45 protein-coding genes and 1 riboswitch (1 of these 46 running past the window's edge) are annotated in these 48,708 nt (G+C 71.2%); of the genes, 20 read left to right on the top strand and 25 right to left on the bottom strand.

Annotated features, from left to right (window positions below; translation table 11 throughout):
- Positions 1-1,116: the 3' portion of an FAD-dependent monooxygenase gene (locus AAH991_RS15010; protein ID WP_346226412.1), read on the top strand. 90 nt of this gene lie to the left of the window's left edge; the window shows 1,116 of its 1,206 coding nt (coding positions 91-1,206); its start codon lies off the left edge, out of view; it ends in the stop codon at positions 1,114-1,116.
- A 36-nt stretch (positions 1,117-1,152) separates the two neighbouring features.
- On the opposite strand, the gene AAH991_RS15015 is transcribed toward AAH991_RS15010, so the two are convergent.
- From AAH991_RS15015 to AAH991_RS15030, 4 genes are all read right to left on the bottom strand, one after another.
- Positions 1,153-1,785: a response regulator transcription factor gene (locus AAH991_RS15015; RefSeq protein WP_346226413.1), complete on the bottom strand. Its 633-nt coding sequence runs from the start codon at positions 1,783-1,785 to the stop codon at positions 1,153-1,155.
- On the bottom strand, positions 1,782-3,842 hold the full coding sequence (locus tag AAH991_RS15020) for a sensor histidine kinase (RefSeq protein WP_346226414.1): 2,061 nt from the start codon (positions 3,840-3,842) through the stop codon (positions 1,782-1,784). The genes AAH991_RS15015 and AAH991_RS15020 overlap by 4 nt, the downstream gene beginning before the upstream one ends.
- A 37-nt stretch (positions 3,843-3,879) precedes the next feature.
- The gene (locus AAH991_RS15025; protein ID WP_346226415.1) at positions 3,880-4,581 is read right to left on the bottom strand and encodes a DUF6796 family protein; all 702 of its coding nucleotides are present in this window, start codon (positions 4,579-4,581) and stop codon (positions 3,880-3,882) included.
- A gap of 231 nt (positions 4,582-4,812) precedes the next feature.
- Positions 4,813-5,217: a nuclear transport factor 2 family protein gene (locus AAH991_RS15030; RefSeq protein ID WP_346226416.1), complete on the bottom strand. Its 405-nt coding sequence runs from the start codon at positions 5,215-5,217 to the stop codon at positions 4,813-4,815.
- A gap of 89 nt (positions 5,218-5,306) precedes the next feature.
- On the opposite strand from AAH991_RS15030, the gene AAH991_RS15035 reads away from it, so the two are divergent.
- Complete coding sequence (locus AAH991_RS15035) at positions 5,307-6,101, top strand: helix-turn-helix domain-containing protein (RefSeq protein WP_346226417.1); 795 nt, start codon at positions 5,307-5,309, stop codon at positions 6,099-6,101.
- Here the strand turns inward: AAH991_RS15035 and AAH991_RS15040 are convergent.
- Positions 6,098-9,043 carry a sacsin N-terminal ATP-binding-like domain-containing protein gene (locus AAH991_RS15040; RefSeq protein WP_346226418.1) on the bottom strand — a complete coding sequence of 982 codons (2,946 nt, stop codon included), beginning with the start codon at positions 9,041-9,043 and terminating at the stop codon, positions 6,098-6,100. The two genes, AAH991_RS15035 and AAH991_RS15040, sit on opposite strands and share 4 nt — an antisense overlap.
- Before the next feature lie 2 nt (positions 9,044-9,045).
- The gene (locus tag AAH991_RS15045) at positions 9,046-9,843 is read right to left on the bottom strand and encodes a DUF3027 domain-containing protein (RefSeq protein ID WP_346226419.1); all 798 of its coding nucleotides are present in this window, start codon (positions 9,841-9,843) and stop codon (positions 9,046-9,048) included.
- Positions 9,844-9,950: 107 nt separating this feature from the next.
- Here AAH991_RS15045 and AAH991_RS15050 point away from each other — a divergent pair, with 107 nt between their 5' ends.
- Positions 9,951-11,210 carry an MFS transporter gene (locus AAH991_RS15050; protein WP_346226420.1) on the top strand — a complete coding sequence of 420 codons (1,260 nt, stop codon included), beginning with the start codon at positions 9,951-9,953 and terminating at the stop codon, positions 11,208-11,210.
- Positions 11,211-11,358: 148 nt separating this feature from the next.
- Here the strand turns inward: AAH991_RS15050 and AAH991_RS15055 are convergent, their stop codons facing one another.
- Positions 11,359-11,757, bottom strand: coding sequence for a cold-shock protein (locus AAH991_RS15055; protein WP_142563567.1), 399 nt, complete (start codon positions 11,755-11,757; stop codon positions 11,359-11,361).
- A gap of 197 nt (positions 11,758-11,954) precedes the next feature.
- On the opposite strand from AAH991_RS15055, the gene AAH991_RS15060 reads away from it, so the two are divergent.
- From AAH991_RS15060 to AAH991_RS15070, 3 genes are all read left to right on the top strand, one after another.
- On the top strand, positions 11,955-14,330 hold the full coding sequence (locus tag AAH991_RS15060) for a helicase-associated domain-containing protein (RefSeq protein WP_346226421.1): 2,376 nt from the start codon (positions 11,955-11,957) through the stop codon (positions 14,328-14,330).
- 47 nt (positions 14,331-14,377) lie between these two features.
- On the top strand, positions 14,378-14,920 hold the full coding sequence (locus AAH991_RS15065; protein ID WP_346226422.1) for a hypothetical protein: 543 nt from the start codon (positions 14,378-14,380) through the stop codon (positions 14,918-14,920).
- A 104-nt stretch (positions 14,921-15,024) separates the two neighbouring features.
- Complete coding sequence (locus tag AAH991_RS15070) at positions 15,025-16,680, top strand: DNA repair helicase XPB (RefSeq protein WP_346226423.1); 1,656 nt, start codon at positions 15,025-15,027, stop codon at positions 16,678-16,680.
- Between the two features lie 13 nt (positions 16,681-16,693).
- Here AAH991_RS15070 and AAH991_RS15075 read toward each other — a convergent pair whose 3' ends face one another.
- Positions 16,694-16,861 (bottom strand): CGNR zinc finger domain-containing protein, encoded by a 168-nt coding sequence (locus tag AAH991_RS15075; protein WP_346226458.1) that lies wholly within the window; start codon positions 16,859-16,861, stop codon positions 16,694-16,696.
- Here AAH991_RS15075 and AAH991_RS15080 point away from each other — a divergent pair.
- Complete coding sequence (locus AAH991_RS15080) at positions 16,797-17,111, top strand: helix-turn-helix domain-containing protein (protein WP_346226461.1); 315 nt, start codon at positions 16,797-16,799, stop codon at positions 17,109-17,111. The genes AAH991_RS15075 and AAH991_RS15080 overlap by 65 nt on opposite strands.
- Before the next feature lie 552 nt (positions 17,112-17,663).
- Here the strand turns inward: AAH991_RS15080 and AAH991_RS15085 are convergent.
- Positions 17,664-17,972: a hypothetical protein gene (locus tag AAH991_RS15085; RefSeq protein WP_346226424.1), complete on the bottom strand. Its 309-nt coding sequence runs from the start codon at positions 17,970-17,972 to the stop codon at positions 17,664-17,666.
- A gap of 138 nt (positions 17,973-18,110) precedes the next feature.
- On the opposite strand from AAH991_RS15085, the gene AAH991_RS15090 reads away from it, so the two are divergent.
- Positions 18,111-20,096 (top strand): HelD family protein, encoded by a 1,986-nt coding sequence (locus tag AAH991_RS15090; RefSeq protein ID WP_346226425.1) that lies wholly within the window; start codon positions 18,111-18,113, stop codon positions 20,094-20,096.
- Positions 20,093-20,521 carry a GNAT family N-acetyltransferase gene (locus AAH991_RS15095; RefSeq protein WP_346226426.1) on the top strand — a complete coding sequence of 143 codons (429 nt, stop codon included), beginning with the start codon at positions 20,093-20,095 and terminating at the stop codon, positions 20,519-20,521. The genes AAH991_RS15090 and AAH991_RS15095 overlap by 4 nt, the downstream gene beginning before the upstream one ends.
- 78 nt (positions 20,522-20,599) lie before the next feature.
- On the opposite strand, the gene groL is transcribed toward AAH991_RS15095, so the two are convergent.
- The 5 genes from groL to AAH991_RS15120 all read right to left on the bottom strand — a co-directional run bounded on the left by groL (position 20,600) and on the right by AAH991_RS15120 (position 25,511).
- Entirely contained in the window at positions 20,600-22,222 is a 1,623-nt protein-coding gene (gene groL / locus AAH991_RS15100; protein ID WP_346226427.1) for a chaperonin GroEL, read from the bottom strand.
- Between the two features lie 436 nt (positions 22,223-22,658).
- Complete coding sequence (locus AAH991_RS15105; protein ID WP_030509192.1) at positions 22,659-22,859, bottom strand: cold-shock protein; 201 nt, start codon at positions 22,857-22,859, stop codon at positions 22,659-22,661.
- Between the two features lie 253 nt (positions 22,860-23,112).
- Positions 23,113-23,388, bottom strand: a complete 276-nt coding sequence (locus AAH991_RS15110) for a MoaD/ThiS family protein (RefSeq protein ID WP_030509193.1) — start codon at positions 23,386-23,388, stop codon at positions 23,113-23,115.
- A 45-nt stretch (positions 23,389-23,433) separates the two neighbouring features.
- Positions 23,434-24,708, bottom strand: coding sequence for a threonine synthase (gene thrC, locus AAH991_RS15115; RefSeq protein ID WP_346226428.1), 1,275 nt, complete (start codon positions 24,706-24,708; stop codon positions 23,434-23,436).
- A gap of 14 nt (positions 24,709-24,722) precedes the next feature.
- Positions 24,723-24,862: riboswitch (SAM riboswitch) on the bottom strand.
- A gap of 97 nt (positions 24,863-24,959) precedes the next feature.
- A complete protein-coding gene (locus AAH991_RS15120) occupies positions 24,960-25,511 on the bottom strand; it encodes an RNA polymerase sigma factor (RefSeq protein ID WP_346226429.1) in 552 nt (183 codons plus the stop codon).
- 103 nt (positions 25,512-25,614) lie between these two features.
- On the opposite strand from AAH991_RS15120, the gene AAH991_RS15125 reads away from it, so the two are divergent.
- Positions 25,615-27,039, top strand: a complete 1,425-nt coding sequence (locus AAH991_RS15125) for an alpha,alpha-trehalose-phosphate synthase (UDP-forming) (protein ID WP_346226430.1) — start codon at positions 25,615-25,617, stop codon at positions 27,037-27,039.
- A gap of 51 nt (positions 27,040-27,090) precedes the next feature.
- The gene (locus tag AAH991_RS15130) at positions 27,091-28,248 is read left to right on the top strand and encodes an MFS transporter (protein WP_346226431.1); all 1,158 of its coding nucleotides are present in this window, start codon (positions 27,091-27,093) and stop codon (positions 28,246-28,248) included.
- 12 nt (positions 28,249-28,260) lie between these two features.
- Here the strand turns inward: AAH991_RS15130 and AAH991_RS15135 are convergent, their stop codons facing one another.
- The 4 genes from AAH991_RS15135 to AAH991_RS15150 form a co-directional block, all read right to left on the bottom strand.
- Positions 28,261-28,860: a hypothetical protein gene (locus AAH991_RS15135; protein ID WP_346226432.1), complete on the bottom strand. Its 600-nt coding sequence runs from the start codon at positions 28,858-28,860 to the stop codon at positions 28,261-28,263.
- Between the two features lie 68 nt (positions 28,861-28,928).
- Positions 28,929-29,528, bottom strand: a complete 600-nt coding sequence (locus AAH991_RS15140) for a hypothetical protein (RefSeq protein ID WP_346226433.1) — start codon at positions 29,526-29,528, stop codon at positions 28,929-28,931.
- A 10-nt stretch (positions 29,529-29,538) separates the two neighbouring features.
- Complete coding sequence (gene otsB, locus AAH991_RS15145) at positions 29,539-30,360, bottom strand: trehalose-phosphatase (protein WP_346226434.1); 822 nt, start codon at positions 30,358-30,360, stop codon at positions 29,539-29,541.
- A gap of 144 nt (positions 30,361-30,504) precedes the next feature.
- A complete protein-coding gene (locus AAH991_RS15150; RefSeq protein WP_346226435.1) occupies positions 30,505-30,786 on the bottom strand; it encodes a DUF3263 domain-containing protein in 282 nt (93 codons plus the stop codon).
- Between the two features lie 107 nt (positions 30,787-30,893).
- On the opposite strand from AAH991_RS15150, the gene AAH991_RS15155 reads away from it, so the two are divergent.
- Positions 30,894-31,700 (top strand): SAM hydrolase/SAM-dependent halogenase family protein, encoded by an 807-nt coding sequence (locus AAH991_RS15155; RefSeq protein WP_346226436.1) that lies wholly within the window; start codon positions 30,894-30,896, stop codon positions 31,698-31,700.
- Between the two features lie 15 nt (positions 31,701-31,715).
- On the opposite strand, the gene AAH991_RS15160 is transcribed toward AAH991_RS15155, so the two are convergent.
- The 5 genes from AAH991_RS15160 to AAH991_RS15180 form a co-directional block, all read right to left on the bottom strand.
- Entirely contained in the window at positions 31,716-32,732 is a 1,017-nt protein-coding gene (locus AAH991_RS15160) for an ABC transporter ATP-binding protein (protein ID WP_346226437.1), read from the bottom strand.
- Entirely contained in the window at positions 32,716-33,747 is a 1,032-nt protein-coding gene (locus tag AAH991_RS15165) for an ABC transporter ATP-binding protein (protein ID WP_346226438.1), read from the bottom strand. The genes AAH991_RS15160 and AAH991_RS15165 overlap by 17 nt, the downstream gene beginning before the upstream one ends.
- 13 nt (positions 33,748-33,760) lie before the next feature.
- Positions 33,761-34,708, bottom strand: coding sequence for an ABC transporter permease (locus AAH991_RS15170; protein ID WP_346226439.1), 948 nt, complete (start codon positions 34,706-34,708; stop codon positions 33,761-33,763).
- Positions 34,701-35,627 (bottom strand): ABC transporter permease, encoded by a 927-nt coding sequence (locus AAH991_RS15175; protein ID WP_346226440.1) that lies wholly within the window; start codon positions 35,625-35,627, stop codon positions 34,701-34,703. Before AAH991_RS15175 ends, AAH991_RS15170 begins: the two co-directional genes overlap by 8 nt.
- 132 nt (positions 35,628-35,759) lie before the next feature.
- The gene (locus tag AAH991_RS15180; RefSeq protein ID WP_346226441.1) at positions 35,760-37,442 is read right to left on the bottom strand and encodes a peptide ABC transporter substrate-binding protein; all 1,683 of its coding nucleotides are present in this window, start codon (positions 37,440-37,442) and stop codon (positions 35,760-35,762) included.
- Positions 37,443-37,840: 398 nt separating this feature from the next.
- Between AAH991_RS15180 and AAH991_RS15185 the strand changes: the two genes are divergently transcribed.
- The 4 genes from AAH991_RS15185 to AAH991_RS15200 all read left to right on the top strand — a co-directional run bounded on the left by AAH991_RS15185 (position 37,841) and on the right by AAH991_RS15200 (position 40,369).
- On the top strand, positions 37,841-38,746 hold the full coding sequence (locus tag AAH991_RS15185; RefSeq protein WP_169986566.1) for an ABC transporter permease: 906 nt from the start codon (positions 37,841-37,843) through the stop codon (positions 38,744-38,746).
- A gap of 88 nt (positions 38,747-38,834) precedes the next feature.
- The gene (locus AAH991_RS15190) at positions 38,835-39,581 is read left to right on the top strand and encodes an ABC transporter ATP-binding protein (RefSeq protein ID WP_346226459.1); all 747 of its coding nucleotides are present in this window, start codon (positions 38,835-38,837) and stop codon (positions 39,579-39,581) included.
- A 19-nt stretch (positions 39,582-39,600) separates the two neighbouring features.
- Complete coding sequence (locus AAH991_RS15195) at positions 39,601-40,137, top strand: YbhB/YbcL family Raf kinase inhibitor-like protein (RefSeq protein ID WP_346226442.1); 537 nt, start codon at positions 39,601-39,603, stop codon at positions 40,135-40,137.
- A 61-nt stretch (positions 40,138-40,198) separates the two neighbouring features.
- Positions 40,199-40,369: a hypothetical protein gene (locus AAH991_RS15200; protein ID WP_346226443.1), complete on the top strand. Its 171-nt coding sequence runs from the start codon at positions 40,199-40,201 to the stop codon at positions 40,367-40,369.
- A gap of 203 nt (positions 40,370-40,572) precedes the next feature.
- Here AAH991_RS15200 and AAH991_RS15205 read toward each other — a convergent pair whose 3' ends face one another.
- Positions 40,573-41,535 carry a hypothetical protein gene (locus AAH991_RS15205; RefSeq protein WP_346226444.1) on the bottom strand — a complete coding sequence of 321 codons (963 nt, stop codon included), beginning with the start codon at positions 41,533-41,535 and terminating at the stop codon, positions 40,573-40,575.
- Between the two features lie 386 nt (positions 41,536-41,921).
- Here AAH991_RS15205 and AAH991_RS15210 point away from each other — a divergent pair, with 386 nt between their 5' ends.
- From AAH991_RS15210 to AAH991_RS15225, 4 genes are all read left to right on the top strand, one after another.
- The gene (locus tag AAH991_RS15210; protein WP_346226445.1) at positions 41,922-42,491 is read left to right on the top strand and encodes a DUF1707 SHOCT-like domain-containing protein; all 570 of its coding nucleotides are present in this window, start codon (positions 41,922-41,924) and stop codon (positions 42,489-42,491) included.
- 17 nt (positions 42,492-42,508) lie between these two features.
- A complete protein-coding gene (plsX, locus tag AAH991_RS15215) occupies positions 42,509-43,537 on the top strand; it encodes a phosphate acyltransferase PlsX (protein WP_346226446.1) in 1,029 nt (342 codons plus the stop codon).
- A 51-nt stretch (positions 43,538-43,588) separates the two neighbouring features.
- Positions 43,589-45,310 (top strand): arginine--tRNA ligase, encoded by a 1,722-nt coding sequence (argS, locus tag AAH991_RS15220; protein ID WP_346226447.1) that lies wholly within the window; start codon positions 43,589-43,591, stop codon positions 45,308-45,310.
- Positions 45,311-45,479: 169 nt separating this feature from the next.
- A complete protein-coding gene (locus AAH991_RS15225; protein WP_346226460.1) occupies positions 45,480-46,793 on the top strand; it encodes a hypothetical protein in 1,314 nt (437 codons plus the stop codon).
- Between the two features lie 96 nt (positions 46,794-46,889).
- Here AAH991_RS15225 and AAH991_RS15230 read toward each other — a convergent pair whose 3' ends face one another.
- Positions 46,890-47,273, bottom strand: a complete 384-nt coding sequence (locus AAH991_RS15230; RefSeq protein ID WP_346226448.1) for a cell division protein SepF — start codon at positions 47,271-47,273, stop codon at positions 46,890-46,892.
- Positions 47,274-48,708: the final 1,435 nt, after the last annotated feature.

A 48,708-nucleotide genomic window follows, 5' to 3' on the forward strand; every position in this document is an offset into this window, starting at 1 on the left:
ATCGTCGAACGCGCGCCCGCTCCCCGCCCGGGTGGTCAGACCGTGGACCTGCGCGGCGCGGGCCGCACGGTGGTCGCCCGGATGGGCCTGCTGGACCAGGCGCGGGCGATCGCCGTCGACCAGCGTGGCGTCGCCGTCGTCGACAAGAAGGGCCGCATCACGGCCCGCCTCCCTGCCGACAGCTTCGGCGGCGAGGGCATCGTCTCCGAGATCGAAATCCTGCGGGGTGACCTCGCCCGTCTCTTCTACGAGGCGTCGCTTCCGCACACGCAGTACGTGTTCGACGACACCGTGACCGGGCTGGAGCAGGACGACGACGGGGTGAGCGTCACCTTCGAGAAGTCCGCTCCGCGCCGGTTCGCACTGGTCGTCGGCGCGGACGGACTGCATTCGGCCGTACGCGCGCTGGCCTTCGGCCCGCAGGCGGCCCACATCCATCCACTGGGGCTCTACATCTCGTGGTTCACGGCCCACGACGAGCTGGACCTCGACGGCTGGTACCAGATGTACAACGCCCCGGGCGGCCTCACCGCCTCGGCGCGGCCCGGGCGCCTGCCCGGCGAGATCAAGGTCAGCTTCGCCTTCCGCTCCGGGCCGCTCGCCTACGACCGCCGGGACGTCGCCGCGCAGAAGGCGATCATCGCCGACCGTTTCGCGGGCGCCGGGTGGGAGACGCCGCGGCTGCTGTCCGCGATGGCCGGCGCGTCCGACTTCTTCCTCGAATCCGTGGGGCAGGTCCGTCTCGACCGATGGTCGCGCGGCCGGGTGGTGCTCCTCGGCGACGCCGGTTACTGCCCGACGCCGCTGACCGGTCTGGGCACCAGCCTCGCCCTGGTCGGCGCGTACGTCCTGGCCGGCGAGCTCGCCGCCACGGGCGACCACCGCGTCGTGCTGCGCAACTACGACAGGATCATGCGCCCCTACGTCGGCGAGGCGCAGAAGCTGCCGCCCGGGGGCGTGAACGGCTTCGCGCCGTCCACCGCGCTCGCGATCCGGATGCGGACCGCCTCCATGCGTGCCATGACGCGCTGGCCGATGCGGAACCTGATCGCCTCACAGTTCGCGAAGGCTTCGAGCATCGACCTGCCCGACTACGACCTGCCGGCCCTGCGCTGAGGCCCTGGGGCGCGCTCCTGACGACCATGACGGGCCTCAGGCGAGCCCGCCCTCCCTGGCCTTCACGATGGCCTCGGCCCGGGTCGCGACCCCGAGCTTGGCGAAGATACCGCTCACGCGGTTGCGCACGGTCTTCTCCGACAGATGCAGCCGCTGGGCGACGGCCTGGTTGCCGAGCCCGGCGGCGACCAGCCGCAGCACCTGGCGTTCGCCGTCGGACAGCTCGGGGAACGGCTGGGCGGCCAGAGCGGCGCCGGCGCTGAAGAAGGCTCTCAGCCTGCGGGCGACGTGCGGGCCGTAGACCGCCTCCCCCGCCGCCACCGCCGCCACGGCACGGCCGATCTCGGCACCGCCCGCCCCCTTCAGGAGGTAGCCGAGGGCGCCCGCCCGGATCGCCGCGAAGACCGCCTCGTCGTCGGCCACCATGGTCAGCATGAGGACGTGGGCGTCGGGCCACGCGTCGAGGATGCGGCGGGTGGCGGTGACACCGTCCGTCCCGGGCATCTGGATGTCCATGAGGACGACGTCCGGCCGGTGGTCGAGTGCCGCCCGCACGCCCGCCTCGCCGTCGGCGGCCTCCGCGACCACCGCCACGTCGAGTTCTTCGAGCAGCACCGCCAGTCCCCTGCGGAACACGGGGTGATCGTCCACCAGCACGGCCGTCGTCATCGGGTGGCTCCAAGGTGAAGGGGGAGGACGGCGGTGACGGTCGTGCCGACCCCGGGAACGCTGTGCAGCCGCAGGGTTCCGCCGAGTTCCCCCGCGCGCTCCCGCATGCTGCTCGTGCCGACGCCCGCAGGACTGTCCTCGGGCGTGAAGCCGCGACCGTCGTCGGTCACGGAGACGACGAGGTCGTCGCCGCTCTCCCGGAGTCGTACGCCGACCCGGCGGGCGGCGCCGTGGCGCAGGGCGTTGCTGACCGCCTCCTGGACGATCCGGTACGCCGCGACCTCCACCGCTGCGGGCAGGGCCCCGGGGTCGGACAGCTCAGCCTCGACGGTGACGGCCGGCGCGTCGCCGGCCGTCGCGGCCCCCTGCCCGAGGCCGGCGACGAGGCCCGAGGAGGTGAGGGCGCCCACCAGGCCCAGCTCGTCGAGCGCCGGGGGCCGCAACCCGCGGACGAGCCTGCGTACGTCGGCGATCGCCTCGGCCGTCTGGTCGGCGGCCACCCGCAACAGCCGCGCGGTCCTGCCGCTGTCGCCGCGGCCGTTCGCCGAATCCGCGGTGTCGATGGTCATCGCGATCGCCGCCAGCTGCGGCCCCAGGCCGTCGTGCAGGTCCCGGCGCAGCCGGCGGCGCTCCTCCTCGCGGGTGGCCACCAGCTGGTCGCGGCCCCGTTCGAGGTGGTGGGTCAGCCGGACCGCCTGCGCGGTGGCGGCCAGCGGGCCGGTGAGCGCGGCGAGCACGGCGTGGTCGTGCGGGTCCAGGGCCGGGGAGCCCGCCCGGGGCATCGCGCGCAGCGTGCCGACGACCTCGCCGTGCAGGTGGAGGGGGAAGGACGCCGCCGGCCGCGGATCGACCCGTCCGGCGGTGGTCTCGACGTCCGGCCCGTCGGGCATGTGCACGGTCACCGCGGCGCCACGCAACCGGAGCCCCCGGGCGACGGCGGCCGCCGCTTCGCGCAGCGCCTGCCGTGGCGAACCCGCCCCGCGGACGGCATCGTCCAGGCGCAGCAGCAGGGCGTGCGGGTCGGCCCGGTCGCCGTACAACAGCCGGTCGACGGCGCGCTGGACCCGGACCCGGGCCGGGTGGAAGAGCAGGGCGATCGTGAACGCGGCGGCGAACGACGCCGTCCGGCTCGTCTCGCCCAGCACGGCACCGGCCCAGCCGACGACTGCGGCGTACGCGAGGGCGGTCCCCGCGAGCAGGACGGCGGCCACCAGGGTCCGGTTGACCAGCACGTCGATGTCGTAAAGCCGGTAGCGCAGCGCCGCGACGACAACGCAGGCGGGGATCAGCAGGACGGCGAACGCCCGCACCCACCAGGGCGCGAGGGCGGCCCCCGCGAGCAGAACGGCCGCGACGGTGGCCGCGACGCCGTACCCGATCCAGGCCACCTGACGCCGCTCCGCCCCGTCGGCCCGCCGGAACCGCACGACCAGGGAGACCAGGCCGAGCGCTGTGAAGGCCGCGCAGCCGCCGGCCAGGCACAGCCCCACGGGCGCGGCGACGGGCGCGAGGGCGTCGGTCCCGAGGGGGTTGTCCGGCACGACGGCGAAACCGAGGTCGCGGGGCGTCACCGCGGCCACGCAGGCCGCCGCCGCGACCAGCGCGGCGGCGGGCCCGGGCAGCCGCGACCACCATCCGGGCAGCGGCCGGCCCTCCGGCAACACCAGCGGCAGCAGCACGGCGGCCAGGCCGAGCGACGGAACCCAGCACCAGGTGGTCAACCAGGCCGTGGTGACGACCAGGGGGCCGGGATCGCGACCGGTGGCGTCGCTCCAGGCGGTGAAGGACAGGGACAGGACGTACGTTCCGGCGAACGCGCTGGTCCCGACCAGCAGCAGGCCGATCCGCCCGGCTCGCGGATGCGGGAGCAGCCAGGCTCCGGCGAGGGCGTAGGCGGGCGTCAGAACCGCCTCCGGAGTGCGCAGCAGGCGTTCGACGGAGCCGACGCCGGTCAGGAGCGGCAGTGCGACCGCGCCGACCGCCGCGGCCACCGCCACGGCCGCGACCAGCCGGGCTGCGATGACCTTTGCCCGGTCTGTCCGGAGATCGTCCTGCATAGCGCGGTCAGTATAGAGGCGCACTGATGGTCCGCATTCAGCCGATCGCAGGAGTTTTCCCGGCGGTGAGGATCGCGCGGGCGGCGCCGAGGCAGGCGGCGACGAACAGCCAGTGCGCGTCCACAGGACCGCCGTTGCCGAGGCCGAAGTCCACGACCAGGAACGCCAGCAGGGTGAGCGGGATCCACCGGGGCAGCGCCCCGGTCCGGAGCAGACCGGCGACCAGCACCAGCATGCCGAGCGCGCAGCCGGCGAGGAACGGCGCCGTGAAGAGCACCCCGAGCAGCGCGTCCTTCTCGACCATGTCGAGCAGGGCTCCCGCCTGTGCCGGATCGGCGCTCCGGCTGAGCGGCACCTGCGCCAAGGCGAGCACGTGCATGCCGAAGAAGCCGAACATGCCGGTGAGCAGCAGTGCGGCGGCGGCCCGGCCAGTGCGCGGCGCACGCCGTCCCACCAGACGGGACAGGGTCAGGAACCCGGCGCACATCAGCGGGACCGCGAGGGTGCCCAGAGTGACGAGCACGGGATACCTCGCGCCGGTGTCCGCGATCATCTGGAGCTTCGCGGCGGCCGCCTCGGGCTTGGGGGGCAGCAAATACCGCATCCCGATGGACTCGGCGCCGTTGAGCAGCGCGCCCCCGACGAGGGCGGCGGCCGTGAGCCGGCGGGCTTTCACGGCCGTCCCGCTCGCGGGCTCGCGGGTCACGGGCGTGGTGGGGTTCGTGAGAGTGTCGGTCATCGAAGTCTCTTCCGTCGGACCGGCGCGGGCGCGCCGGATGTCCGGAAGAGCATGCGATGCCGGTTGTCCCTTCGGGCAGGGTCCGGGGTCCCCTCCCGGAAGGGAAACACGCCGGAACACGTGCCGGAAACACGTGCCGGAACGCCGCGCCGGAACACGTGCCGGGACGTCAGGCCCCCCACCGGTGCCCCGGACGCTCACGACCGCGGCTCTCACCGGCTCGCGACCCGGTCAGCGATCGGCGGTCTCCCACCATGTCAGGTGTCCGGTCGCCTCGGCCACCGGCTCGATGATCTCCCATGCCTCGGCGATCAGCCCGTCGGCGAGGCGCCAGATGTCGACGACGGCGATCTCCGGCCCGGCACCCGGCAGCCTGCGCCGCGAGTGCAGCACAACGTGATCGCCGTCGGCCAGCACGTGCCGGATCTCCACCCGCATGCCGGTGAGCGGCACGAGCGCGGTGCGGACGGCGGCGAGCCATTCCGCCTTGGTCCTCGATGTCGCGTCCGGCCGGTGGTGGACGAAGTCGTCGCTCAGCGACCGCGCGAGCGCGTCGACGTCACCCGTCGCGACCAGCGCCGCCAGCGCCTGTCGCACGATGCTCTTGTTGTCCGTGGTCATGTCCTTGGCAGGCATGGACCGCAGTGTTTCCGCCGTCGACGTGGTTTGTCGATGAAATGGCATTTCATCGGCGTACGGCTCGCCCGGGAGTAGCATCGGCGGCCATGCACACGGTCGGGGAACTGCTGCGGCAGTGGCGTCACCGTCGGCGGATCAGCCAGCTTGATCTCGCGATCGCCGCCGGCGTCTCGGCTCGTCACATCAGCCTGGTGGAAACCGGCAAGTCCAACCCGAGTGCCGACATGATCGTGCGGCTCGCCGAACAGCTCGACGTGCCCCTGCGCGAGCGCAACCGGTTGTTGCTCGCCGCCGGCTTCGCACCCCGCTACACCGAACGGCCGCTCGACGGGGACGTGCTGTCCGCGGCCCGGGGTGCGATCGGCAGGGTCCTGCGCGCGCACGAGCCGTATCCCGCGCTGGTCGTCGATCGCCGGTGGAACATCGTGATGACCAACAGCGCCCTCGGCCCGTTCCTCGCGCACGTCGCGCCCGATCTGCTGCGCCCGCCGATCAACATGGTGCGGCTCGGACTGGACCCGCGCGGGCTCGCTCCGCACATCGTGAACCTGGCCGAGGTGCGTGCGCTGCTGCGTACCCGCATCCGGCGTCAGCTCGCCGTCGCTCCCGGCGACGAGCTGGCCGCGCTCTACGAGGAGCTGCTGACACCCGGCGCGGGCCCCGGCTGTGCGGACGCCGACCACCCGATCGAGTCCGAGGTCGCGGTCCCGATGATCTTCCGCTTCGGCGCACGCGAACTACGGCTGTTCTCGACCACCACGACGTTCGGCACTCCGACGGACATCACGCTGGACGAGGTCGCGATCGAGTCGTACTATCCGGCGGACGCGGAGACCGCGGCGTACTTCACCGCGTCCGGCCGGGTCTCCCGCGACGCCTAGATCGAGGCCGTGGGGTCGAGGTCGGCCTCGGCGAGCAGCAGGGGAACCCGGGCCGGGTCGCGCAGCAGCGCCGCCACGGCCAGGCGGTCGCCCCACTGGCCGGACGCCCAGGCGAGGCCCCTGGCCAGGCCGTCGACGCCGGTGGCGTGCACCACGCCCTCGAAGAACCGCCACGGCACCGGCCTGCCGTCCACGAGCAGCTCGTCGTGCTCGACGTACGTCGAGGGCGCCCCGGGCAGCAGCGAGCGCACCTCGGGCGGCACGGGCTTCTCTGCGCCGGTCGAGGTGACCGCCCCGGCGATCTCCTCCCCGGCGAGCGGCAGGTCGAGCACCTCCGACAGCGCCTCGGCGAGATCGAACGGCGCGAGCACGAGCGGCCGGTCCTCGACCAGAGGGAGCAGGTCGGGCGCCTCCACCACGACCGGGCCGTCCTCGACGTCCGCGACCGTGACCGTGCCCTTCAGCACTGCGCGTACGGCCTCGGGCGGGCTCACCCGGGCGGGATCGACCGCCGCCAGCGCGATCCACAGGGACCGCAACTGGGCCCGGTCGACCTCCAGGGACGAGTCGCCCAGCAGGTCGAGCAGCTCCTCCGGGCCGCCGTGCGAGTCGAGCAGTTCGGCGAGGGTGGACCGGACGCCGATCATCTTCAGCGCGTCCGCGTCGATCCCCGCCGGCGCCTCGCCGTACAGACCGAACAGCAGCGGATCGCCCGCCGGGAGCCGCAGCTCGGTCGGCTTGCGCCCGCCGAGCACCGGGTGCCGCGACAGCCACCAGGCGGTGTACGACGGCACCTCGACGGTCTCCCCCGCCGCGAGCACCCGCATGGGCCGCAGGGCGGCGCGCAGCGGGGGCCGCGACAGCAGCGCGAGCGCGTTCGGCCAGTCCGCGACGTACTCCAGGTCGCGCACGGCGGTGAACTCCCGGACCACCGGCGGCACGTCCAGATCCGGCAGCAGGTCGAGCACGGCCTCCAGCCACTCGTCCTCACGGTCGAGGTCGTGGTCGCACTCGGCCGGGTCGAGCAGCACGTCGGAGTCGTTGACCACGGCGAAGCCGTCGAGCACCCCGGCCGCCGCCAGCACGTGCGGCCCGAACCTCTCCACCAGCTCGGGGGCGGCGACGCCGAACGGCACCTCGGGGTCGATCAGACCGGCCAGCGAGCCCTCGGCCAGCAGCAGCTCGCCCGCGGCGTACAGCTCGCCGTCGGCGCCGCGCAGCGCCAGCTCGGCCAGCCACGGCGCCTCCCCCGCGGTCAGGCCCGCCGCGTCGACCAGCGCCAGGACGGCCTGGGCCACCGGCTCGGGGTCGGCGTTGTTCAGCGACTCGGACACGGCCGCGTGGGTGAGCGGGTCCTCCAGCACCGTACGCGGGGTCGCCTCGGCCGCGCCCAGCCGCAGCAGCAGCGGGTGGGCGGCGTCGGGGTGGACGATCCGCAGCCCGAGCGGCGCCAGCAGGGCGGGGTCCACAGAGCTTTCCGCGGTGAGCACGAGCGTGCCGCGCGGGCCGCGCACCAGGCGGCCGTCGGCCAGCGGCACGGCGATCGCGCCGACCGCCTCCAGGTCGTCGGCGGGCAGCACCTCGTAGACCGACCGCCACCAGGACGGGTCCTTGTCCTCCACGGCCTCGCCGGACAGCATGTCCACGACGTCGGCCAGGTCGACCCGGCGCACGCCGAGCGTGGTCAGGGCCGGGTGCCGGGAGGCCCAGCCCGCGGGCAGCAGCCCGGGGACGATGCCGGCGATCAGCGCCAGGAACTCGGCCGACCCCTCGACCGCCCGCGCCTGGTCGCCCGGCACGATTCCGTCGGAGATCGACGGCAGCAGCGGCGTGTCCGGCAGCGCCTTGACGATCTCCCGCCGGATCGCGGCGTCGAGCGCGCCCTTGCCCATCAGGCCGGGCACGAGGTCGAGCAGGTCCGGAGTCGCCGGAAGCTCCCGCAGCAGCCGGACGTACGCCTCGGCGGCCCGGGCGACGAGGAAGTCGGTGAGCGGCCCGGGGGCGACGTGCCGCCGGTCCGTGGTCATCGGGAAGGACGCGATCAGCAGCGCGGGCAGGTCGAGCGGCTCGTCGCTCGGCGTCGGCGCGTGCACCACCCCCGGCATCACACCATCCGGGACGTCGCTCCGGCGGCCGGCGGGGACGGCCCAGCGGACCTCCCAGTAGGGCCGGGCCCGCTCCTCGGTCGGGCGGTCGGCGAACAGCTCGGCCACCTGCTCGGGGGTGAACGTGCCGGACTCGGCGACGACGTGCCAGCCGTCGGCCGAGATCGTGCGGGTCCGCCCGTCCAGCTCGATCTCGACGGTCTCCAGCGCCGGCATCGACAGCGGCAGCGCGGGCCCCGCCTCCTCCAGCATGCGCCGTACGGCCTGCTCGGCGGCCTGGTCGCGCAGCGGGAGCCGGACGACCGTGTCGTAGCCCTCGGGGACGTCGAGGGAGTCGTCGGAGAACGGCAGCCGCAGCAGCGGCACGTGCCCCTCGCGGCCCTCCAGCTCGGCGGCGAGCTCCGGCCGGGCGGCGACCAGCGCGGCGGTCTCCTCACGCGACCAGCGGACGCCGCCGGTGGCGCGGGAGGCGATCGAGGGCGCGTCGCTCACCGACACGACGGCGGCGAAGCCGACGCCGAAGCGTCCGGCCGCGCCCGCCTCGTCCTTCTTGCCGGAGACGCGCAGGGTGCTCAGGCCCTCCACACCGGTCTCGTCGAGCGGGGCGCCGACGTTGGCCGCCAGCAGCACGCCGTCGGCGAGCGTCAGCCGCAGCCGGCCCGGCACGCCGGCCCGCAGCGCCGCGTCGGCGGCGTTCTGGGCGAGCTCCACGACCAGCCGGTCGCGGTAACCGCCGAGGGCGAAGTCCTCCTCGGCGTTGGCGTCCTCGCGGAAGCGGGCGGGCGAGGCCGTCCAGGCCGCGAGAACGGTGTCACGCAGGCGCGCGGTGTCGAACATGATCAGGCGTGACCCAGGGGTTCGGAGTCGGCCTCGTCGACGGAGCCCGACTCGATGATGTCGTATCCCATGTCGTCCAGGATCGGGGGCGCCGGGTCCATGACCATCGAGGGCACGGTGGTCGCCTCGGAGTGCGCCCCGCAGCCGTGGTCGGCGGACACCACGCGGCCGTCGTCCGGCGCGTACTCGTTGGCGCAGACCCCGAAGCCGAGACCCAGCGCTCCGGCGAGCGGCCAGTAGAAACCGCAGGTGGAGCACTGCGCCGGGGCGGCGTGCGCGATCGGGGTGTGCGGACCGGCCTCACCGGCCCGCCAGCGCCGGGCGGCGAGGTCCCGGCCGATCGCCGACAGGACGCGGGCCCGCCCCAGGCCCAGCTCGAAGACCATCTGCTTGTCGATGTCCTCGTCGTCGGAGGCGAACCCGGGCACGAGCCGGTCGTCGTCGGCCTCGACCGGCAGCAGGTCGCCGACGCCGAGGTCCCCCGGGCGCAGCCGCTCGTTCCACGGCACCCAGCGGGGAGCGAGCAGCGCGCCCGAGCCGGGCAGCAGCACGGTCTCGCTCACGGTCACGACGCGGGCGCGGGAGGCCCGGGTGACGGTGACCGCCCAGCGCCAGCCGCGGTAGGCGCGGTCGAGGCACTCGAAGTAGTGGGTGACGAGCCGGTCGCCCTCGCTGTCGAAGCCCAGGTGCTCTCCCACCTCTCCCGGACGCGCGATGTCCTCCGCGGCCCGGCGGGCGAGGTCGACCGCCGCGGCACAGGCCTGGTCGACTGGAGTGCTACGGATTCGGGTACGACTCACACTCCATTTTCACCCACGCCGCGAGCGGACCGCACCGGCTGGATGGGTAAATCATGGAAGGACCCTCGGTGCCTATGGTGAAGATTTGGGCGAAGGTCACGCGTGTCGTGAGGGCGCCGGCGCGTGCGGCGCGCCGGCTCACGCACGCCCAGGGAGCCGGCCGGACCGGCCTCGGCCGCCTGATCGAGCTGACGGCCGCGCACTCGGCCGGGGACGCGCTGGTCACGGTGGCCCTCGCCGGGGCGCTGCTGTTCGGGCTGCCGGTCGGCCAGGCCCGCGGCCAGGTCGCGGCGTACCTGCTGATCACCATGCTGCCGTTCGCGGTCGTGGCGCCCTTCGTCGGGCCGGTGCTCGACCGGCTCCGCTCGGGCCGCCGCTACATCATGGCCGGCACCCTGCTCGCGCGGGGGCTGCTGTGCTGGGGGATGGCCGGGGCCGTCCACGCCTCCGACGCCGTCACGCTGTTCCCTTCGGCGCTCGCCGTGCTGGTCCTGTCGAAGGCGTACAACGTGTCCCGTGCGGCGATCATGCCGAGCGTGCTGCCCGCCGACATTCCGCTGGTGACCGCCAACGCCAGGGTCGCGTTGTTCGCGCTTGTCTCGGCCGGCGTGGGCGCGGGTTTGGCGACCGGCCTGTCCGCCGTCGCCGGGCCCGACTGGGTGCTGCGCGGCGCCGTGCCGCTGTTCCTGCTGGCCGGGGTGTTCGCCGTACGGCTGCCGCGCCACGTGGACGCGCCCGACCTGGAGGAGGACGAGCCGCGCCCCCGATGGCGCACCGTGCTCAATCTGGGCCCGGTGGTGGGCGAGGCCATGGGCGCCAACGCCGCGATCCGGGTGCAGTCGGGATTCCTCGTGTTCTTCCTGCTGTTCCTCGTCCAGGACGGCCACCTGCGCGGCGTGGACCCGAAGGTCGCGCTGGCGCTGCTGGCCGCCGCCGCGGGCGCGGGCGGCCTGGCCGGGGCCGCCGCCGGCTCCTGGTCGCGCTCCCGGTCCCCGCACCTGACCGTCATGGCCACGCTCGCGCTGGCCACGGTGGCCACGATCGCGGCGGCGTTCTTCTTCACGGTGTGGACCGCCGCCGTCGTCGCCCTCGTGGGCGCGTTCGCCCAGGGCCTCGGCAAGCTCGCGTTCGACGCCATCGTGCAACGCGAGATCGGCGAGGAGGTGCGCTCCTCGGCGTTCGGCGTCGCCGAGACGCTGCTCCAGATCGCCTGGGTGCTGGGCGGCCTGCTGGGCCTGGTGATGTCGCTGTTCGTGGCCGGTCCGGCCGGGCTCGGCGTGATGTCCGCGGCTCTCGCGCTCTCCTTCGGCCGCCTCGTCATGCTCCGCCGCCGCAGGCTCGCCGCCCGCACCGCCCCGGCGACCTGAACGTGCCGGGATCCCGCCGCTCTCCGCCTTCCATCTCGGCGGGCCGGGCGGCGGGAGCGGGTGCTACGCGCCGAGGCGGCGGGACGGACGCGTTCTACGCGGCGGGACGGACGCGTTCTACGCGCCGAGGCGGCGGGACGGACGCGTTCTAGGCGTCGAGGTCGTCGGCGACGGCCCGGAGCACGGTCGCGATCTTCTTGGCGTGCGCCGCGTCCGGGTGCTTGCCCCGCTGGTAGGAGTTCGAGATGTCGTCGAGCAGCTTGATCAGATCCTCGACGATCACGACCATCTCGTCGGGCTTCTTCCGCTTCGCCTTGCCCTTGACGGTCTTGGCCAGCGTCGGGGGCTGGTCGATCACCCGTACCGAGAGCGCCTGCTGGCCCCGGCGGCTCTCGGCGACACCGAACTCGACCTTCTGCCCGGGCTTGAGCGCCTCGACGCCCTTGGGCAGGGCGGAGGAATGCACGAAGACCTCACCGCCGTCGTCGCGGGTGAGGAAGCCGAAACCCTTGTCGGCGTCGTACCACTTGACCTTGCCACTCGGCACAGGGGTGACCTCGTTCAGACTGTCGTGAAGGTGACTGTAGGTAGGTTATGCCCAGAGACAGGCCCCGTGGACCCACTCGGAGGCCAATGAAGCATCCCGTGACGAGATTCTTGTCGATCTTTCCCGCGAGTGCGCGAAACCCCTGCCGTACGGGCGCTCCGGCGGCCGGATGAAGGTCGAGCCCTACCATGGAGAGAATGACGGGCACGGACTTCAGCGAGTGGCTGCGCGGCCGTTCCGACGAGCGGCTGCGGGCGCTCGTGGAGGCGCGGCCCGAACTCGTGACACCCGTCCCGGCCCACATCGACGGTCTCGCTGCCCGGGCCTGCAGCCCCTCGGCGATCGGCCGGGCGCTCGACCGGCTCGACCGGTTCTCCCTCTCGGTGCTGGAGACGCTGGCCCTGCGGCCCGGCCCCGCCGGCCGTGAGACGTTGCTGACCCTGCTCGCCCGCGCCGTGCCCGACGGACCCGGCGCCGAGGCCCTCGGGCCCGCACTCGACGCCGCGCTCGACCTGCTGACCACGCGCGCCCTGATCTACGGGCCCGAGGACGCGCTGCGGCCCGCGCCCGGGGTGGCCGACGCGCTCGAACCCCCGGCCGCCCTGGGGCCGCCGGTCGCCGAGGTGTTCCGCCACCACCCGCCGGAGCGGCTCGACGTGCTCCTGCGCGACATCGACCCGGCGTACGAGGGCGGCGGCGGGCACACCGACGGCGGACGGCCCGCCAGGGAGCGTCTCGCGGCGCTGCTCGCCGACCCCGCGACGGTCGGCCGCCTCGTCGGCGAGGTCTCCCCGCAGGCGAGGGCCGCCCTGGACGAGCTGGTGTGGGGCCCGGCGAGCGGACGGCTGCCGAACGCCCGCCGCGACGTGGACACCGCGGGCGCGCAGTCGCCCATCGAGCAGTTGCTGGCCCGTGGCCTGCTGGGCGCCACCGGGGAGGAGACGGTCGCGCTCCCCCGGGAGGTCGCCCTCGTGCTGCGCGACGGCCGCGTGCACCGCGACCTGTCCCCCGGCCCGCCGGCCCTGGAGGGGCCCGTACGCGACCAGGATCTGGCCGACCGCACGGCCGCCGGGCAGGCGTTCACGTTCGTGCGCACGGTCGAGGAGCTGTGCGAGGTGTGGAGCGTGGACCCGCCGGGGGTGCTGCGCGCGGGCGGCCTCGCCGTACGGGACCTGAGGCGGACGGCGCAGCTGCTCGACCTGCCGGAATGGGCGGCGGGCCTGGTCGTCGAGGTCGCGCACGCGGCCGGGCTGGTCGCCGCCGGCGAGGGGGAATGGCTGCCGACCGGCGGCTACGACGCCTGGCGGATCAAGGCCACCGAGGACCGGTGGGCCGTGCTCGCCGACGCGTGGGCCGCGATGGAACGCGCCCCCGGGCTGATCGGCGAGCGCGACGACCGCGACCGCCCGCTGAACGCCCTCCACCCGGACCTGCGCAGGCCGGGGGCCGCCCAGATGCGGGCACGCACGCTCGCCGTGCTGGAGTCCGCGCCGCCCGGCCTCGCTCCGACGCCCGAGTCGGTGCTGGCCCGGCTCGCCTGGGAGCAGCCCCGCCGCCGTCCCGCGCTGCGCGACCGGCTCGTCCGGTTCGCCCTGCGCGAGGCCGAGCACATCGGCGTGACCGGCCTCGGCGTGCCGTCCTCGCACGGCCGCTCGGTCGCGCGCGGGGACGGTCGCGCGGCGGGCCTGCTCGCGCCGCTGCTGCCGCGACCGGTCGACCACGTGCTGCTGCAGGCCGACCTGACGGCCGTGGCGCCGGGCCCGCTGACCACCGACCTCGGCCGCCGGCTCGCGCTCACGGCCGACGTGGAGAGCAAGGGCGGGGCGACGGTGTACCGCTTCTCCGAGCAGTCGATCCGCCGGGCGCTCGACGCGGGGCACTCCGCCGGCGACCTGCTCGCCATGCTGGAGCGCCACTCGGCCACCCCGGTCCCCCAGCCGCTGGCCTACCTGGTGACGGACGTCGCCCGCCGCCACGGCCGCATCCGCGTCGGCGCGGCGTCGGCCTACATCCGGTGCGACGATCCGGCCCTGCTCGACGAGGTGCTCGCCGACAAACGGGCCCACCTGCTGCGGCTGCGGCGGCTCGCACCGACCGTGCTGGCTTCCAAGACGTCCCGGGCGGCGCTGGTCGACTCGCTGCGGGCGATGGGATACGCACCGGTGGCCGAGTCGCTGGAGGGCGACGTGGTCGTCGCACGGGCCGACGCCCGGCGGACCGAGGGGCAGCTCGCCGCCCGCGTGACCGCCACCGCCGTGCCCGACCCCGAGACGCTGACCGCCGCCGTGCGCGCGATGCGGGCGGGAGACTCGCGGCGGCGGCCGGTCGAGGCGCCCGAGGGCCAGGTGCCCCGATCCCCCGCGACCGCCACGATCAGCGCGCTCCAGGAGGCCATCCGGCAGGGGTCGCGGGTGTGGATCGGCTACCTCGACTCGCAGGGGCACGCCACCAGCCGCATCCTCGAACCGGCCCGGATGGAGGGCGGCTACCTCACCGCGTACGACGAGACCCGGGCGACGGTCCACCGCTTCGCCCTGCACCGGATCACGGGCATCGCCGAGATCGGACGATGACAGATTCGTGGTAAATCTTGGGGTCCGCTGTAGTAAAGGATTTCAGGGTGACGACTCCAGAGCAGCCAGGGCAGGGACCCCAGGATTGGCAGACCCCGTCCAACCCCTATGGACCGCCGTCCGGCTCCAGCCCCTATGGACAGCAGCCGTACGGCCAGCACGGCACGCCGCCGGGCCCCGACCCGAACCAGCAGTACGGCCAGCAGGGGCAGTACGGCCAGTACGGTCAGTACGGACAGCAGGAACAGTACGGGCAGCAGGGCCAGTACGGGCAGTACGGGCAGCCGGGGCCGAATCCGTACCAGCAGCAGCCGTACGGCTACTACCCGCCGCGGCAGGAGGGCCCGCGCACGCACGCGATCGTGGCCCTCGTCGTCAGCATCGTGCTGTCGTTGAGCTGCTACGTGACCCTCGGCGGCATCGCCGGGGCGATCCTGTCGGGGATCGCGCTCAGCAAGGTGGACACCGCGCCGGACCAGGCGCGCGGGCTGCTGAAGTGGACGTGGATCGCCATCGGCATCAACGTCGTCCTGCTCGTCCTGGCGATCGGCGGGATCTTCTACGCCGGGATCAACGGCTACCTCGACTGACCGCGCCCGTACGTCGCCCATACATGCGGCATCCGCGAGACCGGGACTGATTCGGCCCGGCCTCGTGTTTGATATGCGGTAAGCCGTACGAGGGGGAGCAGGCATTGAGTGACGGGCCGCTGATCGTCCAGTCCGACAAGACGCTGCTGCTGGAGGTCGACCACCCCAGGGCGGACGAGTGCCGCAAGGCCATCGCGCCGTTCGCGGAGCTGGAACGCGCGCCCGAGCACGTCCACACCTACCGGGTCACCCCGCTCGCGCTGTGGAACGCCCGCGCCGCCGGGCACGACGCCGAGCAGGTGGTCGACGCGCTGATCGGCTTCAGCCGCTACCCCGTGCCGCACGCGCTGCTCGTGGACGTCGCGGAGACCATGGCGCGGTACGGCAGGCTGCGCCTGGAGAAGCACCCCATCCACGGCCTGGTGCTCACCAGCACCGACCGCGCCGTGCTGGAGGAGGTGCTGCGCTCCAAGAAGATCCAGCCGCTGGTCGGGGAGCGCTTCGGCGCCGACGTGGTGGCCGTGCATCCCTCCGAGCGCGGCAACATCAAGCAGACGCTGCTCAAGCTCGGCTGGCCGGCCGAGGACCTCGCGGGGTACGTCGACGGCGAGCACCACCCCATCGACCTGCGCGAGGACGGCTGGACACTGCGCCCCTACCAGAAGGAGGCGGCCGACGCCTTCTGGCACGGCGGCTCCGGCGTGGTGGTGCTGCCGTGCGGCGCGGGCAAGACGATCGTGGGCGCGGCGGCGATGGCACACGCCCGGGCGACCACGCTGATCCTGGTCACCAACACGGTCTCGGCCCACCAGTGGAAGCAGGAGCTGCTCCGGCGCACCTCGCTGACCGAGGACGAGATCGGCGAGTACACCGGCACCAAGAAGGAGATCCGCCCGGTCACGATCGCCACCTACCAGGTCATGACGACCCGGCGGCAGGGCACGTACCGGCACCTGGAGCTGTTCGACGCCCGCGACTGGGGGCTGGTCGTCTACGACGAGGTCCACCTGCTGCCGGCGCCGATCTTCCGGATGACCGCCGACCTGCAGGCCCGGCGGCGCATCGGCCTCACCGCCACACTCGTGCGCGAGGACGGCCGGGAGGGCGACGTCTTCTCGCTCATCGGCCCCAAGCGGTACGACGCGCCCTGGAAGGAGATGGAGAACCAGGGCTACATCGCCCCCGCCGAGTGCGTCGAGGTGCGGGTGACGCTCAGCGACGACGAGCGGCTGGCCTACGCCATGGCCGAGAGCGACGAGCGCTACCGGTTCTGCTCGACCACGCCCGCCAAGACCAGGGTGACCGAGGCGCTGGTGCGGCGGCACGCGGACGAGCAGGTGCTGGTGATCGGGCAGTACATCGACCAGCTCGACGAGCTGGGCGAGCACCTGAACGCTCCCGTGATCAAGGGCGAGACCAAGGTCAAGGAGCGCGAGCGGCTGTTCCAGGCGTTCCGCGACAAGGAGATCCGGGTGCTGGTGGTCTCCAAGGTCGCCAACTTCTCCATCGACCTGCCCGAGGCGGCCGTGGCGATCCAGGTCTCCGGCACGTTCGGCTCGCGCCAGGAGGAGGCCCAGCGGCTCGGCCGCGTGCTGCGTCCCAAGGCGGACGGCGGCGGCGCACGGTTCTACTCGGTGGTCAGCCGCGACACCGTCGACCAGGAGTTCGCCGCGCACCGGCAGCGGTTCCTGGCCGAGCAGGGGTACGCCTACCACATCATCGACGCCGACGACGTGGGCGAGGAGGACCCGGCGAGGTGACGACCCCCTCGGGTCACGTCCGGCGCCGCGCCCGGTAGGCGCTGGCCTTGGCGCGGTTCTGGCAGGACAGATCGCAGAAGCGGCGCGAGGCGTTGCGCGTGGTGTCGTAGACCGCCGTGGGCGCGGCCCCGGCGGAGAACTTCGCCGGCCGTGGCTGGACCGACGAGGAGTGGGCCGCCACCCGCGAACGGCTGGCCGTACGCGGCCTGGTGGACGGCGAGGGGAGGGCCACTCCGGCGGGGCGCGCGCTGCGCGACCAGGTGGAGCGCATGACCGACGAACTGGCCGCGGGCCCGTGGCGAACGCTCGGCGACGCGGGGGCCGAGCGGCTGGCCGCGCTCAACCTGCCACTGCTCGGGGCGGTGTTCGAGTCGGGCCTGCTGCCCGCCGTCACCACACTCGGCATCGGCAAGATCCAGGCCCCCGAGTGAGTTCCGGCCGACGGACGCTCGCCCGCGCGGCCGACCTGGAGCGCGCCGCTACGGGCGTGAGGACGAGCCGTATGCGGCGCCCTTCTCGGGCTGCCGGGGACGCCTGACCAGCCCGCATGCCGCGTCACGATCTCCGGGCGCCCTCCCGCGGACGCTCACCCGTACGGCGATGGCGGCCCTAGATCCAGGAAATACCCTTGGGCGTTGTCACCACGTCACCCCCTCGCGCCTTACCCACACATGATGCAGTCGTGATGGCCGCAATACCCAGCAGACGAGGCGAATCACGCAATATATGCATTTTTCGTCTTACTCCTGGTTCGTCGTTATCCCTTGTCCCGCCCTGCCGGTGAGCATGCGAGGCTCACATAACAGGGCATTTCATGACAAATCACCCCACTACCGCATGACGCTGCCCCGGCGGGCCGAGGAGAGGCCATCCCCTCGGCCGCCGGGAAGTTCTCGACCGGCCGCCGGACGCGGCGACCCGACACGGCGACCCGACACGGTCACCGGGACTCGGTCACCGGGACACGGTCACCGGGACAACGGTCACTGCGCGGCCAGGCCGCCGACGAACAGCACCACCAAGGCGACGACCCAGGCCACCACGGCGGCGCCGTACAGGGACTCGCGCCGCCCGAACCAGGCGACCCCCGTGGCGCATGCCGCGACCACCGCGACCAGCACGGACAGCGCGATCACCGAGGCGATCCGGTCCGCGCAGCCCGGCGAGGGCCCCAGGCTCGTCGCGCAGAACGCCTGCCTGCTCCAGCCGCCGAAGACCGCGAACCCCCACAGCGTGGCGAGCAGCAGGCTCGCCGCCGCCTGGATCGCCGGAGGAACCACGGTGCGCGTCACCCGGGTACAGATACCCGCCCCGGGAAACGGCGACACGCGCGAGAAATACCGTTTCGGCATCGCGAGGTCCGTCGCTAAGCTCTTGTGCTTCCCGCTTCCACCAGTCCTGTCCTCGTCATGTCCGGAGGAGTTTTCCGCATGCCCGGAAATGTGCTCGAAGACGAGCGCGCCCATCTGGCGGCCTCCCGTGCCGCGCTCCGCGCGATGCGTGAGCACGCGCAGTCGCTGTCGGCGGACGCCGCCGGCGACTGGGTGTCGCAACAGGTCCTGCAGGGCCTGCTCGACCAGAGAGTGGCCGCCCTGGCCGACCACCCCGACGCGCCGCTGTTCTTCGGCCGGTTGGACCGCGCGGCCGATGACGACCTGCCGAGCATGATCTACGTCGGACGCCGGCACGTCCACGACGAGAGCAGCCGGCCCCTCGTCATCGACTGGCGCGCCCCGATCTCGCGCGCCTTCTACCAGGCCAGCCCCGCCGACCCCATGGGCGTCCGGCTGCGCCGCAGGTTCGGCTACCAGGGCGGCGACCTCACGGCGTACGAGGACGAGCCGCTCGACGGCAGGGCGCTCGGGCAGAGCAGGCTGCTGACGGAGGAGATCGAGCGGCCCCGCACCGGCCCCATGCGGGACATCGTCGCGACGATCCAGCCCGACCAGGACGAGATCGTCCGCGCGGACCTCGGCGTCACCGTCTGCGTGCAGGGCGCGCCGGGCACCGGAAAGACGGCCGTGGGCCTGCACCGCGCGGCCTACCTGCTGTTCACGCACCGCGAGAAGCTGTCGCGCTCGGGCGTCACGATCGTCGGGCCCAACCGGGCCTTCCTCGCCTACATCTCCTCGGTGCTGCCCGCGCTCGGCGAGGTGAAGGTCGACCAGACGACGGTGGCCGGCGTCCTGGGCGACCACGCCCATCCGGAGGACCCCGCGGCGGCGGCCGTGAAGGGCGACGCACGCATGGCCGAGGTGGTGAAGCGGGCCCTGTGGCTGCACGTCGCCAAGCCGGTCGAAGGGGTGCTGTTCACCAAGGGCATCAACCGCTACCGGGTGCCCGATCACGAGGTCCGCGAGATCGTCGCCTCACTGCGCGGCACGACGAGGTACGGCCCGGGCCGCACCACCCTGGCCCAGCGGCTCGCCCACGCCGTGCTCGTCCAGATGGAACGGCGTGGCGAGTCGCCCGACGACCGGGTGCAGGACGCGGTGGCCCGGTCGAAGCCGGTCAAGGCCGTGCTGGACGCCGTCTGGCCGAAGCTCACCCCCGAGCAGGTGCTGTTCCGGTTGCTGTCGGACCCCGAGTTCCTCGCCCGAGCGGCCCGGTCGGATCTCTCTCCCGAGGAACAGCGGCTCATCCTGTGGCGCAAGCCGTACAAGTCGCATCGGTCGGCCAAGTGGACGGCCGCCGACGCGGCCCTGCTCGACGAGCTCGGCGACCTGATCGAGCGGACGCCGTCCCAGGGACACCTCGTGGTGGACGAGGCGCAGGACCTGTCGGCGATGCAGCTGCGCGCGCTCGGACGCCGCTGCCGCACGGGCTCGGCGACCGTGCTGGGCGACCTCGCGCAGGGCACCACGCCCTGGTCGGCACGCTCGTGGAAGACCGTGCTCGACCACCTCGGCCAGCCGTCGGGCGAGGTCACCGAGCTCACGCTCGGCTTCCGCGTGCCCCGCGAGGTCCTCGACTTCGCGGCGCGGCTGCTGCCCTCCGTCGCGCCGGAGCTGGCCCCGCCGCGCTCGCTGCGTCCCGGCGCGGGCTCCCTGTCCGTGCGCCGCGAGGCCGACGTCGCCGCCGCGCTTCCCGGGGCCGTACGGCAGGCTCTCGCACAGGAGGGGTCGATCGGCGTCATCGCCGCGGACGCGGACGTACCGGCCCTCACCGCGGCGCTGGACGCCGCGCAGGTGCCGCACGCGGTGCTCGGCCCCGACTCGACGGGCGACGACCGGCTGCTGCTGGTGCCGGCGACGCTCGCCAAGGGTCTGGAGTACGACCATGTGATCGTCGCCGAGCCCGCCGCCATCGCGGAGGCGGAGGAACGCGGTCTCGCCCGTCTCTACGTGGTCCTCACCCGGGCCGTGACGTCACTGACCATCCTGCACAGCCGCGACCTGCCCGAGGAGCTGCGTTGAGCGCACCCGACGTACGAATTCGCAACGGCGTCCCGGAGGACGTCGAGGCCGTCCTGCGGTTCTGGCGGGAGGCCGCGGAGAACACCGACAGACACGACGACGCCGCCAAGGTCGTGGCCCTGATCGAGCGCGATCCCGAGGCGTTGCTGATCGCCGAGGTCGACGGCCGGATGGTCGGCACGCTCATCGCCGGCTGGGACGGCTGGCGCGCGCACCTCTACCGGCTCGCCGTCGACCCGGCCCACCGGCGCATGGGCATCGGCTCGCGGCTGATCCGGGCCGCCGAGGAGCGCTTCCGGCGATTCGGTGCGTTCCGCGCGGACGCGATGGTCCTGCACGACAACACCCTGGCGCACCACGCCTGGACGTCGGCGGGATACGCGATGCAGACCGACTGCGCCCGCTGGGTCAGGCGCCTCACCTGAGCCTGAGGCGCACAGCGGGAAAGGGCGGTTCCCCCCGCGGGGAACCGCCCTTCCGTTGAGACGAAGCAGGCTGATGGATCAGAAGTCCATGTCGCCGCCGCCGGGCATGGCGGGGGCCTTCTCCTTCTCGGGCTTCTCGGCGATGACGGCCTCGGTGGTCAGGAACAGCGCCGCGATGGACGCCGCGTTCTGCAGCGCCGAGCGGGTGACCTTGGCCGGGTCGATGATGCCGGACTCGAACATGTTGACGTACTCGCCGGTCGCGGCGTTGAGGCCCTCACCAGCCGGGAGGTTGCGGACCTTCTCCACCACGACGCCGCCCTCGAGGCCGGCGTTGACGGCGATCTGCTTCAGCGGCTCCTCGAGGGCCTTGCGGACGATCGCGGCACCGGTGGCCTCGTCGCCGTTGACCTCGAGCTTGTCGAACGCGTTGGCGCCGGCCTGCAGCAGGGCCACGCCACCGCCGGGGACGATGCCCTCCTCGACCGCGGCCTTGGCGTTGCGGACGGCGTCCTCGATGCGGTGCTTGCGCTCCTTGAGCTCGACCTCGGTGGCCGCGCCGGCCTTGATGACGGCCACGCCGCCGGCCAGCTTGGCGAGGCGCTCCTGGAGCTTCTCGCGGTCGTAGTCGGAGTCGGTGCGCTCGATCTCGGCGCGGATCTCGTTGACCCGGCCGGCGATCTGCTCGGCGTCACCGGCGCCGTCGACGATCGTGGTCTCGTCCTTGGTCACGACGACCTTGCGGGCGCGGCCGAGCAGGTCGAGGGTGGCGTTCTCGAGCTTGAGACCGACCTCCTCGCTGATGACCTGGCCACCGGTGAGGGTGGCGATGTCGCCCAGCATGGCCTTGCGGCGGTCGCCGAAGCCGGGGGCCTTGACGGCCACGGACTTGAACAGGCCGCGGATCTTGTTGACGACCAGGGTCGCCAGGGCCTCGCCCTCGACGTCCTCGGCGATGATGACCAGCGGCTTGCCGGACTGCACGACCTTGTCGAGCAGCGGCAGGAGGTCCTTGTTCGCCGATACCTTGGAGTTGACGATCAGGATGTACGGGTCCTCGAAGACCGCCTCCATGCGCTCCGGGTCGGTCACGAAGTAGCCGGACACGTAGCCCTTGTCGAAGCGCATACCCTCGGTGAGCTCCAGCTCCAGGCCGAAGGTGTTGCTCTCCTCGACGGTGATGACGCCTTCCTTGCCCACCTTGTCCATCGCCTCGGCGATGAGGGAGCCGATCTCGGTGTCGGCGGCGGAGATGGAGGCGGTGGAGGCGATCTGCTCCTTGGTCTCCACGTCCTTGGCGAGCTTCGACAGCTCCTCGCTGACGCGCTCGACGGCGGCCTCGATGCCCTTCTTCAGCGCCATCGGGTTGGCGCCGGCGGCCACGTTGCGCAGGCCCTCGCGGACCAGCGCCTGAGCGAGCACGGTAGCCGTCGTCGTGCCGTCACCGGCGACGTCGTCGGTCTTCTTCGCGACTTCCTTGACCAGCTCGGCGCCGATCTTCTCCCACGGGTCCTCGAGCTCGATCTCCTTGGCGATGGAGACACCGTCGTTGGTGATCGTGGGGGCGCCCCACTTCTTCTCCAGCACGACGTTGCGGCCCTTCGGGCCGAGGGTCACCTTCACGGCGTCGGCGAGCTGGTTCATACCGCGCTCGAGACCGCGCCGGGCGTCCTCGTCAAACGCGATCATCTTGGCTGCCATTAGGCTAGACCTCCCAGTAGCAGGGTGTCTTCAACGGACCGAGCCGACGCCCGCGACGGCTTGAGCCCGCTATCCCTGCGCGGGCCCCATCGCCCCGATCCCGATTGTTGTCACTCTCGACCTCAGAGTGCCAAACAAGTATTTAGCACTCTCCCCCCGAGAGTGCAAGCGGAAGCCACCCTGACCAGCTTGGACGGTATGTCCAGAAGCAGCGCGAAGCGGGGAACACCGAGCGAGCCGGGGGGCGCGCCGCCGGTCTGGACTGAGGAGCGCGCGCAGCGAGGAACGAGCGAGCACGCGACGAGGGCCGTGTTCCTGGCGCGCCTCCGGCACGACCCCGCCGGGAGTGAGCGCCCCGACGGTGAAGCGGGAAACACAGCGGAAGGCCCGGCGCGCGGGATGCCGTGCGCCGGGCCTTCCAAGGTCGATGACGGGATCAGACGGCCCGTACGGCCTCCGCCTGGGGGCCCTTCTGACCCTGCGTGATGTCGAACTCAACCCGCTGACCCTGCTCGAGGGCCTTGTAGCCGTCCATCATGATTGCCGAGTAATGGACGAACACGTCCTTCCCACCGTCTACCGCGATGAAGCCGTAGCCCTTGTCCGCGTTAAACCATTTGACGGTGCCCTGCGCCACTTCCGACTCCTCTTGCTGGGCTGGGGACCACCAAGAAGCCCCCGGTTTTGTCGATCGTCCTCGACCATACCCGTGTCAAGGCGTAGGACAACAGAGTCAATCCGCAAACTACTACTTGGCGTTCGCTCAAAGCGGGACCGAAGAATTTTCACTTTGCTGTTGAATAGTTGAGAGCTACACCATTTGCCATAGCACCGCCCGACTTCTTTCGCGATAGAAGTGCATGTCAGGTGCTCGGCGCCGGTGCGGCGGCTCAGCCTCCGGCTACGGCGGGGATGACCGAAATCTGCACCCCGTCCGGTGTGGCGGTGTCCAGACCATCGGCGAATCGGACATCCTCTTCTCCGACGTAGACGTTGACAAAACGCCGAATCTTACCCGTTTCGTCCAGGATGCGCCCGCCGATGCCGGGGTAGTCCGCGTCCAGCTTCTGCAGGACCTCGCGGAGCGTTCCCCCCTCCCCGCTCACCTCCGCCGCTCCGTTGGTGTACGTCCGGAGAATCGTCGGAATCCGCACGGAAACGCTCATTGTTCACTCGCTTTCGTTGCTGCCGATGGGCCTTGTGAAACGCTTTCAGTTGGCGAATGCCGCACGGAACGCGTCGAGAGAGGGACGGATGACGGCGGTGGGGCGGGCGTGCTCGGCCACCGCGTCGAGCGTCTTGAGCCCGTCGCCGGTGTTCAGCACCACGGTCTCGGCGTCGGGGTCGAGGCGCCCCTCGCGCACCAGCTTGCGCAGCACGCCGACCGTGACGCCCCCCGCCGTCTCCGCGAAGACGCCCTCGGTCCTGGCCAGCAGGCGGATCGCCTCGACCACCTCCTGGTCGTTCACGTCCTCCACCGCGCCGCCCGTCCGCCGGACGATGTCGAGCACGTACGGCCCGTCCGCCGGGTTTCCGATCGCCAGCGACTTGGCGATGGTGTCGGGACGCACCGGCTGCACCACGTCCTGCCCGGCCTTGAACGCCCGGGAGACCGGCGAGCAGCCCTCGGCCTGCGCGCCGAAGATCCGGTACGGCCGATCCTCGACCAGCCCCAGCTTGATCAGCTCGCGGAAGCCCTTGTCGATCTTCGTGAGCTGCGAACCGGAGGCCACCGGGATGACGATCTGGTCGGGCAGCCGCCAGCCGAGCTGCTCGGCGATCTCGTACGCCAGCGTCTTGGAGCCCTCGGCGTAGAAGGGCCGGAGGTTGACGTTGACGAAGCCCCACTTCTCGCCCAGCTCGTCGCCGATGAGCTCCGAGCAGAAGCGGTTGACCTCGTCGTAGTTGCCGTCGATGGCGACCAGGCGGCCGCCGTACACCGCGGCCATGACGACCTTGGCCGGCTCCAGGTCGGCGGGGATGAACACGCAGGCGTCCAGTCCGGCCCGGGCGGCGGCCGCGGTCACCGCGCCGGCGAGGTTGCCGGTGGAGGAGCACGACAGGGTGTGGAAGCCGAAGTTGCGCGCGGCCTCCAGCGCGATCGAGACGACCCGGTCCTTGAAGGAGTGGGTGGGGTTGCCGGAGTCGTCCTTGACGTGGAGCGACCGCAGCCCCAGCTCGGCCGCCAGCCTGTCGGCCTTCACGAGCTTGGTCCAGCCGGGCTGGAGGTTGGGCTTGGCCGCCACGTCGGCGGGGACGGGGAGCAGGGAGCGGTACCGCCAGATGTTCGCCGGACCGGACTCGATGTCCTCCCGGCGGATCTCGCCGAATTCGTACGCCACCTCAAGGGGGCCGAAACACTCCGTACAGGCGAAGATCGGGCCGAGCTCGTAAAGAGTGCCACATTCGCGACACGAAAGACCCGTGGCGGGGCCGAACTCGACGGTGTTCGCGGCGGTGTTAGCGGCAGTGCTGGTGTGCGCCATGAAGCGAGGCCTTTCCCTCATCTTCGCTCGCGACCACCCTGGCCGCGAGCCGGAATTGGCACCTGTCCCGGCCGGGCCTCGTGGACACGAGTTCGACACCGGGGAGGTTGCCGGGGCTTCGCAGGGCCGGTCCCTCCACCCCTCTGGATGAGCATGTTCAGTTGTGGAACCTTTCCGAGAAAGGTCTCTAGCACTGTACCCCGGCGTCCTCGGTGTCCGTTCCGACGTCTCACATCACGAGACGATTCGTATCAGCCGTACGCCTCGCCGAGGGCGGTCTGCACGTACTTGCGCGCCTGGTGGATCCGGGACTTGACCGTTCCGAGGGGGATCTTCAGCTGGTCGGCGACCTCCGCATAGTCGAGCTGGCAGATGTCGCGCAGCACGAGCGCCTGGGCGAGGTCGGGCCGCTCGGCCTCCAGCGCCTCCATCGCGTCGAGCAGGTCGAGCCGCGAGCCGGCGATGACGCTCACCCGCCGGGGATCGGGCCGCTGGTCGGGCAGCTCCTCCGCCTGCTCCGACGAGCGCCGCTTCAGTGAGCGGTAGGTGGTCCTGGCGCAGTTCACGGTCACGATGTGCAGCCAGGTGCTGAACTTGGCGCGCCCCTCGAACCTGGCGATGTTGCGTGCCACGGCGAGCAGCGTGTCCTGCGCGGCCTCCTCCGCGTCCTGCCGATACGGTAGAAGCCTCTCGCAGTGCCGCAGCACGTCGGGCTCGATGCGCCGCAGCAGTTCACCGAGCGCGCGATGGTCCCCCTGGGCAGCCGAACGGGCCAGGTCCTCGGTCGTGTCGTCCAGTGCCATGCCGTATCCAGCCCTCCCGCGATCGGTTGACATCCTATTGACGGAGGTCGGCTTTTATTAATCTTCCGGCATGCGCGCCCGCTCTGATCGAGGGACAGCCCAGATGAGCAGCACCGTTCTTATCGCGTCCAACAGGGGCCCGGTGTCCTTCACGCTGTCGGAGGACGGCGGCCTGACCATGCGCAGGGGCGGTGGCGGCCTGGTCTCGGGCCTGTCCGAGGTCGTCAGGGACACCGACGTCCTGTGGGTCTGCGCGGCGCTGTCGGACGGCGACCGGGGCGCGGTGCGTCAGGCGCCCGGCGGCAGGCTCGACCGGGCCTTCGAGACGGGGCCGATCCGCATGCTGGACATCCCGCCCGCGGTCTTCCACCGGGCCTACAACGCCGTGGCCAACTCGACCCTCTGGTTCGTCAACCACCTGCTGTACAACACGCCCTTCTCCCCCGAGTTCGGCACGCGGTTCCGGCGCGAGTGGGAGTCGTACCGCACCTACAACGGGGCCTTCGCGCTGGCCCTGGCCGAGGAGGCGGCGCCCCGGGCGCGCGTCATGGTGCAGGACTACCACCTGACGCTGACCCCGGCGATGCTCCGGGTCGACCGGCCCGACCTGCGCATCGGCCACTTCTCGCACACCCCCTGGGCGCCGCCAGAATACTTCGCGCTGCTGCCCGAGGACGTCGCGGCGGAGGTGCTGACCGGCATCCTCGGCGCCGACCACGCCGGGTTCCTCACCGCGCGCTGGGCCCGCTCATTCATGGACTGCTGCGAGGTGCTGCTCGGAGCCCGGGTGGACCACGCCACCCGTACGGTGACCTACGACGGGCGGACCACCAGGATCGGCGTCCACCCGCTCGGGGTGAACGGGGACGCGCTGCGGGCGCGGGCGGCCGAGCCGGACGTCGAGTCGCACATGACCGCGATCAGGGACCACGTCGGCGACCGCAGGCTGATCGTGCGCATCGACCGCACCGAGCTGTCCAAGAACATCGTGCGCGGCCTGCGGGCCTACCAGGAGTTCCTGGCCGCCCATCCCGAGTGGCACGGCCGGGTCGTCCACCTGGCGTTCGCCTACCCCTCCCGGCACGACCTGCCCGAGTACCGCGAATACACGGCGGCCGTGCAGCGCTGCGCGAAGGAGATCGAGGACGAGTACGCCACCGAGGACTGGGACCCGCTCATCCTCAACGTCAACGACGACTACCCGCGCTCCCTGGCCGCCTACCGGCTGGCCGACGTCCTGCTCGTCAACCCGATCAGGGACGGCATGAACCTGGTGGCCAAGGAGGGCCCGATCCTGTCGCCCCGGTGCGCGCTGGTGCTGTCGCGCGAGGCGGGCGCGGCGGCCGAGCTGGGGGCCGACTCGCTGCTGGTCAACCCGTACGACGTGTCCGGCACGGCGGCCGCGCTGCACGAGGCGCTGACACTGCCGGAGCAGGAGCGTCTCAGGCGCGGCCTGCGGCTGCGGGAGGCCGCCACCGCCCTGCCGCCCCAGCGCTGGTTCGAGGACCAGCTCGCCGCGCTGCACTGAACGCGGGCCGCGATCAAGGCTCTGTCGTCGTTGCGCTAGTCTTGCCTGGTTTTGGAACGCACCATAAAGGTCACCAGGGACGGCCCCACCTGGTTGATCTACCTGCAGCTCGCCACCTTCGCCACCTACCTGTACGGACTGTCGGCCGCCGTGCCGCTCCTGCGCGCGGAACTCGGCGTGTCCCAGGCCGTCGCCGGGCTGCACGGCACCGGGATGGCGCTCGGCGGCATCGCCGGAGGGCTGGCCCTGCCCACGCTGACCAGGCGACTCGGGCGCCGCGTCGTCACCTGGGGCGGCCTGGCCGGGATGAACGCCGGTGTGCTCCTCGTCGCGTTCGGGCACTCGCTTCCGCTCACGCTCGCCGGTTTCACCCTCGCCGGCGGCTGCGGCTCGACGGCCCTGTACGTGATGATGGCGGTGCTCAGCGACCACCACGGCCCGGCCGGGGCGGCCGTCATCAGCGAGGCCAACGCGGTCGGCGTCACCGCCGGCATCGCCACCACCTACGTCTTCAGCGTGGCGGCCGAGTCGTCCATCGGCTGGCGCCCCTCGCTGTTCGCGCCGGTGGCGGCCACCCTTCTGCTGGCACTGGTCATGGGCCGGGTGTGGGTGCCTCCGGCGCCCGCCCCGCCGCCGTCGCCCGCGGCCTCCCTACGGGTCCCGTACGGCTGGCGCTTCCACGTCGCCGGCTTCGTGCTGCTGTGCTGTGTGGCCCTGGAGTTCGCCTTCAACCTGTGGGCCGCCGCGTTGTTCGGCCAGCGGACCGGCCTGTCGCCCGGCGTGGCGGCGACCGGGCTGACCGCGATGCTGGCCGGCATGGCCGCGGGCCGGTTCGGCGGCGCCCGGCTCGCCCTGCGCTTCGCGCCGGGAGCGGTGCTGCTGGGCTCGCTCGGGGTGACCCTGGCCGGCTGGACGCTGTTTTGGACCGGGACCTCGGCGCCGGTCTGCTACGCCGGGCTCGCGCTCAGCGGGCTCGGCATCTCGGTCCAGTTCCCCATGGGCCTGACCCGCATGATCGAGGTGTCGGGAGGCCGGCCGGACCAGGCGTCCGGCACGGCCTCGATCTGGGCGGGCGTGGGCTCGGGCAGCGGGCCGTTCGTGCTCGGCGCACTGGGGGACGGCTTCGGGACGCACACGGCGTTCCTGCTCGCGCCCGCCCTGATCGCGGTGGCCGCGGGCGGAGTCGTCGGATCCCGGTCGCGGTCCTGAGTCCCGGACCGGTCAGTTCCAGGTCGCGTTCTTGAGGATCGCGGCCAGCTGCGGGTGGTCCCACTGGTCGAGGACCAGGATCTTCGACGAGGGCAGGTACCACTCACGCTGGTTGTAGTGCAGCTTGACCCGGCCCTTCTTGTCGACGCAGGTCGCCGCCCACCTGTGGTAGTCCGCCTTGTGTCCGGGCCCGACCTGCCGCAGCCCCTTGTCCGCGACCTTCCACTCGCCCTTGTACAGCTTGTAGCTCTTCGGGCAGATGCTGACGTCGGTCGCCGGGTCGAATCCGTACTTCGACTTGTAGGACTGGAACGTGTGCCCCCCGATCTTGAGCGCCTTCGGGCCCAGGATCCAGAAACCGTGGCACCCATAGTCGCGGAAACCGTAGTCCTCGGTGCCGAAGGTGGGACACGAGCCGGTGATGACGCGCACCCAGTCCCTGTCGTCCTTGGCCACCTTCCACGACTTGGGGATCGTGAGGGTCAGGCCACTCCGCAGGGAGACCTGCTTGGTGCCGCCGCTCTCGCTCGCGGACGCCGCCGCCGGAACCGCCAGGGACGCCGCGAGCACGGCCAGGCCGGCCGCCGCGGTCGAGATCGTCTTTCTGAACATGCCGGAAACACTAGGCGCGGTCACTTGCGGACGACTTGCGAGCGGATAGGCAGGAGATCACCAAGTGCTCAGCTCCAGGTCGCCTTCTTCAGGATCGCGGCCAGCTGCGGGTGGTCCCACTGGTCGACCACCAGGATCCGCGACGTCGGCAGGTACCACTCGCGCTGGTTGAACCGGGCCTTCACCGTGCCCGAGGTCAGGGTCCTGCAGGTGCCCGCCCAGTCGCGGTAGTCGGCCTTGTGCCCCGGCCCGACCTGCCGCAGTCCCCTTTCGGCGAGCGTGGTGCGGCCGAGGTAGAGCTTCTTCTCGACCGGGCAGGGCCCGACGTCGGTGGCCGGGTAGAACGGGCCGTCCGGCGTGTACGCCCGGAACAGCTCATGGCCCACTTCGATGGCCTTGGGGCCGAGGATCCAGAAGCTGTGACACCCCGAGTCGCGGAAGCCGTACGTGTCCGTGCCCTCGGTGGGGCACGAGCCGGTGATGACGCGCAGCCAGTCCGCGCGGTCGGCGTCGACCCGCCAGGACGAGGGGATCTTGAGGGTCAGGCCCTTGCGCAGGTGCAGCGTCTTGGTGGCCGCGCCGTCGCTCGCGGACGCCGCCCCCGGAACCGCCAGGGACGCCGCGAGCACGGCCAGGCCGGCCGCCGCGGCCGAGATCGTCTTCCTCATGCCCAGGACGTTACGCCCGGCGGGTTGCAGACGGCTTGCCCATCCTTGTCACGAGATCGCCGAGGAGTGCCACGACGCCGTCCGGCCCGTCCACCACCACGTCGGCGCGCTCCGCCAGCGCGGTCACCTCCGTGGACCCGCTGCACACGCGTACGCCCGGGATCCCGGCCGTCTCGACCGCGCCGAAGGCGGCGAGGTCCCCCAGGTCGTCTCCGACGAACATGACCGAGCGGGCGGTGCGCTCGGCGAGGAAGGCCGACAGGGCCCGTCCCTTGTCCATCCCGGCCGGCCGGAGCTCCAGCACCATGCGGCCCGGCTCGACCACCAGCCCGGCCTCCCCGGCCAGCGCCGCGACCGGCCCGCGCAGCGCCTCCAGCGCCCCCGCGGGATCGGCGCACCGCCGGGTGTGCACGGCGACGGCCCGGTCCTTGTCCTCGATCCACACCCCGTCGAGGCCCGCCGTGAGCTCGGGCAGCCGGGCGCGGACGAAATCGAGCCCCGGCGGGGGCGGCGGCGCCGTCAGACGGCCGTCCTCCCAGCGCTCCAGTCCGTAGTGGCCGAGGATCACCAGGCCGGGCACGTCGGCGAGGGACGGCCCGCCGGAGACCTCGCCGAGGGCGAGCGCCGTACGCGGCGGGCGGCCCGTGACGATCACGACGGCGCGCACCAGCGGCGCGAGGGCGGCCAGCACGCCGGGTACGCCGGGATGGACCCGGGCGGCGGCGGGGTCGGGCACGATCGGGGAGAGCGTGCCGTCGTAGTCGAGCCCGATCACGGCGCCGGCCGGATCGGAGACGATCGCGTCGAGTCCTGCGTGCGCGGGCAGGGTCATGGCCTCACTCCGAAGGGGGTCAGATGCGTACGCTCCGAGACGACCTCATGCCCCGGTGCCGGGGCTCATGCATGCGAAGGGGAAAGCCGATGCCACGACCGGCATGATCCGCCCGGACGGAGCGGACATCGGCGGGAGGGGGCACTAGGAGTTGAGTCCGAAGCGGCGGGCCGAGCGGTCGCGCCGCCTGCCGGCCCTCATCCGGCGTAAACGTTTGACGAGCATGGGGTCGTGCTCCAGCGCCTCCGGCCGGTCGATCAGCTCCCCGAGTAACTGGTAGTACCGGGTCGCGGAGATGCCGAAGGACTCCCTGATCGCCTGCTCCTTGGCGCCCGCGTAACGCCACCACTGGCGCTCGAACGCGAGCATCTCGCGGTCGCGGTCCGAGAGGCCGGGCCCGTCGTCGCCGGCCGGTTCGGTGTCCATCCGCTCCTCCTCGATCGGCTCGCGAGCCCGTCCCATGGTAATGCGCGAACCAGCGAGGCGAACCCGGGGTGTTCAGGCCGGGCGGGACGGACGTAGTGTCACGTGATGTGAGCTCTGTAATCACGCTCCTGACCGACTACGGGCTGGAGGACGGGTTCGTCGCCGCGTGCCACGGCGTGATCGCGGGCATCGCTCCGCAGGCTCGGATCATCGACGTGGGTCACCTCGTCCCCGCCGGGGACGTACGGCGCGGCGCGGCCATCCTCGCGCAGACCCTGCCCTATCTGCCGGCCGGCGTCCATCTCGCGGTCGTCGATCCCGCCGTGGGCGGCAACCGGCGCCCGGTCGCGGTGGAGGCCGGAGGACGGGTGTTCCTCGGCCCGGACAACGGCATCCTGTCGTGGGCGGTGCGCGCCGCCGGAGGCGCCGACGCGGCCTACGAGCTGACGAACACGGACCTGTTCCTGGAGAGCGTCTCTCCGACGTTCCCCGGACGGGATCTGTTCGCCCCGGTGGCCGCCCACCTGTGCACCGGCCGCGCGGTGGCCGACGTGGGCCCGCCCATGCCGGTGAACCGCCTGGTGACCCTGCCCGCGCCGACCTGCCGGTTGCGGGACGGCGCGGCGGAGGGCGAGGTGCTGTCGGTGGACAGGCACGGCAACGTCCAGTTGTCGATCACCGGCACCGACCTGGCCGAACTCGGCGTGCGACTCGGCGACACCCTCGCCGTGTGGCTCGGGCGCCGCCAGGTCACCGTGCCGTTCCGCGAGACGTTCACCGCGGTGCCGCCCGGCGACCTGGTGGCGTTCGCCGACTCCGCCGGCCTGGTCGCGCTGGCGATCAACGCCGGGGACGCCGCCGACCGCCTGGGTCTGCCCCCGGGCGCGCACGTACGGCTGTCGCCCGGGCGCTGACCCGGCCGGTCCGTCCTACTGGGCGTTCACCACGTCGCGGGCCTCGGCGAAGTGGCAGGCGCTGGGGTGATCGCTGCCCGGGCGCACCTCGAGCGCCGGCGCCTGCTGGGCGCAGATGTCCTGCGCCTTCCAGCACCGGGTGCGGAAGTGGCAGCCCGAGGGCGGGTTGGCGGGCGAGGGCGGGTCGCCCTGAAGGATGATCCGCTGGCGCGTCTCCCGGCCCTCCGGATCCGGCACCGGCACGGCCGACAGCAGCGCCTGCGTGTACGGATGCGTCGGGCTGTCGTAGATCTGGGCGTCGCTGCCCAGTTCGACGATCTTGCCGAGGTACATCACCGCGACCCGGTCGGAGATGTGGCGGACCACCGACAGGTCGTGCGCGATGAAGATGTAGGCGAGGTCGAACTCGTTCTGCAGCCGCTCCAGCAGGTTCATCACCTGGGCCTGGATCGACACGTCGAGCGCGGAGACCGGCTCGTCGCAGATGATGATCTCAGGCTGGAGCGCCAGGCCGCGGGCGATGCCGATCCGCTGACGCTGGCCGCCCGAGAACTGGTGCGGGTAGCGGTTGATGTGGTCGGGGTTGAGGCCGACCACCTCGAGCAGTTCCTGCACCCGGCGCCGCCGGCCGCCCTTCGGCACGACGTCCGAGTGGATCTCGAACGGCTCCCCCACGATGTCGCCGACGGTCATCCGCGGGTTCAGCGACGTGTAGGGGTCCTGCATCACCATCTGGATGTTGCGGCGCATCCGCTTGAGCTCCGCGCCCCTGGCCGTGGTGATGTCCCTGCCGTGGACGCGCACGGAGCCCGACGTGGGCCGCTCCAGCGCCATCAGCAGCTTGGCCAGGGTGGACTTGCCGCAGCCCGACTCGCCGACGACGCCGAGCGTCTCACCCCGGTGCAGGTCGAAGGAGACCCCGTCCACGGCCTTGATCGCGCCGATCTGCCGCTTGACGAGGACGCCCTGGGTGAGCGGGAAGTGCTTGACCAGGTCGCGGACTTCGAGGATCGACTCAGCGCTCGCCTTCATCGATGACCTCCCTCCAGTAGTGGCAGGCGCTGCCGCGGTCGCCACTGATCGTGTACAGCGGGGGAACGTCGGTCACGCAGTTGTCCCGCCGGTACGGGCACCGCGGATGGAAGGCGCAGCCCGTCGGCATCTCCAGCAGGTTGGGCGGCAGGCCCTTGATGGCGTACAGCTCCTGGCCCTTCTGGTCCACCCGGGGGATGGATTCGAGCAGCCCCTTCGAGTAGGGGTGGGCCGGGTTCTTGTACAGCTCGTGCACCGGCGCGTTCTCGACGATGCGCCCGCCGTACATGACCGCGATCTTGTCCGCGACGTCGGCGACGACGCCGAGGTCGTGGGTGATCAGAATCAGGCCCATGTTGCTGTCGCGCTGCAGTTCCGCGAGCAGCCCCATGATCTGGGCCTGGACGGTCACGTCGAGCGCCGTGGTCGGCTCGTCGGCGATCAGGATCTCCGGGTCGAGCGCGATCGCCATGGCGATCATGATGCGCTGCCGCATACCACCCGAGAACTGGTGCGGGAAGTCGTTGACCCGGTCCTTGGCGGCCGGGATCCTGACCCGGTCCATCAGCTCGACGGCCTTCTTCTTCGCCTCCGCCCGCGAGGTGCCGCGGTGCATGCGGAACATCTCGGCGATCTGCCAGCCGACCGGGAAGACCGGGTTCAGCGCGGACAGCGCGTCCTGGAAGACCATGGAGATGCCCTCCCCGCGGATCTTCCTGCGCTGGTCCTCGGGGAGCTTGAGCAGGTCGACGCCGCGGAAGCGGATCTCACCGCCGGCCACCTTCCCCGGAGGCATGTCGAGGATGCCCATGATGGTCTGGGCCGTGACGCTCTTGCCCGAGCCCGACTCGCCCAGCACGGCGAGGGTCTCGCCGGCGTCCACGCTGTAGGTCACGCCGTTGACGGCCTTGGCCACGCCCGCCCGGGTGCGGAACTCGACGTGGAGGTCGTCGACCTCCAGCAGGGCGCCGCCGTGAGAGCCCCTGGCCATCTGCTCGGAAAGCACTTCCGTCACTCGCTGTGCCTCCTCATCGAAGCTTCGGGTCGAGGGCGTCGCGTACGGCTTCGCCGAGCATGACGAAGGTCAGCACGCACAGGGACAGGAACGCGGCCGGGAAGAACATGGCGTGCGGACCGGTCCTCAGGTACGAGGTGTGGTCGGCGATCGCGATGCCCCAGGAGATGACCGGCGAGCGCAGGCCGATGCCGAGCAGCGACAGCGTGGCCTCGGCGCCGATGTAGCTGCCGATCGTGATCGTGGCGTACACGAGGATCGGCGCCAGCGAGTTCGGGAGCAGGTGCCGGAAGATGATCCGCAGCGGGCCGGCCCCGAGCGCCCTGGCGGCCTGCACGTAGTCCTGGTGCTTGGCCTGGATGACGGCCGAGCGGGCGATGCGCATCAGAATCGGCCAGCCCAGCAGGGCGAGCACGATGATGACGACCGCCATGATCATCGCTTTGCCGGGGTTCGACTGGGCCGGCGCGACGGTGCCGAGGATGATGATCGCGCCCAGCACGTACGGCAGGCCGAGGAACATCTCGCCGACGCGGGAGATGATCGCGTCGAGCCAGCGCCCGAAGTAGGCCGCCAGCACGCCGGTCAGACCGCCGAGCAGGACGGTGGCCAGCGTGGCCAGCACGCCCACGATGATCGAGGTGCGGGCGCCGTAGATGGTCCTGGCCCACACGTCCCGGCCCTGCAGGTCGTAGCCGAACCAGGCCTCCGAACTCGGCAGCTCCATGCTCTTGGCGAGCGTCGCGTACTCCGGGTCCTTGTGCGTGAACAGCGACGGGAAGGCCGCCATCAGGAGGAACACGATCAGCATCACGAGCGAGACCCAGAAGATCTTGCGTCGCTTCAGGATGTCCCACGTGTCGCGCCAGAGGCTGCGCTGGCTCTCCCGGACCGCGACCGGGCTGGCGGCCGGGTCGTCCGCTCCCTTGATCAGGTCTTGCGTCGCGGTCGGGTCACTCATAGCGGATCCTCGGGTCGAGCACGCCGTAGAGGAGGTCGACGAGCAGGTTGGAGATCAGGTACACGAGCACGAGCAGCGTGGCCACGGGGACCACGATCGTGTAGTCCTGACCGTTGATGGCCCGCCACAGCAGGCCGCCGATGCCGTGGATGTTGAAGATGCCCTCGGTGATGATCGCGCCGGACATCAGCGAGCCGATCTCGGTGCCGAGGAACGTCAGCACCGGGATGAGCGAGTTGCGCAGCAGGTGGATCCCGACCACCCGCCGGTTGCTCAGTCCCTTGGCCACGGCCGTGCGCACGTAGTCGGAGCGCAGGTTCTCCACGATGCTCGTACGGGTGAGCCTCGCGGTGAACGCCATGTTGAGGCTGGCCAGCACGAGCGCGGGGACGATCAGCTCGGGGACCGTCGCCGCGTCCGTCACGGTCGGCTCGATGACGTGCAGCTGCACGCCGAGCACCCACTGCAGCAGGTAGCCGGTGACGAAGATCGGCAGGGAGAGCAGGAACAGCGTGGAGAGCGTCACCACGTTGTCGATGAAGCCGCCCCGCTTGAGGCCCGACAGCACGCCGGCGCCGATTCCGATGATCGCCTCGAAGGCCACCGCCATCAGGGCGAGCCTGATGGTGATCGGCCAGGCGTCGCCGAGCTGGGTCGCGACCGACACGCCGTTGAAGTCGGTGCCGAGGTTGCCGGTGAACAGGTTCTTCAGGAAGTTCCAGTACTGCAGCAGGAGCGGCTGGTCCAGGCCGAACTGCTCGCGCATGGCCGTGACGTAGGAGTCCGGGCATGGCCGCTGGCCGCATCTCCCGGCGAACGGGTCGCCCGGGAGCTGCCAGACCATGTAGTTGATGATGAACGTCGTGCCGAGCACGACAGGCACGAGTTGCAGCAGGCGCCGGATCGCGTATCGGCCCATGCGCACCTCCGATCTGACGCTAAAGGTCGTACATGCGCCCCCCGTGGGTCAACACGGAGTTCGCGAATGGACAGCCCACGAGGCCGGCCCCGGTGGGGGAACCGGCCTCGGGGGGTTCACGTACGAGCTGTCCTACGCTTCCTTGATCGCGATCGACAGCGGGTCGAGCACGCCGAAGGGGGTGACCTTCACGCCGGTCACCCACTTGGAGGTGCCGGCCTGCAGGCCGTAGGACCACAGCGGAATCGCGGGCATGTCCTGCTGCAGCATAGCCTCGGCCTCCTGGTAAAGGGCGTTGGCCTGCGCGGGGTCGGTGGCGGTGTCGGCCTCGTGGAGCTTCGCGTCGAGGGCCTTGTTGCTGTAGAGACCGTCGTTCGAGGAGGCGCCGGTCTTGTACAGCGGGTTCAGGAAGTTCTCGATGTGCGGGTAGTCCATCTGCCAGCCGGTGCGGAACGCGCCCTTGATCTTGTGCTGGGTGATGGTGTCACGCAGCTCGGCGAAGGTGGGCATGTCCTTGTGAACGAACTTCACGCCCGCGTCGGGACCGAAGGCCTGGTTGATGCTGTTGACCGTGGCCTCGATCCAGTCCTTGTGGGTGCCGTCGGCGTTGGACCAGATCGGGAACTCGGCCGGCGGGGTGTAGCCCTCGGACTTGGCCTTGGCGAGGAGCTCCTTGGCCTTGGCGGGGTTGTAGGTGCACAGGTCGCCGCAGGCGCCGTCCTTGAAGCCCTCGACGATCGGGGAGACCCAGCCGTTGATCGGGCTACGGCCCTTGTTGAAGATCTTCTCGGTGATCGTCTTCCGGTCGATCGCGTACGAGACCGCCTTGCGGAAGTCGGCGTTGCCGCCGAACTCCTTGTCGTACACCGGGAAGGTCAGCGTCTGGATGACGCCCTGCTGGCCGTCGATGGCGCGGTCGCCGAGGTCGGTCTTCCACTTGTCGCCGGCGAGGGCGGACGGCGGGATCAGCTCGGTGAAGTCGAGGTTGTTGGAGACCAGGTCCGCGTAGGCCGCGTTGTCGTCCTTGTACATCTTGTAGACGATCTTCTTGACCTTGGGCTTCTCCGGCCCGGGGTAGTCGGGGTTGGCCTCGACGATGATCTGCGAGTTGTGGTCCCACTGCACGAACTTGAAGGGGCCGTTCGTGATCGGCTTCTGCGCGAAGCCCTTCGGGTCCTTGAAGAAGGCCTCCGGCAGCGCCGAGAAGGTCGAGTATCCCAGCTTGGTGCGGAACACCGAGATCGGCGCGGTCAGCGTGACCTTGAAGGTGAGGTCGTCGACGACCTCCAGGCCCTCCAGCTTGTCGGTCTCCGGCTTCGGAGCCTCCTTCGGCCCGTCGGGGCCGTCGGGGTCCTGCGTGTTGACCTTGTCGAAGCCCACGATGTCACCGAACCAGAAGCTGCCGAGCTGGGCGTTCGGCGAGTAGGCGGTGTAGTTCCAGGCGTCGACGTAGTTCTTCGCGGTGACCGGCGTGCCGTCGGTCCACTTCAGACCGGGCTTGAGCTTGATCGTCCACACCTTGTTGTCGGTGGTCTCGATCGACTCGGCCTGGTCGAGCTCGGGGGCGGCCGTGTCCGAGTTGTACTGCACGAGCTTGCTGTACACGAAGTCATTGATCGTGCCACCGCAGGTCTCGTTGATGTTTCCGGGGACGAAGCCGGTCTGGGGCTCACAGCCACGGATGTAGACGGTTCCCGAGGCGGCCCGGGGGTTGTCCCCGCCGCCGCTACTACTGGAGCCGCCGCCCCCGCCGCACGCGGCGACGCCGAGCGCAAGCAGCGCGGTGCCGGTGGCGATCTTAGCGCCCTTAGTCACGCGCATAGTGGATTGGTCCTCCCTCTAAGGATGGGCGTTCGCGCTGGTTAGCACCCGGTTTGCCGGGCATCGTCAAACCAGCTGACGTCCTGCCAGTCGTCCGGAGCATCCCTTACCGGACGCACCAGAGGAGTCTCCGGCACGTTGCAGTTCGGTCACACGTGCGTCAGTCGGGCGTCACACACATTCTCGTGAGCCCAACCCTAAATGCCCAGCACGGCATCAAACTCCCCTTTAGAGTACATATACCGACAGAGTGCCGGTCCTTTGGCCAAGGAGGGAGACGACACCCGCCTCCCGGTCCCCGGACGAGGATGTCCTGGGCTACCTTTGACCAGTCGCAGCCACGTTCGGTGCGACAGCCGTCCCACCGACCTCCATCCAATAGAGTCCATGCCATGAGCCAGCCGGAATCCGCGCTCGCGGAGGCCCAGGGTGGCGGCCGAGCCCCGGAGTCGCTGGCCGCGCTCGCCGAGCGTCACGGACTACGACGCGCCATCGCACGCCCCAGCATGCCCGCCTACCTGCGCCAACTGTGGGACCGGCGGCACTTCATCCTCACGTACGCCACCTCGCGCAACGTCTCGAAGTATTCCGAGTCGATGCTCGGCCAGCTCTGGCAGGTGCTGACCCCGCTGCTCAACGCCGCGGTGTACTGGCTGATGTTCGGCGTCATCCTGGGGCAGAGCAAGTCGATCGAGAACTACCCCGCGTTCCTCATCACCGGGGTCATGGTATTCACCTTCACCCAGCGCACGGTGATCAGCGGCGCCAAGTCCATCTCGTCGAACCTGTCGCTCATCCGGGCACTCCACTTCCCGCGCGCCTCGCTCCCGCTCGCGTACACCATGCAGGAGCTCCAGCAGCTCGGCTACTCCATGGCCGTGCTCGTCCTCCTGGTGCTCGTAACTGGGGAGCCGATCACCTGGCTGTGGCTGCTGATCCCCGTCACGCTGCTCATGCAGCTGGTCTTCAACATCGGCATGGCCATGTTCATGGCGCGCCTGGGCGCGTTCATGCGGGACCTGAACCAGCTCATGCCGTTCATCACCCGCACCTGGCTGTACGCCTCCGGTGTCTTCTACGCGATCGACGACAAGACCAGGGAGCTGCCGGAGCTCCTCCGCTGGGTCCTGGAGTTCAACCCCGCCGCCGCCTACATCGAGTTCATGCGCGATCTGCTGATCTACCAGCGGTTCCCCGAGCGCTGGGCGTGGGTGACTTGTCTATTCTGGGCAGTGTTCGCGCTGATCGTCGGCTTCTGGTACTTCTGGCGGGCCGAGGAGAGGTACGGCCGTGGCTGAGCTGACCGAGGAGCTGTCGCAGGTGGCGCCCCAGCATTCCGAGACGCAGAATTCCGAGACGCAGACCCCCGAGACGCGCAATCCCAATATCGGGACCCCGACGGTCATCGTGGACGACCTGCACATCGTCTACAAGGTGTACGGCGCCGCGAGCGAGTCCGAGAAGGGCAACGCCGCCAGCGCCCTCATGCGCATCCTGCGGCGGCAGGGCCGGCCGCAGATGAAGGAGGTCCACGCCGTCAAGGGCGTGAGCTTCGTCGCCCACCACGGCGACGCCATCGGCATCATCGGCCGCAACGGCTCGGGCAAGTCGACGCTGCTGCGCGCGATCGCCGGCCTCCTGCCCCCGCACAAGGGCGCCGTCTACACCAACGGCCAGCCGTCGCTCCTCGGCGTCAACGCGGCTCTGATGAAGGAGTTGACGGGCGAGCGCAACATCATCCTCGGCTGCTACGCGATGGGCATGACGCCGGCCGAGGTCCGTGAGAAGTACGACGAGATCGTGGACTTCTCCGGCATCGGAGACTTCGTCCAATTCCCCATGTCCACGTACTCGTCCGGCATGGGCGCCCGGCTGCGCTTCGCCATCTCCTCGGCCAAGACGCACGACGTGCTGCTCATCGACGAGGCCCTCGCCACCGGCGACCGCGAGTTCAAGAAGAAGAGCCAGCAGCGCATCAAGCAGATGCGCGAGTCCGCCGGCACGGTCTTCCTGGTCGCCCACAACCTCGACGTGATCGAGGAGACGTGCAACCGGGTGATCTGGCTGCACAAGGGAAAGATCAGAATGGAAGGCGACCCCCAGGAGGTCCTGGAGGCGTACAACAAGGCCTGAGAGAAACGGAGGGGTGACCGTGCCGACGCCGCCACCGATCCCGTACGACCATCTGCCCGAGGTGCCCGCGCTGACCGTCGAGAGCGACGACGTACGCGACGGCGAGCGGCTCCCCGAGGCCCACGTGTTCAACGACTGGGGCATGAGCGGGCAGAACGTCTCCCCGCATCTGCGCTGGTCGGGCGCCCCCGAGGGCACCAGGAGCTACGCCGTCACCTGCTTCGACCCCGACGCGCCCACGGGCAGCGGCTTCTGGCACTGGGTGCTCTACGACATCCCGGCCGGCGTCACCGAACTGCCGGCGGGCGCCGGCAACGGCCCCGACTTCAAGGGGCTGCCCGAGGGCGCCAAGCACGCGCGCAACGACTTCAGCACCAAGGAGTACGGCGGAGCGGCCCCACCCCCCGGTCACCCGCACCGCTACCTCTTCGCCGTGCACGCCCTCGGCGTGGAGTCCCTGGGCGTCGACACCGACACGCCGCCGGCCGTGGTCGGGTTCAACATCACGGCCAACACGCTCGCCCGCGGCTATATCGCACCTGTGTACGAAACCTGATGCGGGAGAGCCGCTCGCTCCACTATGATTCGAACGGAGATTCGACGTAGGGGAGGGGCGGATGACCGACCTGGCGACGGCGATCGACAATCTGGCCGCCGAAGATCCCTCGGAGCTTCCCGTCGGGCTGATCGCCGAGCAGCTCATCGAGCTGCACTGGCAGATGGCCCGCCTGCAGGCCCAGATCGCCAGGCGCACCCACCTGCGCCTGCATACCGACTCACCGAACTAGTGCCCCTCCCGCCGACCCTTGCCTCGGGTGAACCTGGGCGCTAGCGGCACCAGGCCGACAACGCCGGACGGCCGGCGCCCCTCATCAGGGGCGCCGGCCGCTTTCGTCATCGACGTCTTTCCGGTGGTCCTGCCGTGCGCGGGGCCTCCGGTGCCGTTCGGCGTGTCGCCTTCGCGGCGGCGACGCGGGCACTCAGGCGTGGATCACCTGCCGTACCCGCCCTGCCGCGCGGTCGGCGGCGCGACGCTGGACACCGTGCCCGGGGCGGACGAGACCGTGCTCGACGCCGCGGCGTCGGCCGTGGCCGTGGCGGAGGTGGCGAGCCCGGCCGCCGCTCCCGTCGTCGCGGCGGCTCCCTGCGCCGGAACGTCAGTGGTGCTGCGGACGGTCCTGGTGACCGCGTGGGCGTTGGCGTCGGCCCGGGCGGCGGCATCGGTGGCCGTCGCCTGGGTGCTGCTCATGGCGCCGTCCGCCGGAGTGTCGCACGGCACCAGCGCCAGCAGGCCGCCCGCGCTGCCGGCGCTCGCCGCGACGGCGGCCTTTGCGCTGAGCAACACGCTGAGCCTGGCGGTGGCGTTGAGCCCGGCGTGGGCAGCGGCGCCCACGGTGGCGACGGCCGCCGCCGAGGCGTCCACGGCGGCGGCGGTCTGGCCGGTGACGGCGACGACCGGCCTGCCGACCTGGGCGGCGAGGTCCGCGGCGACGTCCACCTTGGCGGCCACCGCCGCATAGACGTTCGCGTTGACGTCCGCGACCGCGACCAGGGCGGCCGTCAGGTGGGCCTCCAGCCGGGCGACCACGTTCGCGGTGACGGTGACGGTCGCGTCGGCCAGGATGTCGGCCGCGATGTCGGCCGCGGCGTTGATCTGGGCGTTCGCCTCGGCCGACAGACCGGCCGTCACGGTGCCGCAGAGCTTCGCGACGGCGACGAGGTGGGCCCTGATGTCAGCGGTCAGGTTCACCGCCACCTCGGCGGCCGCGTCGGCCTGCGCGGCGACGCCGCTCGCCGCCCCGCCGACGGCCGTGCCCTGCAGATCGGCCAGAAGCCTCGCCACCGTCGCGACCCGGTGCTCCGTGCACTTCTGAGCGCACACGTCGGCCTGCGCGGGCGCGGCGAGCATGCCGGCGATACCGATCGTGACGGCGACGACGGCTGTCCTAACCACTCGTTTCATTGACTTGCCCCCGGTTCATATTCCTTTTCACGAGAGTGGGAATGACGAACCCAAGAACCCCCGTGCGTCGGCGAGCACGCCGACAAAGACGTCGGCATTTCTATCACTCCCGATCACGGCCGAAAGCCCTGCCGAGCAGGGGATCCACGTCCCGCACCCGCCCGGAAAGTCGGTATATCAAGCCCCGGACGACCACTTCGCGGTCACCGCAATCCCGCCTCCGGAGAAAGCCACGGTAAACACGACGCCCAGGCCCGGCGACAGATCTTTCCGCTCACTTTTAGCGACGCGCCGCCGGACCTCGCGACCCGGCCCACCGGGACCGATCGCAAGGTCGGCCTATCGCGACATATCTCGATAGGAGTTACGCTGGCGGAGTGACTCTCTTCACCCCTCATGCGGGCGACGACCCCGCACAGCGCGCTTCGGACGCCGACCGTGACCAGGTCGCCGCCGTCCTCGGCGAGGCGCTGGCCACCGGCCGACTGACGAGCGTCGAACACGCGGACCGGCTCGACGCCGCCTACAGCGCGGTGACCGTCGGCGAACTCGTGCCCCTGGTCGGGGATCTGCCCGACGTGGCCCGTCCTCCGGCCACCCCCGCCACGGAGCGGCACCGGGTCTCGGCGGTGTTCAGCAAGATCATACGGCGGGGGCGCTGGGTCGCCGGGCGGCACACCGAACTCAGCTCGGTCTTCGGGGCGCTGATCGTGGACCTCAGTGACGCGGTGCTGCCCGGCCGTGAGGTGACGCTGGAGCTGAACTCCTTCTGCGGCAAGCTCATCGTCACCGTGCCCGCCGACGCAAGGGTGATCGACGAGGGCAGCGCGGTCTTCTCGAAGCGCTCGGTGACCGGCGGGAACGGCGACGGCGACGGCCCGCTGATCCGCGTCACCGGCAACGCGCGGTTCGGCAAGATCGTGGTCTACCGCAGGACACGTCGCTGACGGCCTACGATGCGGCCATGCAGCCCACCGGCCGTGCGCTGCCCGTGGCGCTCGACGCCATGGGCGGCGACAACGCGCCCGCCGAGATCGTCGCGGGAGCCGTACAGGCCGTGCGGGAGCGAGGAGTGCCCGTCGTCCTCGTCGGTCATCCCCGCCTGCTCTACCAGGAGCTGGCCGAGCACGACGCCGTCACCGAGATCCCCATCGTCCGGGCCGAGGAGGCGCTGGCGATGGACGAGGGCGCGCTGGCGAGCCTGAGACGGCCCCGGTCCAGCATCGCCGTCGCCTGCCATCTCGTCCGGCGCGGCGACGCCTGCGCGGTCGTGTCCGCGGGGTCGACGGCGGGCGTCGTCGCCACCGGCCGGCTGCGGCTGCGGGCCCAGCCGGGAGTCGTACGCCCCGCGATCGCGGTCGGCCTGCCGACCCTGCCCCAGCCGACCGTGCTGCTCGACGCGGGCGCAACCGCCGACGCCAAGCCGGAGATGCTGGTGCAGTTCGCCCACCTCGGCGTGGCGTACGCCGAGTCGGCGCTCGGCCTGCGACGTCCCCGTGTCGGCCTGCTCACGATCGGCGCCGAGGCATCGAAGGGCAACAAACTCGCCAAACGGGCACACGAGCTGCTGACCGCCACGCCCGGCATCGACTTCACCGGCAACATCGAGGGGCACGACCTGCTCACCCGGAAGGTCGACGTGGTCGTCGCCGACGGGTTCACCGGCAACGTGGCGCTCAAGACCGTCGAGGGCACGGTGCGGTACGCCTTCGAGCAGTTCAGAGAGGCGATCGCGGACAGCCGCGTGGCCAGGCTCGGCGGGATGCTGCAGCGGTCCCGGCTCCGGGAGCTGGCCGGCCGGCTCGATCCCGAGGCGCACGGCGGGGCCGTGCTGCTCGGTCTCAACGGCACCGTCGTGATCGCGCACGGCTCGTCACGGGCGCGCGGCGTCGCGGCCGCCTGCGAGCTCGCGGCCCGCCTGTCGGCCCAGGGCGTCGTCGCCAGGATCGGCGAGCGGCTCGCCTCCAACAACAAGCCGCACCGCCGCTGGTGACCACCGGATAGAGGACGGCGGGCGTAAGCCGCGCGCCGATAAGCTTGACGCATGACCGACCCGCAGCTCGTGCTCACCGAGCGGGTCCAGCAGGCGCTGGGTTCCGCCTTCGGTCCGGAGCATGCCACAGAAGATCCGCTGATCAGGCCCTCCCAGTTCGCCGACTACCAGGCGAACGTCGCGCTCAGCCTGGCCAAGCGGCTCCGACGTGCCCCGCGGGAGGTCGCCCAGGCGATCGCCGATCACCTCGACACGAACGATGTGAGCGTGGAGGTCAGCGGGCCCGGGTTCCTCAACCTGACGCTCCGCGACGGCTGGATCGCCGAGCAGGCCGGGCAACGGCTGCTCGACGACCGCCTCGGCGTGCCCCAGCCGGCCCCGCAGACCGTGATCGTCGACTACTCCGCGCCGAACGCCGCGAAGGAGATGCACGTCGGCCACCTGCGCACCACGATCGTCGGCGACACCCTCGCGCGCACCCACGAGCACCTGGGCAACCGGGTGATCCGGCAGAACCACCTCGGTGACTGGGGCACGCAGTTCGGCATGCTCATCGAGCACCTCCTCGACATCGGCGAGGAGGAGGCGCTCGGCATGCTGGCCGCCGGCGACGGCAACGCCTTCTACCAGGCGGCGCGGCACAAGTTCGACAACGACCCCGAGTTCCAGCAGCGGTCCCGCCGCCGGGTGCCGCTGCTGCAGGGCGGCGACCCCGAGACCCTGCGGCTCTGGCGCGAGTTCATCGACTACAGCAACCGCTACTTCACCAAGGTGTACCGGACGCTCGGCATCACGCTGACCGACGACGACATCGCCGGCGAGAGCATGTACAACCCCATGCTCCCCGGCGTCTGCGACGAGCTGGAGCAGGCCGGGGTCGCCGAGATCAGCGAGGGCGCGCTGTGCGTGTTCCCGCCCGGCTTCACCGGCCGCGACGACCAGCCGCTGCCGCTCATCGTCCGCAAGAGCGACGGCGGGTACGGCTACGCCACCACCGACCTCGCCGCCATCCGCTACCGGGTGAGCGACCTGAAGGCCGACCGGATCCTGTACGTGGTGGGCGCCACCCAGTCGCTCCACTTCCAGATGGTCTTCGCCGCGGCGCGCATGGCCGGGTGGCTGCACGACGACGTCAAGGCGGAGCACGTCCAGATCGGCAGCGTGCTCGGCAGCGACGGCAAGATGTTCAAGACCAGGAGCGGCAAGTCCATCAAGCTCACCGAGCTGCTGGACGAGGCCGTCGTCCGGGCCGAGGCCGTCATCGCCGAGCGCGGGTACGACCCGGAGGCCCGCCGGCAGATCGCGCGCCAGGTCGGCATGGGCGCCGTCAAGTACGCGGACCTGTCGGTGAGCCACGACAGCGAGTACGTGTTCGACTTCGACCGCATGCTCGCCCTCACCGGCAACACCGGGCCGTACCTCCAGTACGCCACCGCCCGCATCCGCTCGATCTTCCGCAACGGCGGCATCGAGCCGGAGTCGGCCACCGGTCCGATCACGCTGGGCCACCCGGCCGAGCGGGCGCTCGCGCTGCAGCTGCTCGGCTTCGGCTCGGTCGTCGCGGCCGTCGCCGATCTCTCCGAGCCCCACAGGCTGTGCAACTACCTGTTCGACGTGGCCCAGGCGTTCACCTCGTTCTACGAGAGCTGCCCGGTGTTGAAGGCCGAGGAGGAGTCCGTACGGCAGTCGCGTCTGGCGCTGTCCGCGCTCACCCTGCGCGTGCTGCTGCGCGGGCTCGACCTGCTCGGCATCGAAGTCCCCGAGCGAATGTGAGCCCCGCCCGATCATGGCCGGCCGCCCGTTCCTGGGCGGTCCGGCCGTGCCGTTTCGACGGGTCAGGGTCGTCCACGGCGCGCCTCGCCCAAGACTGTCGCACCAAGCGTCTAGTCTGGCGCGGTCAAGGGAGTGCCAGCCGACCCCTCGGGGAGCGTTCCGCGTGAGCATGGACCTGACCACGAGTCCGGACTTCGAAAACCTGGCCGAGGCCACGGAGCTGCACCGCTACGCCGAGGCGCTGATCGTCAGCCTCGCGGCCGACGGGACGGCGCCCGACCTTCCGCCGGGGATCACGGACGTGCCGGGCTACTGGCTGGGGCCCGCCGTCGAGGCCCTCGTCCTCATCACGTCCGGCAAGGACGCCCTGGAGCCGCTGGCCCTGGCGAACCAGCTGGACGAGCGGCGCACCGCCCTGTTCCTGTGCCTGGCCCTCGCCGTCTGCGGCCACGGCGACCGGATCCACGCCTCCTGGCTCGGCACCGCCTTCGGCGACCTGTCCGAAGACCGTCCGGTGACCCCCGGCCAGCGGGCGCTGTGGCTCGCCGCCGCCCGCGGGGCGTACGGACCGGTGGGCAAGATCTTCGTGCTGCGCAAGCTGGACGCGGTCAACGTGCCGGATACCGACGACCGCTGGCTGAAAGCCCTGGTGCCCGGCCTGCCGGAGACGGCCGTGCCCGCCTCTTTGGAAACCTTCCCCGAGCTGGCCAAGGTCCCCGAGATCGAGCGGTCGCTGCGGGCATCGGTCACCCTGAACCGTCTGCGCGAGCGCTGCACCGAGATCACCTCCACCCGGCAGGGCGGCGAGGTCACCAAGATCGTACGTGGCACCGTGTGGGCCGAGGACGAGCCGCTGGCCGTGCTCCGCGCCCTGGCGGGCCAGCGGGGCCAGGAAGGGCCGCTGAGCTCGCTCACCGGGCATCTGCTCGAGGACCTGCGTCCCGACGCCGACCCCCATATGGCGGCGCTCGCCCTGCACGTGGCCGCGCCTGCCGTCAGGGCGGCCGCCGAGGCCCTCGTCGAGGTCGTGCGGGAACCGCCGCCCGACACCCTGCACGTGCCGATCCTCGGCTATCCGATCACGCTCAGGCCGGAGGGTCCCGACCAGGAGTCGATGACGGCGGCCGAGCAGCGGCTCGTCACCGACTGCGTGCCGAAGCGCACCCGGCCCTGGGCCGGGTACGTCCTCCTGGCCCTCGCCGTCGTCGTCATCGCCGCCGGGTTCGTGGTCTCGCTGCCGCTCGCCCTCGTCGGCCTGATGATCGGCGCCGCGGGCGGGCACCTGTTGTGGCGGCATCGCATCAAGGAACACTCGGACGTGCGGTACGTCCAGACACGGGCCGGCAAGCTCGCCGACCTCGCCGACAAAGCCGTCTGGGCGTTGCACGAGTACGCCAGGGAGTCCGAGGAGCGCGCCTCCGCCGCCGCCAAGGACCTGACGGAAGTGTCCACCCTCCTGCGCCGGGGCCCGCGGGCCGCGTAGGACGCCTGCACCGCAGACGACTGTGCCCGCCACCCTCTTGGGCGGCGGGCACAGATGCGAACGCGGATGCGCTCCAGGCGATCACACGGATGCGCTTCAGGCGGTGGAGACCTCCACCGTCGCCGGAGTGATCAGGAAGACCTTGTCCGCGATCCGCTCGATACGTCCCTCACAGCCGTAGGCCAAGCCTGCGGCGAAGTCGACCATTCGCGTGGCCTCCGCCGTTGACATGCTCGCCACGTCCATGACCACCGTGTGGCCCTCGCGGAAGTGCCGGCCGATCGTCAGGGCGTCGTCGTACTTCCGTGGGCGAACCATGACGATCCGGGCCGGGTCGGCATTGGGCTGCCAGCGCTTGGCGGCACGCTCGGCCGCCGGCATCCAGTCGTCCTCGTACTCGTCCTCGGCATAGGTCTCGTCGTCGTACTGCTCTGCCCCACCCAGGCCAAGGTAGCTCGCCACCTTGCGCACAGCCCCCATCGGTTCGTCCTTTTCCGGCTTGTCCTTTTCCGGGCTCGTCCCGACACGCGGAACCGTAATCGACGATTCAGCGAACCCCCACCGACACGCCCGGCCGTTTAAGTGTTGTTGGCTGGATAATGTGCAGGCCGGGTACTCGTGTCTTCATCGTCAATTCCGTCAGCCCTTCCAGGGTAACTCTCAAACCCGCCTACCCCATGGAACCCTTCGCAAACATTTCTCACAGTCACCCCGAACGACGGCACGCCTTCAGTAGATCACAACGGACGCCGCCGATGACGGGTTCCCGAAACAAGATCTTGCAGGTAGGCCCCTGTACGTTGCTCACTTGAGAGATGATTCACGACGCCGCCAATGAAGATCGAATTGCGCGACGAAGGCGCCGGATTTCTCATATCGAAAGCACTTTCGATATCGGCGGAGCGGGCGCTGATGGTGCCTCTCGGCCTCTGATATCGAGGCCCATTTGAGGTGTCTCTCGCGACTCCGGCACAGTCCGGATCCGCAATCCTGCCTGCGGAAAGGAGACGGGAAAGGTCCCCGCATCCGACCCCGCCGGCACTCCCAGCGAGTGCCCGGACAGGGACGCTGTCCGGGCCGGGACGGTTGCCGGAGTGAGGGCTATCGGCCCGGACGCGGGCGGTAGACGGCGAATGCCGACGCGTCCCCAGGCCGCAAAGCGGCGTGAGGACAAGCGTGGCGTCTCCCAGTAACACGCGCCGATTCTCTCGCGGAGACCATGGTCCGGTCGATGGCCTCCGCCCCTGAAATCAGGACTCGAGCTCGGCCGGCAGGAACTGGCCCCCGCCGCGGCTGCGTCAGCGAGTGGCGTTGCGGCGAACTGGGGACGCGGTGGCGGGAACGCGCGCCGCTGGAGCCTGAGGCGTGGGCAGCGTGATGGGCGAAGGTGGTGAGGGGCACAGCGCGGCGGATGGGCACTGAGCCAATGGGACATGTGTTGGGGTGGGGGACTGGACGCTTGTCGATGTCGGAGGACTGGACGGGTGTGGGGGGTGGCGGATTCGGGGGTGTGGGTGGGGGTTGGTCACTGCGCCGGCCGGAAGGTCCGGTCCTCGCGAAGCCCGCTCCGCTGGGCCTTCGCTGCGGTCCTCCCTCCCGCCCGCTCCGCTCCCTCACGCTGGCGCCCAGCATCGCTGGGCCTCGGCCCCTCGGCCGGGCCCAGCACGCCGGCCCTACCGCCCCTACCGGCCCTAGTGGCTCTGGTGGCTTTACTGGCTCTGGACGTCGCCGGACGTCGTCTGCCCCCGGAAATGCGAAAGCCCCGGCCGTCATCGGCCGGGGCTGAAAACCCACACCCACACCACACTTACGCCCAGTCCCACACCCCACGCCCCCTGCCGGGGTACCCCCGCAGGGGGAACAGGGGAACAGGGATGAGGGGGTGCGGATATGCGGAAGGGCCACCCCAACGGGA

Source organism: Microbispora sp. ZYX-F-249 (genome assembly GCF_039649665.1).
GTDB classification, from domain to species: domain Bacteria; phylum Actinomycetota; class Actinomycetes; order Streptosporangiales; family Streptosporangiaceae; genus Microbispora; species Microbispora maris.

Excerpts from the sequence above, each read along its gene's own strand:
- AAH991_RS15125 (WP_346226430.1), top strand. The coding sequence starts at position 25,615 with ATGAGCAGCACCGTTCTTATCGCGTCCAACAGGGGCCCGGTGTCCTTC.
- AAH991_RS15135 (WP_346226432.1), bottom strand. The coding sequence starts at position 28,860 with ATGTTCAGAAAGACGATCTCGACCGCGGCGGCCGGCCTGGCCGTGCTC.
- AAH991_RS15090 (WP_346226425.1), top strand. The coding sequence starts at position 18,111 with ATGCCCGGAAATGTGCTCGAAGACGAGCGCGCCCATCTGGCGGCCTCC.
- AAH991_RS15035 (WP_346226417.1), top strand. The coding sequence starts at position 5,307 with ATGCACACGGTCGGGGAACTGCTGCGGCAGTGGCGTCACCGTCGGCGG.
- AAH991_RS15185 (WP_169986566.1), top strand. The coding sequence starts at position 37,841 with ATGAGCCAGCCGGAATCCGCGCTCGCGGAGGCCCAGGGTGGCGGCCGA.
- thrC (WP_346226428.1), bottom strand. The coding sequence starts at position 24,708 with ATGGCGCACACCAGCACTGCCGCTAACACCGCCGCGAACACCGTCGAG.
- groL (WP_346226427.1), bottom strand. The coding sequence starts at position 22,222 with ATGGCAGCCAAGATGATCGCGTTTGACGAGGACGCCCGGCGCGGTCTC.
- argS (WP_346226447.1), top strand. The coding sequence starts at position 43,589 with ATGACCGACCCGCAGCTCGTGCTCACCGAGCGGGTCCAGCAGGCGCTG.
- AAH991_RS15030 (WP_346226416.1), bottom strand. The coding sequence starts at position 5,217 with ATGCCTGCCAAGGACATGACCACGGACAACAAGAGCATCGTGCGACAG.
- AAH991_RS15175 (WP_346226440.1), bottom strand. The coding sequence starts at position 35,627 with ATGGGCCGATACGCGATCCGGCGCCTGCTGCAACTCGTGCCTGTCGTG.
- AAH991_RS15120 (WP_346226429.1), bottom strand. The coding sequence starts at position 25,511 with ATGGCACTGGACGACACGACCGAGGACCTGGCCCGTTCGGCTGCCCAG.
- AAH991_RS15060 (WP_346226421.1), top strand. The coding sequence starts at position 11,955 with ATGACGGGCACGGACTTCAGCGAGTGGCTGCGCGGCCGTTCCGACGAG.
- AAH991_RS15110 (WP_030509193.1), bottom strand. The coding sequence starts at position 23,388 with ATGAGCGTTTCCGTGCGGATTCCGACGATTCTCCGGACGTACACCAAC.
- AAH991_RS15040 (WP_346226418.1), bottom strand. The coding sequence starts at position 9,043 with ATGTTCGACACCGCGCGCCTGCGTGACACCGTTCTCGCGGCCTGGACG.
- AAH991_RS15225 (WP_346226460.1), top strand. The coding sequence starts at position 45,480 with ATGGACCTGACCACGAGTCCGGACTTCGAAAACCTGGCCGAGGCCACG.
- AAH991_RS15020 (WP_346226414.1), bottom strand. The coding sequence starts at position 3,842 with ATGCAGGACGATCTCCGGACAGACCGGGCAAAGGTCATCGCAGCCCGG.
- otsB (WP_346226434.1), bottom strand. The coding sequence starts at position 30,360 with ATGACCCTGCCCGCGCACGCAGGACTCGACGCGATCGTCTCCGATCCG.
- AAH991_RS15170 (WP_346226439.1), bottom strand. The coding sequence starts at position 34,708 with ATGAGTGACCCGACCGCGACGCAAGACCTGATCAAGGGAGCGGACGAC.
- AAH991_RS15015 (WP_346226413.1), bottom strand. The coding sequence starts at position 1,785 with ATGACGACGGCCGTGCTGGTGGACGATCACCCCGTGTTCCGCAGGGGA.
- AAH991_RS15025 (WP_346226415.1), bottom strand. The coding sequence starts at position 4,581 with ATGACCGACACTCTCACGAACCCCACCACGCCCGTGACCCGCGAGCCC.
- plsX (WP_346226446.1), top strand. The coding sequence starts at position 42,509 with ATGCAGCCCACCGGCCGTGCGCTGCCCGTGGCGCTCGACGCCATGGGC.
- AAH991_RS15160 (WP_346226437.1), bottom strand. The coding sequence starts at position 32,732 with ATGAAGGCGAGCGCTGAGTCGATCCTCGAAGTCCGCGACCTGGTCAAG.
- AAH991_RS15140 (WP_346226433.1), bottom strand. The coding sequence starts at position 29,528 with ATGAGGAAGACGATCTCGGCCGCGGCGGCCGGCCTGGCCGTGCTCGCG.
- AAH991_RS15150 (WP_346226435.1), bottom strand. The coding sequence starts at position 30,786 with ATGGACACCGAACCGGCCGGCGACGACGGGCCCGGCCTCTCGGACCGC.
- AAH991_RS15200 (WP_346226443.1), top strand. The coding sequence starts at position 40,199 with ATGACCGACCTGGCGACGGCGATCGACAATCTGGCCGCCGAAGATCCC.
- AAH991_RS15230 (WP_346226448.1), bottom strand. The coding sequence starts at position 47,273 with ATGGGGGCTGTGCGCAAGGTGGCGAGCTACCTTGGCCTGGGTGGGGCA.